51 protein-coding genes (2 of these 51 cut by a window edge) are annotated in these 55053 nt (G+C 69.2%); 21 read left to right on the forward strand and 30 right to left on the reverse strand.

All coding sequences use genetic code 11. From position 1 onward, the window contains the following. Positions 1-143 carry the 3' end of a 3-hydroxyacyl-CoA dehydrogenase NAD-binding domain-containing protein gene (locus AB4Y68_RS06285; protein ID WP_441454650.1) on the forward strand. 2029 nt of this gene lie to the left of the window's left edge, so only the last 143 of its 2172 coding nucleotides appear in the window; its start codon lies beyond the left edge, outside the window; its stop codon occupies positions 141-143. A 219-nt stretch (positions 144-362) separates the two neighbouring features. On the opposite strand, the gene AB4Y68_RS06290 is transcribed toward AB4Y68_RS06285, so the two are convergent. The 3 genes from AB4Y68_RS06290 to AB4Y68_RS06300 form a co-directional block, all read right to left on the reverse strand. Then, on the reverse strand, positions 363-1178 hold the full coding sequence (locus tag AB4Y68_RS06290; protein WP_441454651.1) for a TIGR02186 family protein: 816 nt from the start codon (positions 1176-1178) through the stop codon (positions 363-365). Next, positions 1178-2101 (reverse strand): sulfite exporter TauE/SafE family protein, encoded by a 924-nt coding sequence (locus AB4Y68_RS06295; RefSeq protein ID WP_441454652.1) that lies wholly within the window; start codon positions 2099-2101, stop codon positions 1178-1180. The genes AB4Y68_RS06290 and AB4Y68_RS06295 overlap by 1 nt, the downstream gene beginning before the upstream one ends. A 131-nt stretch (positions 2102-2232) precedes the next feature. Beyond that, complete coding sequence (locus AB4Y68_RS06300; protein ID WP_441454653.1) at positions 2233-5001, reverse strand: SEL1-like repeat protein; 2769 nt, start codon at positions 4999-5001, stop codon at positions 2233-2235. A gap of 220 nt (positions 5002-5221) precedes the next feature. On the opposite strand from AB4Y68_RS06300, the gene AB4Y68_RS06305 reads away from it, so the two are divergent. After that, entirely contained in the window at positions 5222-5434 is a 213-nt protein-coding gene (locus tag AB4Y68_RS06305; RefSeq protein ID WP_441454654.1) for a hypothetical protein, read from the forward strand. A gap of 169 nt (positions 5435-5603) precedes the next feature. Here the strand turns inward: AB4Y68_RS06305 and argF are convergent, their stop codons facing one another. The 4 genes from argF to AB4Y68_RS06325 form a co-directional block, all read right to left on the reverse strand. Continuing rightward, positions 5604-6521 carry an ornithine carbamoyltransferase gene (gene argF, locus AB4Y68_RS06310; protein WP_441454655.1) on the reverse strand — a complete coding sequence of 306 codons (918 nt, stop codon included), beginning with the start codon at positions 6519-6521 and terminating at the stop codon, positions 5604-5606. Between the two features lie 47 nt (positions 6522-6568). Continuing rightward, positions 6569-7744: an aspartate aminotransferase family protein gene (locus AB4Y68_RS06315; protein WP_441454758.1), complete on the reverse strand. Its 1176-nt coding sequence runs from the start codon at positions 7742-7744 to the stop codon at positions 6569-6571. Positions 7745-7891: 147 nt separating this feature from the next. Then, positions 7892-8803, reverse strand: a complete 912-nt coding sequence (locus AB4Y68_RS06320; RefSeq protein ID WP_441454656.1) for a M28 family metallopeptidase — start codon at positions 8801-8803, stop codon at positions 7892-7894. A 51-nt stretch (positions 8804-8854) separates the two neighbouring features. Further along, positions 8855-9679: an ABC transporter permease gene (locus tag AB4Y68_RS06325; RefSeq protein WP_441454657.1), complete on the reverse strand. Its 825-nt coding sequence runs from the start codon at positions 9677-9679 to the stop codon at positions 8855-8857. 233 nt (positions 9680-9912) lie between these two features. Between AB4Y68_RS06325 and gcrA the strand changes: the two genes are divergently transcribed. Beyond that, the gene (gcrA, locus tag AB4Y68_RS06330; RefSeq protein WP_441454658.1) at positions 9913-10449 is read left to right on the forward strand and encodes a cell cycle sigma 70 cofactor GcrA; all 537 of its coding nucleotides are present in this window, start codon (positions 9913-9915) and stop codon (positions 10447-10449) included. A gap of 173 nt (positions 10450-10622) precedes the next feature. On the opposite strand, the gene apaG is transcribed toward gcrA, so the two are convergent. Further along, on the reverse strand, positions 10623-11030 hold the full coding sequence (gene apaG / locus AB4Y68_RS06335; protein ID WP_441454659.1) for a Co2+/Mg2+ efflux protein ApaG: 408 nt from the start codon (positions 11028-11030) through the stop codon (positions 10623-10625). A 104-nt stretch (positions 11031-11134) separates the two neighbouring features. Here apaG and AB4Y68_RS06340 point away from each other — a divergent pair, with 104 nt between their 5' ends. Then, the gene (locus tag AB4Y68_RS06340; RefSeq protein WP_441454660.1) at positions 11135-12169 is read left to right on the forward strand and encodes a 2'-deoxycytidine 5'-triphosphate deaminase; all 1035 of its coding nucleotides are present in this window, start codon (positions 11135-11137) and stop codon (positions 12167-12169) included. A 28-nt stretch (positions 12170-12197) separates the two neighbouring features. On the opposite strand, the gene AB4Y68_RS06345 is transcribed toward AB4Y68_RS06340, so the two are convergent. Beyond that, on the reverse strand, positions 12198-12803 hold the full coding sequence (locus AB4Y68_RS06345; protein ID WP_441454661.1) for a TlpA family protein disulfide reductase: 606 nt from the start codon (positions 12801-12803) through the stop codon (positions 12198-12200). On the opposite strand from AB4Y68_RS06345, the gene argH reads away from it, so the two are divergent. Genes argH through lysA form a run of 3 tightly spaced genes read left to right on the forward strand, consistent with a single transcriptional unit; the run spans position 12802 to position 15749 of the window. Further along, positions 12802-14205: an argininosuccinate lyase gene (gene argH, locus AB4Y68_RS06350; RefSeq protein WP_441454662.1), complete on the forward strand. Its 1404-nt coding sequence runs from the start codon at positions 12802-12804 to the stop codon at positions 14203-14205. The two genes, AB4Y68_RS06345 and argH, sit on opposite strands and share 2 nt — an antisense overlap. Further along, positions 14202-14435: a hypothetical protein gene (locus tag AB4Y68_RS06355; protein WP_441454663.1), complete on the forward strand. Its 234-nt coding sequence runs from the start codon at positions 14202-14204 to the stop codon at positions 14433-14435. Before argH ends, AB4Y68_RS06355 begins: the two co-directional genes overlap by 4 nt. Positions 14436-14468: 33 nt before the next feature. Continuing rightward, the gene (lysA, locus tag AB4Y68_RS06360; protein ID WP_441454664.1) at positions 14469-15749 is read left to right on the forward strand and encodes a diaminopimelate decarboxylase; all 1281 of its coding nucleotides are present in this window, start codon (positions 14469-14471) and stop codon (positions 15747-15749) included. Positions 15750-16111: 362 nt separating this feature from the next. On the opposite strand, the gene AB4Y68_RS06365 is transcribed toward lysA, so the two are convergent. Together AB4Y68_RS06365 and AB4Y68_RS06370 are read right to left on the reverse strand one after the other, a co-directional pair. Continuing rightward, positions 16112-16651 (reverse strand): phosphoribosyltransferase, encoded by a 540-nt coding sequence (locus tag AB4Y68_RS06365; protein ID WP_441454665.1) that lies wholly within the window; start codon positions 16649-16651, stop codon positions 16112-16114. Beyond that, positions 16644-17555 carry a DUF3426 domain-containing protein gene (locus tag AB4Y68_RS06370; protein ID WP_441454666.1) on the reverse strand — a complete coding sequence of 304 codons (912 nt, stop codon included), beginning with the start codon at positions 17553-17555 and terminating at the stop codon, positions 16644-16646. Before AB4Y68_RS06370 ends, AB4Y68_RS06365 begins: the two co-directional genes overlap by 8 nt. A gap of 75 nt (positions 17556-17630) precedes the next feature. Here AB4Y68_RS06370 and AB4Y68_RS06375 point away from each other — a divergent pair, with 75 nt between their 5' ends. Genes AB4Y68_RS06375 through AB4Y68_RS06390 form a run of 4 tightly spaced genes read left to right on the forward strand, consistent with a single transcriptional unit; the run spans position 17631 to position 20575 of the window. Then, positions 17631-18356, forward strand: a complete 726-nt coding sequence (locus AB4Y68_RS06375) for a cell division ATP-binding protein FtsE (RefSeq protein WP_441454667.1) — start codon at positions 17631-17633, stop codon at positions 18354-18356. Further along, positions 18353-19234: a cell division protein FtsX gene (locus AB4Y68_RS06380; protein WP_441454668.1), complete on the forward strand. Its 882-nt coding sequence runs from the start codon at positions 18353-18355 to the stop codon at positions 19232-19234. Before AB4Y68_RS06375 ends, AB4Y68_RS06380 begins: the two co-directional genes overlap by 4 nt. A gap of 9 nt (positions 19235-19243) precedes the next feature. Beyond that, entirely contained in the window at positions 19244-19873 is a 630-nt protein-coding gene (locus AB4Y68_RS06385) for a YdcF family protein (RefSeq protein ID WP_441454669.1), read from the forward strand. Next, positions 19874-20575, forward strand: coding sequence for a lysophospholipid acyltransferase family protein (locus AB4Y68_RS06390; RefSeq protein ID WP_441454670.1), 702 nt, complete (start codon positions 19874-19876; stop codon positions 20573-20575). It begins immediately after the preceding gene. 6 nt (positions 20576-20581) lie between these two features. Here AB4Y68_RS06390 and hisC read toward each other — a convergent pair whose 3' ends face one another. The 5 genes from hisC to AB4Y68_RS06415 all read right to left on the reverse strand — a co-directional run bounded on the left by hisC (position 20582) and on the right by AB4Y68_RS06415 (position 27307). Then, positions 20582-21685, reverse strand: coding sequence for a histidinol-phosphate transaminase (hisC, locus tag AB4Y68_RS06395; RefSeq protein WP_441454671.1), 1104 nt, complete (start codon positions 21683-21685; stop codon positions 20582-20584). A gap of 22 nt (positions 21686-21707) precedes the next feature. Then, complete coding sequence (locus AB4Y68_RS06400; RefSeq protein WP_441454672.1) at positions 21708-22388, reverse strand: hypothetical protein; 681 nt, start codon at positions 22386-22388, stop codon at positions 21708-21710. Beyond that, a complete protein-coding gene (locus tag AB4Y68_RS06405; RefSeq protein ID WP_441454673.1) occupies positions 22388-23452 on the reverse strand; it encodes a DUF2125 domain-containing protein in 1065 nt (354 codons plus the stop codon). The genes AB4Y68_RS06400 and AB4Y68_RS06405 overlap by 1 nt, the downstream gene beginning before the upstream one ends. Before the next feature lie 472 nt (positions 23453-23924). Next, the gene (gene ybaK, locus AB4Y68_RS06410; RefSeq protein ID WP_441454674.1) at positions 23925-24398 is read right to left on the reverse strand and encodes a Cys-tRNA(Pro) deacylase; all 474 of its coding nucleotides are present in this window, start codon (positions 24396-24398) and stop codon (positions 23925-23927) included. A gap of 233 nt (positions 24399-24631) precedes the next feature. Beyond that, on the reverse strand, positions 24632-27307 hold the full coding sequence (locus AB4Y68_RS06415) for an ATP-dependent DNA helicase (protein ID WP_441454759.1): 2676 nt from the start codon (positions 27305-27307) through the stop codon (positions 24632-24634). A gap of 273 nt (positions 27308-27580) precedes the next feature. Between AB4Y68_RS06415 and AB4Y68_RS06420 the strand changes: the two genes are divergently transcribed. Then, entirely contained in the window at positions 27581-28540 is a 960-nt protein-coding gene (locus AB4Y68_RS06420; RefSeq protein WP_441454675.1) for an alpha/beta fold hydrolase, read from the forward strand. A gap of 66 nt (positions 28541-28606) precedes the next feature. Here AB4Y68_RS06420 and AB4Y68_RS06425 read toward each other — a convergent pair whose 3' ends face one another. The 4 genes from AB4Y68_RS06425 to AB4Y68_RS06440 form a co-directional block, all read right to left on the reverse strand. After that, positions 28607-29038, reverse strand: a complete 432-nt coding sequence (locus AB4Y68_RS06425) for an SH3 domain-containing protein (RefSeq protein ID WP_441454676.1) — start codon at positions 29036-29038, stop codon at positions 28607-28609. A 132-nt stretch (positions 29039-29170) separates the two neighbouring features. Beyond that, the gene (locus AB4Y68_RS06430) at positions 29171-29599 is read right to left on the reverse strand and encodes a hypothetical protein (RefSeq protein WP_441454677.1); all 429 of its coding nucleotides are present in this window, start codon (positions 29597-29599) and stop codon (positions 29171-29173) included. A 111-nt stretch (positions 29600-29710) separates the two neighbouring features. Continuing rightward, positions 29711-30649, reverse strand: a complete 939-nt coding sequence (locus AB4Y68_RS06435) for a pirin family protein (RefSeq protein ID WP_441454678.1) — start codon at positions 30647-30649, stop codon at positions 29711-29713. Between the two features lie 195 nt (positions 30650-30844). Then, complete coding sequence (locus AB4Y68_RS06440) at positions 30845-31333, reverse strand: Lrp/AsnC family transcriptional regulator (RefSeq protein ID WP_441454679.1); 489 nt, start codon at positions 31331-31333, stop codon at positions 30845-30847. A 148-nt stretch (positions 31334-31481) separates the two neighbouring features. Between AB4Y68_RS06440 and AB4Y68_RS06445 the strand changes: the two genes are divergently transcribed. The 4 genes from AB4Y68_RS06445 (at position 31482) to lpdA (ending at position 37089) form a co-directional block, all read left to right on the forward strand. Next, a complete protein-coding gene (locus AB4Y68_RS06445; protein ID WP_441454680.1) occupies positions 31482-32711 on the forward strand; it encodes a 3-methyl-2-oxobutanoate dehydrogenase (2-methylpropanoyl-transferring) subunit alpha in 1230 nt (409 codons plus the stop codon). A gap of 2 nt (positions 32712-32713) precedes the next feature. Next, positions 32714-33835 carry an alpha-ketoacid dehydrogenase subunit beta gene (locus tag AB4Y68_RS06450; RefSeq protein ID WP_441454681.1) on the forward strand — a complete coding sequence of 374 codons (1122 nt, stop codon included), beginning with the start codon at positions 32714-32716 and terminating at the stop codon, positions 33833-33835. A 1-nt stretch (position 33836) separates the two neighbouring features. After that, positions 33837-35519, forward strand: coding sequence for a 2-oxo acid dehydrogenase subunit E2 (locus AB4Y68_RS06455; RefSeq protein ID WP_441454682.1), 1683 nt, complete (start codon positions 33837-33839; stop codon positions 35517-35519). A gap of 142 nt (positions 35520-35661) precedes the next feature. After that, positions 35662-37089: a dihydrolipoyl dehydrogenase gene (gene lpdA, locus AB4Y68_RS06460; protein WP_441454683.1), complete on the forward strand. Its 1428-nt coding sequence runs from the start codon at positions 35662-35664 to the stop codon at positions 37087-37089. 198 nt (positions 37090-37287) lie between these two features. On the opposite strand, the gene AB4Y68_RS06465 is transcribed toward lpdA, so the two are convergent. Further along, positions 37288-37665: a DUF1801 domain-containing protein gene (locus AB4Y68_RS06465; protein ID WP_441454684.1), complete on the reverse strand. Its 378-nt coding sequence runs from the start codon at positions 37663-37665 to the stop codon at positions 37288-37290. A 121-nt stretch (positions 37666-37786) separates the two neighbouring features. On the opposite strand from AB4Y68_RS06465, the gene AB4Y68_RS06470 reads away from it, so the two are divergent. Continuing rightward, positions 37787-38143 (forward strand): hypothetical protein, encoded by a 357-nt coding sequence (locus AB4Y68_RS06470; RefSeq protein WP_441454685.1) that lies wholly within the window; start codon positions 37787-37789, stop codon positions 38141-38143. Positions 38144-38149: 6 nt separating this feature from the next. Here the strand turns inward: AB4Y68_RS06470 and AB4Y68_RS06475 are convergent, their stop codons facing one another. Then, on the reverse strand, positions 38150-38482 hold the full coding sequence (locus AB4Y68_RS06475) for a GIY-YIG nuclease family protein (RefSeq protein WP_441454686.1): 333 nt from the start codon (positions 38480-38482) through the stop codon (positions 38150-38152). A gap of 1365 nt (positions 38483-39847) precedes the next feature. Then, positions 39848-42445, reverse strand: a complete 2598-nt coding sequence (clpB, locus tag AB4Y68_RS06480; protein WP_441454760.1) for an ATP-dependent chaperone ClpB — start codon at positions 42443-42445, stop codon at positions 39848-39850. A 211-nt stretch (positions 42446-42656) separates the two neighbouring features. Between clpB and AB4Y68_RS06485 the strand changes: the two genes are divergently transcribed. Then, positions 42657-43103, forward strand: coding sequence for a BA14K family protein (locus AB4Y68_RS06485; RefSeq protein WP_441454687.1), 447 nt, complete (start codon positions 42657-42659; stop codon positions 43101-43103). A gap of 118 nt (positions 43104-43221) precedes the next feature. Continuing rightward, complete coding sequence (locus tag AB4Y68_RS06490) at positions 43222-43866, forward strand: LysE family translocator (RefSeq protein ID WP_441454688.1); 645 nt, start codon at positions 43222-43224, stop codon at positions 43864-43866. Positions 43867-43887: 21 nt separating this feature from the next. Here AB4Y68_RS06490 and AB4Y68_RS06495 read toward each other — a convergent pair whose 3' ends face one another. Then, complete coding sequence (locus tag AB4Y68_RS06495) at positions 43888-46134, reverse strand: TonB-dependent receptor domain-containing protein (protein ID WP_441454689.1); 2247 nt, start codon at positions 46132-46134, stop codon at positions 43888-43890. A gap of 186 nt (positions 46135-46320) precedes the next feature. On the opposite strand from AB4Y68_RS06495, the gene AB4Y68_RS06500 reads away from it, so the two are divergent. Then, positions 46321-47973 carry a serine hydrolase gene (locus tag AB4Y68_RS06500; RefSeq protein ID WP_441454690.1) on the forward strand — a complete coding sequence of 551 codons (1653 nt, stop codon included), beginning with the start codon at positions 46321-46323 and terminating at the stop codon, positions 47971-47973. Positions 47974-48137: 164 nt separating this feature from the next. Here AB4Y68_RS06500 and AB4Y68_RS06505 read toward each other — a convergent pair whose 3' ends face one another. The 4 genes from AB4Y68_RS06505 to prmC all read right to left on the reverse strand — a co-directional run bounded on the left by AB4Y68_RS06505 (position 48138) and on the right by prmC (position 51671). Further along, positions 48138-48542, reverse strand: a complete 405-nt coding sequence (locus AB4Y68_RS06505; RefSeq protein WP_441454691.1) for a hypothetical protein — start codon at positions 48540-48542, stop codon at positions 48138-48140. 79 nt (positions 48543-48621) lie between these two features. Beyond that, complete coding sequence (locus AB4Y68_RS06510) at positions 48622-49344, reverse strand: DUF4893 domain-containing protein (protein WP_441454692.1); 723 nt, start codon at positions 49342-49344, stop codon at positions 48622-48624. 147 nt (positions 49345-49491) lie between these two features. After that, positions 49492-50490 (reverse strand): DUF4167 domain-containing protein, encoded by a 999-nt coding sequence (locus AB4Y68_RS06515; protein ID WP_441454693.1) that lies wholly within the window; start codon positions 50488-50490, stop codon positions 49492-49494. A gap of 284 nt (positions 50491-50774) precedes the next feature. After that, positions 50775-51671, reverse strand: a complete 897-nt coding sequence (prmC, locus tag AB4Y68_RS06520) for a peptide chain release factor N(5)-glutamine methyltransferase (protein ID WP_441454694.1) — start codon at positions 51669-51671, stop codon at positions 50775-50777. Positions 51672-51749: 78 nt separating this feature from the next. On the opposite strand from prmC, the gene AB4Y68_RS06525 reads away from it, so the two are divergent. Next, entirely contained in the window at positions 51750-52976 is a 1227-nt protein-coding gene (locus tag AB4Y68_RS06525; protein ID WP_441454695.1) for a YihY/virulence factor BrkB family protein, read from the forward strand. A gap of 31 nt (positions 52977-53007) precedes the next feature. Here AB4Y68_RS06525 and prfA read toward each other — a convergent pair whose 3' ends face one another. Continuing rightward, positions 53008-54075, reverse strand: a complete 1068-nt coding sequence (gene prfA / locus AB4Y68_RS06530) for a peptide chain release factor 1 (protein ID WP_441454696.1) — start codon at positions 54073-54075, stop codon at positions 53008-53010. 68 nt (positions 54076-54143) lie between these two features. Beyond that, positions 54144-55053, reverse strand: partial view of an alpha/beta hydrolase family protein gene (locus AB4Y68_RS06535; protein WP_441454697.1) — the 3' portion only. It continues 443 nt past the right edge of the window; the window shows 910 of its 1353 coding nt (coding positions 444-1353); its start codon lies beyond the right edge, outside the window — the gene reads right to left on this strand; its stop codon occupies positions 54144-54146.

A 55053-nucleotide genomic window follows, 5' to 3' on the forward strand; every position in this document is an offset into this window, starting at 1 on the left:
GACTCAAGACCTTCGTCGACACCGCCGACCGTCTGGCCGCGACCTACGGCGACCGCTTCAAGGTCCCCGAACTGCTGCGCGCAATGGCCGCCAAGGGCGAGACCTTCTACGGCCGCTTCGCGCCGGAGAAGAAGGCGGCCTGATCTTCACATCAGGCTGAAAATGGAAAGGGCGGCTCGCAGGAGCCGCCCTTTCTTCTTTGAGGCGCCCCCTTCCCCTCCCGCTCATCCCGGCGGACGCCGGGATCCAGTCCTTTGGACGACGGGCCTGTGCGGTCGAAGGAGCGAGAAGCTCCACTGCGCGGGCTCGGCTCCTACTGGATCCCGGCGTCCGCCGGGATGAGCGGAGGTTGAGGGTCAGCCCTACCTGCTTCTGAACACCCGCGACGCGGCATAACCCGTCAGCGCCGCCAGGATCACGCACAGCACGCCGTAGGACCACGGCCGCCGGTGGGCGAACTCATAGATGTCGCGCTCCAGTCCGACCTTCTCGACCGTCAGGGTCAGGTTGGACACCGACACCGGCGCCCCGTCCTGAAACAGCCAGACCTCGGCGTAGTATGTGCCGGTCGGCGCTACGGTCGGCAGTTTCACCTCGGCGCGGAACAGGCCCCTGTCGACGAACTGGACCCCGTTCGGATCCGTGTCGTAGAGGGCCGCCGCCTCCTTCAGCCGGATCACGGCGCGGCGCCAGTCCAGGTAGTTTTCGCCCAGACGGCTGACCACCACGTCGCGCACGCCGTAGCGGGTGACGGTGCGGCTTTCCTGCGGCGCATCGATGCGCAGGTGGTCGACGCCGACGCCAAGACGGCGCAGTTGGCCGAAGTCCGCCACGTCCGACAGGGGCCGGGTCGAGGCTGTCATGTAGAAACCGGGCGCGCCCTCGAACAGGACCGGCCGGCTGTTCAGCCAGACGCCCATGTTGCGGGTCTTCTTGACCAGACGCACCGGCGCGTCCGGCCCGCGCACCACCACCACCACGTCGGCGGGGACGTCAGTCGGATTGAACACCGCGCCGTAGAGGACGATGGAGGCGCCGCGGAAGCTGGAATCGACCTGGACCTGGGCGTCGGTCAGGGCGGCGGCGACGCGCACCTCGCCCTCGGTGGCGACCGAACGCTCGACCGTACCGACTTCGGCGGGAACGACGACGGGCGCGGGCGGCAGGGCCTGGAACATCAATCCCCCACCCCCGGCGCCAGTAGGAAGAGATCGGTCGGCCGCACGAACAGCTCCAGCCCCATCTGGATGCCGACCAGCAGGACGATCAGCCCCAGGGCCGCGCGCATCTCTTCGGCGCGGAACCGGCCCGACAGCTTGGCGCCGAACTGGGCGCCGACCACGCCGCCCAGCAGCAGGATGGTCGACAGGACGATGTCCACCGTCTGGTTGCGCCCGGCCTGCAGGACGGTGGTGATGGCGGTCGTGATGATGATCTGGAACAGGCTGGTGCCGACCACGACGCTGGCCCGCATCCGCAGCACATAGAGCATGGCCGGGACCAGGATGAAGCCGCCGCCCACCCCCATGATGGCCGACAGGATGCCGGCGAAGACGCCCAGGCCGAAGGGCGGAATGGCGCTGATGTAGAGACCCGAGCGGGGGAAGCGCATGCGGAACGGCAGACCGTACAGCCACATGGGGCGACGGCGTTCCTTGCGCGGCGGGGTCTCGCGGCGCACCCGGTGCAGGATCTGCGTCAGGCTTTCGTACAGCATCATGCCGCCGATGGAGCCGAGGAAGATCAGATAGGACAGGGCCACGACCAGGTCGGCCTGGCCCAGCAGGCGCAGGTAGCGGAACAGTTCAACCCCGGCCAAGGCGCCCAGGGCGCCGCCGCCGGCCATGATGCCGCCGATGCGATAATCGACCGCCTTCATCCCCGAGTAGCGGATCACGCCGGATGTGGAGGAGGCGACGACGTGGCTGGCCTGGCTGGCGACCGCCACGGTCGGAGGGATGCCCATGAAGACGAGGACCGGCGCCATCAGGAAGCCGCCGCCGATGCCGAACAGACCCGAGACAAAGCCGACCAGCGCGCCCAGCAGAACCAGGAACGGCCAGTTCACCGAAACCTCGGCGATCGGCAGGTAAATATCCACGGCACGCGCCTTCGGCTGGAAGGGAACGCAGAACAGCGCCGGCAAGGCGACTAGGCTCCGGTCTTAGCGGCGGCGGCCGCGAACCGCCACCCCCGCCCTGCCTTTCACCTCGGCCCGTTACGCCAAGGCTGTCAGGCGACCGGCTCGACGGTGAAGGCGTCGGCGGCTTCGCGCGCGACGCGGCGCGTCTCGGCCGAGGTCGCGGGCGTCAGCCGCTGCACCGCCGCCAGCGCCTGCTGGTCGCCGCGCCGGGCCGCGATCATGTACCACTTGAAGGCTTCGGTCGCGTTCGCGGCCACGCCCTCGTCGCCCTTCTCGTAGAGACGGGCGACATTGTACTGGCTGTCGACGCGACCGGCCTCGGCGGCCTTCTTGAGCCAGGTCAGGGCCTCGACGCGGTTCCGCGCGCCGCCCTCGCCGTCGTACAACTGCATGGCGTAATAGTGCATGGCCCGGACCTCGCCGCCCTCGGCCGCGCGCCGCGCCCAGGTCCGCGCCTCGGCCGGATCGGGCGCAAGGCCGGCGCCGCCTTCCTGATAGAGGCCGGCCAGACGCAGCTGCGCCCCCGCATGACCCAGGTCGGCCGCGCGCTTCAGCGTCTCCAGCCCGCTGTCGTCGCCGTTGTCGAGCAGTTGCACCGCCCGGGCGAACAGGGCCGCGCCCTCGGTCGCGGCCAGGTCGGGCGACGGCACGGCGTCGGTCGGCGCGGCGTCCAAGGCCACGGCCGCCAGAGGCGCCGCGCTCGGCGTCGCGTCGATGGGCGTCCGGCCCGTCCCGGGCAGGGTCAAGGCCAGACCATTGTCCTCGGCCACCTGAACGAAGGCGTAGCCGCCGCCGACCAGCATCACCGCCACGGCCGAGGCGCCCAGCGCCTTGCGGATGGTCGAGCCTTCGCGCGACGCCTGCTTGTCCAGACGCTCTTGCAGCTTGGACTTGCCGCCGCGCTTCAGCTTCAGGCCGAACGCCTGACGCGGCTCGTCGGCGGCCGGCGCCAGGGCGGCGCGGGCGGCGTCCAGCGTGTCGCGGGTCGAGGCCGCGCGCCCCGCCGCCGCCCCGGCCTGCAGGGCAGCGGGGTCGATGAAGTCGTTTTCGGCGGAGAAGCCGTCGTCGGCGGCCGGCCCGTCGACCAGCGGCGGCAAGCCGCCGACCGGCGTCTCGTCCAGAACGTCGCTGACGTCGGCGCCGCCGAAATCGTCGAAGCCCGCTTCAAGCATGAGATCGGTCGAGATCGAGCCGAAGCGCGCCCGTTCCGGGGCGGAGCCGAACGGCGCGGGCGCGACGGGCTCCACCTCGAGGGGGTCGATGAAGGCCGGCTCCGGGTCGGGGATCGCCGGCGCGGGGAAGGGCGCGGCGTCCAGCGCGCCGCCCAGAGCATCATCGGACCAGTCGTCCACCGGATCGGCGAAGGCGGCGGCGCGCCAGTCGCCGCTCGGGCTCTCGGCCGGGCTCCACGGCGTCGGCTCGGGACTTTCCAGCGGGGTCTCGCGCCGGACGGCGCGCGTCCCGCGCTGCTCCATGCTGTCGCGGGCCTCGGCCAGAAGGCGGGCGGTGCGCTCCTCGCTCTGACGCATCCGTTCGGCCAGATCGCCCGAAGCGCGGTCGTAGCGCTGCTCGATCTTGTCGGTGTTCTCGGCCAGGCGACGGCCGATATCGTCCAGCGCCTGAGCCGACCGACGCTCGGACTGGGCGATGCGTTCGCTGAGGCGGTCCGAAATGCGGGTGATCTCGCCGCCCAGCCGCTCCAGCGCCAGGGCATGCTGGTCGTCGGACCGGGTGATGCGCTGGTCCATCGCCTGGACGTAGCGGCCCATGTCGCGGTCCAGCTTTTCGTTCAGGGCCTTGCCGAGAGCGTCGACCTGTTCGGCGGCGGGACCGCCGGCCTCGACCTTTTCGACCCGGGCGTTCAGGTTTTGAGCGATGCGCAGCACCTCGCGGCCCATGGCCTCGACCGCGTCGGCCGAGCGCTGCTCGGCGGCGCGGGTCTGGTCGCCGACCGCGGCCAGGGCGCGCTCGATGCGCTCCACCCGCCCCTCGGTCTCGGCCACGTCGAGGCGGCGCATCATCTCGCTGCGGCTGCCCTCGACCTGACGGGTCAGGGTCTCGGCCAGCTTCTCGAAGCGGGCGGCCTCGCGGGCGTGCTCGGGCTCGACCCGGCTCTCGGCGTCGCGCAGACGCAGGTCCAGCGCGGCGAAGGAACGCTCCAGCCCCTTCAGGGCCTCGGAGGTGCGGACCTGGGCCTCGTCCAGACGCGCGCCGACCTGGGCCAGGACCTCCGTGCCGACGCCGGGGCCGGCGGCCTTCTCGACCGCCTCCATGCGTTCGCGCAGGTCGCCGATCGTGGTGCGCTGGCGCTCGTCCAGATCGAACAGACGGCTGGAGACGGCGCCGAGCGCGGCGTCCAGCTTGGCGAAGCCTTCCTCGGTCTTAGGGCCGGTTTCCTGCTCGAAGCGGCGCAGGCGCTTATGGCCCTCGCGCAGTTCCTCGGCGATGTCGTCGATGCGGCGGGCGTAGCTCGCGCCGACGTCGTCCTGTCCGTCCAGACGGCGGACCAGACCGGCCACGGCCTGATCAATGCCCTGGATGGCGACGGTCGAGCGGCGCTCGGCGGCTTCCAGCCTACCGGCGATGACTTCGATGGAGGCCCCGACCCGGCTCGGCCCCTCGTCCTCGAGGCCATAGACGTCGTCGAGGCGCCGCGAGCGGCTGCGGCGGTCATAGGGATCGGGAATGGGCGTGCGGCGCGGCAGGGGCGTGACGCTCTCGTCCTCGTCCGGCTCGTCCATGATCATGGAGTTCAGCCATTCGCCCAGGGTCATGCCCGAACGGCGCGCGAGGTCCTTGGCGATCTCGCGAGCCTTGGGGTCGATCCCCTTCACGCTCCACGGCGCTGCTGCGCTCACTGATTCGCCTCCCGACCCATAGGGTGACGCTACCGCTCCAGATCAAGCGTGTAAACGTGTCGTTAACCGCTACATCTGGCGCCCGGCGACGGAACCGCCCGTTGCGCTTGCTCGCGGTCCGCCGCTTTTCACGCCGACATGGTTAACGTCGCGTTTAGATTCATCTTCTCGCAAGAATTCAGCTTGCGAAGCGGCGCCTTAGACGCCACCTGCCCTCGCCATGAGCCCTTCGCTGACCCTCATCCTGCTGGCCGCCTCGAGCGCCGTCGCCGTCTTTTCCGGCTGGCGCGGCGCCCGGCCGCCGGACCTGGCGAAGGGGCCGCGCATGGCGCCGTGGCGTTTCATCATGCTGGCTGCGGCCGCGCTGGCGGTGCTGCTGCTGATCCACCTGGCCTCGGTGCTGGGGGGTCGGACCTTCCCCACCGCCTACTGACGCACAGCTAACGGCGCGACGCCCCTCCACCGCTGCGCGGTCCCTCCTCCCCACAAAGCGGGGAGGAAAGGCGACGGCCCTCAAGCAGCGCGAAGCGCGTTAGGGCCCAAAGGGGCGACGGCCCTCAAGCAGCGCGAAGCGTTAGGGCCGAAAGAATGAGCAGGCGCCGTCAGGCGCCTGCGAAACACCAGGCCAGGACCGCCTTCTGGGCATGGATGCGGTTCTCGGCCTCGTCCCAGATCAGCGACTGCGGCCCGTCGATGACGGCGTCCGTCACCTCTTCGCCGCGGTGCGCCGGCAGGCAGTGGAGGAAGACGGCGTCGGCCGCCGCCAGACCCATCAGGGCCTCATCGACCGTATAGGGTTCGAAGGCCGCCAGACGCGCCTCATAGTCCTGATCGCCCATCGACACCCAGGTGTCGGTGACGACCACGTCGGCGCCGGCCACCGCCTCGCGCGGGTCGCTGGTCAGGAAGACGTGGTCGCCGCCTTTCTCCAGATCGCGCAGATCGGGGTGATATTCCGCCGGGCAGGCGACGTTGAGCTGGAAGCCGAACTTGGGCGCCGCGTGCATGAAGCTGTGGCAGACGTTGTTGCCGTCGCCGACCCAGGCGATGGTCTTGCCCGCGACCGGCCCCATATGCTCCTCGATCGTCAGCAGGTCGGCCAGGATCTGGCACGGGTGGCTGCGGTCGGTCAGGCCGTTGACCACCGGAACCGTCGAGACGCGGGCGAAGCGTTCGACATCCTCATGATTGTTGGCGCGGATCATCACGGCGTCGACCATGCGCGACAGGACCTTGGCCGTATCCTCGACCGGCTCGCCGCGCCCCAGTTGCATGTCGGCGGCGGTGGCGATGATGGCCGAGCCGCCCAACTGACGGATGGCCGCGTCGAAGCTGAAGCGGGTGCGCGTCGAGTTCTTCTCGAAGATCATGGCCAGGACGCGGTCCTTGCCCGGCGCATCGGCGTCGGGACGCCCCTGGGGCCAGCCCTTGCGCGCCTGTTTGCGGGCATGGGCGTCGTCCAGAATGGCGCGCAGATCAGCGGCTTCAAGCCGGTGAATATCGAGGAAGTGACGGACCATCTCAGGTCTCCGTAATCAGAACGTCAGTCGGGCCTCGGCCGAAGGAATCAGACCGACAGCTGGGCGCGAGCGAACTCGCAGGCCGTTTCGAACTTCTCGACAGCCTCGCGGGCCTCTTCGAGGGTGATGTTCAACGGCGGCAGGATGCGGACCAGGTTGTCGCCGCCGCCGGCGACCAGCAACTTTGCCTCGTCGCGGGCCCAGCCCATGAAGTCGCGGTTGTTGGGGACCAGCTTGACGCCCAGCAGCAGACCCTTGCCGCGCACCTCGACGATCACGTCGGGGAAGCGTTCCTTGAGGCCGTGAAGCTGCTGCTTCAGATAGCCGGCGACCTCGTTGACGTTGGCGATGACGGCGTCCGACGACACCTCGGCGAAGGCGGCCTGGCCGACGGCCATGGCCAGGGGGTTGCCGCCGAAGGTCGAGCCGTGCGCGCCGACCGTCATCCCCTTGGCCGCTTCGGCCGTGGCCAGGCAGGCGCCGATGGGGAAGCCGCCGCCGAGCGCCTTGGCGATGGCCATGATGTCGGGCGTCATGCCGGCCCATTCGTGGGCCCACAGCTTGCCGGTCCGGCTCATGCCGCACTGGACCTCGTCGAAGATGATCAGGACGCCGTACTGGTCGGCCATGTCGCGCATCCAGCGCAATTCTTCTTCCGGCGTGGCGCGGCAACCGCCCTCGCCTTGCACCGGCTCCAGGATGATGGCCGCCGTGGTCGGGTTCTCGAAGGCGGCCGTCAGGGCTTCCTTGTCGCCCCAGGTCAGCTGGTAGAAGCCTTCCATCTTGGGCCCGAAGCCCTCGGTGTAGCTGGGGTTGGCGGCGGCGTTGATCGCGCCATAGGTGCGGCCGTGGAACGAGCCGTCAAAGCCGTAGATGTCGATCCGTTCCGGCTGGCCGTTGGCCGAGTGGAATTTACGCGCCGTCTTCAGCGCGCACTCGACGGCCTCGGTGCCGGAGTTGGTGAAGAAGACCACGTCGGCGAAGGACTTCTGGCACAGGGCGTCAGCCAGCGCGTCCTGACCCGGAATCTTGAAGATATTGGAGACGTGCCACAGCTTCTCGGCCTGATCCTTGACCGCCTGCACCAGCTTGGGGTTGGCGTGGCCGAGCGCGTTGGTCGAAATGCCCGAGACGCAGTCCAGATACTCGGTGCCGTCAGTCGCCCACAGTCGGACGCCCAGGCCGCGCTCCACTTCCAGCGGCGCGCGATTGTAGACACCCATCAGATGACCGGACACTGGGCAGACTCCATAAAGCGAGACGGTCCCGACGCCCAAATCTGGAGAGACAAGGGCGACGGGACCGCTTCAAAAAGGGTGATCGACTTGTCGGGCGCTATTCCCGCTTAGTCAACACCGCGCCGACCGCCGTCAGCGCAGTTGCGCGTCCAGCTTCTGGATCAGAGCGGCATAGGTCGCGCCGGCCGTGGCGATGGTCGCGCCCTCGACGGCCTCGACGGCGTCGTCCTTGGAGTGGATCAGGCGGAAGACCTGGGGCGTGAAGCCCTCGGCCAGACCGTTCGCCTTGCCGCCATTGAAGGCCAGCCACATCTGGTGGGCGCCGACCTGATCCTGGAAGCCTAGCGACACCACCGGCGCGCCCGCCGCCGAGAAGGCGCGGTCGTCGGACGGCGGATACTCGGGGAAACCGACGCATTGAAGGGCGCGTTCGGCGCACAGTTCCTGCACCGCGCGGGTGACGAAGGCCGACTGCGCCCCGTTGTTCTGGCCGTACATCATGGTGTCGCCATAGGCGGCCACGTCGGAGTTCACCACGGCCGCGACGTTGGCGATGCCGTGCGCCTCGATCCATTTGCGCGCGCCGATCAGGCCCAGTTCTTCCTGATCGAAGAAGATGACGCGGACGCGGTGGGCCAGCGGCCCATCTGCCTGAATTTTGCTCTTGAGGATCCTGGCCGCCTCGATCACGGAGACCACGGACCCGGCGTTGTCGATCACGCCCTGCGACATGGTCCCGTCGCGCAGCTTCACCGCGTCATAGTGGGCGGTCAGCAGGATTTCTTTCGGACCATCGCCAATCGTGACGACGACGTTGGAGCCCTGCATCGGCGCGCCGCGACCGCCGCCCGCGAAGGTCTCGACCGTCGGGCTGAACCCGGCGGCGCGCAGCTGGCCCAGCAGGACGGTCATCCGCTCGGCGTTGGACGGTTGGACGTAGGCGCCGACCTGCGTCTTCAGCGCTGCCGCGTCCTGAGCGGCGGCGGGCGTGGACAGAAGCGCGGCGGCGGCGACGGCGGACGCGAGAATGGATCGAAACAGCATGAAGAACCTCCCATCCCCCTCCCCAGGGGGCGTTTGGTCCTGCCTAACGGCTCAGCTCTTCAGACGCCAGCCCGAGCGGAACACCAGCCAGCAGGCCGCGCCCATCAGGACGGTCAGCACGCCGCTCATGACGATCCCGATCATCAAATTCCCCTCGGCGTGGCCGATGAAGCCCGACCGGAAGCCGTCGATCAGGTAGAAGAAGGGATTAAAGCGGCTGATGCTGGCGAAGGGCTCCGGCAGGCTGTCGATCAGGTAGAAGGTGCCCGACAGGAAGGTCATCGGCATGACCACGAAGTTCTGCACCGCCGACAGGTGGTCGAACTTCTCGGACCACAGACCCGCCAGCACGCCCATCATCCCCATCAGCAGGGACGCGATCAGGCCGAACCAGACGATCAGGAACAGGTTGGCCACGCCCAGCTTGGCGAAGGGCAGGACGCACAGGGCCGTCACCAGTCCGACCGCCACCCCGCGTGTCGCCGCCCCCAGGGTGAAGCCGATGGTCAGTTCCAGCGGGCTGAGCGGCGGGGTCAGGAAGTCGGTCGCCGTGCCCATGATCTTAGCCTGGATCAGGCTGGACGAGGCGTTGGCGAAGGCGTTCTGCAGGATGGCCATCATGATCAGGCCGGGAGCCACGAACTCGGCGAAAGGCGTTCCGTGCAGCGGCGGCCGCGCGCCCTTCAGCGCCACCACGAAGACCAGCATGTAGAGCAGGGTCGTCACCACCGGGGCCGCCACCGTCTGCGCGCCCACCTTCCAGAAGCGGCGCACCTCGCGCAGGTAGAGGGTGCGCAGACCCACCCAGTTGATCCCGTCGTAACGACGCGGCTGGGGCAGGCCGGAAGGGCGTGTGGAGGCGAGATCGGTCTTCATAGGCGCCCAGATGCGCCCGCGAAGCTGGTTTCGCAAGGCGCCCGACGTTCGTCGAGCGAACTCAAAACTGAGTCAAAACGGGACATTAACCACACTACATGTGGTTTCTGTGGACAGCTGAATTGCCACATCTTGCGTGTTTTAAGGGCTGCTTTACGATTAGTAGCAGGTCGAGGCAGGGAAACCCGCCGGCGACCCAAGATATTGAATCCGACTTCCCCGGGAGGGTGGCCATGACCGCAGGCTGGACTGAAGACCGCGTCGGCGCGCTGAAGAAGCTCTGGCTGGAAGGCCAATCGGCCAGCCAGATCGCCAAGACCCTGGGCGGCGGCGTGACCCGCAACGCCGTGATCGGCAAGGTGCACCGCCTGGGCCTGTCGGGCCGGGCCGCGCCCTCGCAACCGGCGCGCACCACGTTCCGCGCCGCCCGTCCGCGCCCCGCCGCGCCGGCCGCGCCGGTTCAGGCCCCGTCGGCCCCGCGCCGCATCGAGGCCGCCGCGCCCCGTCCGGTCATGGCGGTCCAGCCTTCGGCCCCCGCGCCCATGCCCGAACTGCCGGGCACGGCCACGGTGATGACCCTCGGCGCCCACATGTGCAAATGGCCGATCGGCGACCCGTCGTCGCGCGAGTTCAGCTTCTGCGGCCGTCGCGCCACGGAAAACGTCTATTGCGGCGAACACGCCCGCGTCGCCTACCAGCCGCAAGTCCGTCGCGGCGCGACCAAGGACGGCGCCACCGAACTGGCGCGTTCGCTTCGCCGTTACATCTAGGGGCGCTATCGCTCGCGACGCGGTCGCTCGCTGCTTGAGCGCCCGCATCTAGCTTCTCCCGTCCGGTTCGCTGGACGGGAACAAGGCTGGGGCTGCGGTTCATCCGGGTTGACGCAGCCCTATCGCCCTCGCCGCCTGGCGGGGGTTTTTCTTTGGGTGGAAGGTCGCCGCCCCTAGTTCAGCACCCGCCGCGCATCCGGCACGTCCAGGCTGAAGGCCGGGATGGCCGCCTCGAACATCCGGCCTTCGACGTCGGTCATGTAATAGGCCCCGACCATCGAGCCGGACGCCGTGCCCAACGGACAGCCGGAGGCGTAGGAATAGCTGTCGCCAGCCTCGATCACCGGTTGTTCGCCGACCACCCCCGAACCACGCACCTCCTCGACCCGACCGAAGGCATCGGTGATGGTCCAGCGCCGCGCCACCAGTTGCACCGATGCGCCGGTCAGGTTGACGATCTCGATCTGATAGGCCCAGACCCAGCGCCCGCCCTCGGGGTCCGACTGGCCCGCCAGATAGGAGGGGCGGACGCGGACGACGACGCCTTCGGTCTCGGCGGTATAGGCAGGAGCGGCGTGCATAGGCTATATGCAGCCCGCCGACCTCGGGGTTCAACCCGTCTGTCGCGTCGGATGTCGCATTCCGAAGCGAGACAGGCGGAAAAATCCGTGTGAGACAGGACGGCATGAGCATCTTCGAGATTCCCTCCCAGCCCGGCATTCTGCCCTTTCAGAGCATCGAGACCCTGATCGCGACCGGCGCGATCCGGTCCGACACCCCCTTCGATCACGATCAGGTGCAACCGGCGAGCCTGGATCTGCGGCTGTCGAACCAGGCCTGGCGGGTGCGCGCCTCCTTCCTGCCCGGCCAGCGCAAGGTCGAGGACCGCATCGCCGACGTGGCCATGCACGCGGTCGACCTGTCGGGCGGCGTGGTGCTGGAAAAGGGCTGCGTCTATATCGCCCGGCTGCAGGAGCGGCTCAGCCTGCCGCGCGGCCTGAACGCCCGCGCCAACCCCAAGAGCTCCACCGGCCGTGTGGACGTCTTCGTCCGTCTGCTGACCGATCAGGGCGGCAGCTTCGACGACGTGGACGAAGGCTATGACGGCCCCCTCTATCTGGAAATCGCGCCCCAGACCTTCTCCATCCTGGTCCAGCCGGGCACCCGGCTGAACCAGCTGCGCCTCAAGGCCGGCGACCCGCCCAAGCTGGAGACCCGCAGCGTCGGCGTCGATCTGGAAGCGGGCGAAAGCGGCATCGTCGGCTTCCGCGGCCGTCGCCACGCCGGGGTCGTCGACATGGACCATATCGACGGCCACGACCCGCGCGACTTCTGGGAGCCGCTGATCCTGCGCCGCGACGAACTGCTCCTGGATCCGGGCGAGTTCTACATCCTGGCCTCGCGCGAAGCCGTCGAGATCCCGGTCGACCAGGCCGCCGAAATGACCCCGATCGACCCCTCGGTCGGCGAATTCCGCGTCCACTACGCCGGCTTTTTCGACCCGGGCTTCGGCACGGACGAGGCCCACGGCGCCGGCTCCAAGGGCGTGCTGGAGGTTCGCACCCACGACACCCCCTTCCTGCTGGAACACGGTCAGATCGTCGCCCGCCTGGTCTATGAGCCGCTGACGGAACGCCCGTCGCGCCTCTACGGCGAAGGCGGCAGCCACTACCAGAGCCAGGGGCTCAAGCTGTCGAAACACTTCCGCCCCTGGGGCTGATTTCCTTCTCCCCTTGAGGGAGAAGGATCTACTTCTCGGCCAGCAGGGCGTCGACCAGAGCCGTCGCCTCCTTGCTGGCCCAGTCGGCCTCGCCGGTCAGAACCGCGCGGACATGGCCCCGGCGGTCCAGCAGGATCGTCTGGGGCATGGCCCCCTTGCCGGGAAACTCGAACGGCAGCTGGAATTTTGGATCGGCGTAATAGGTCAGCGGCGGGTGCTCGGCGATGAAGGCGCGGGCCTCGGGCACGGCCTTGTCCACGTCCATGCTGACGGTCACGACCGCGAAGTCGTCGCGCCCTTCATAGTGCTTGGCCAGCGCCGCCAGGGTCGGCATCTCGATCTTGCAGGGCGCGCACCAGGTGGCCCACAGGTTGACCACCGCCACCCTGCCCTTGAAGTCGGCAAAGCGAACATCGCGGCCCTCGGCGTCCTTGAAGACATAGTCGGGCGCAGGTTCAGGCGCCGGCGTCACCAGCTTGGACAGCGAACCCTGGGCGTAAACGGCCAGAGCGGATGACGCGGACTCTTTGCCCCCGCCGTGCCGATTGGCGTATAGCAGCGCCGCGCCGCCGATCACCCCGATCAGCAGCAACGCCGTCGCCACGCCCGCCAAAGTCCGTTTAGAGCCGCTCATGTCCGACACGCCTTCCAACACCCCGCAAGGTCAGTCTCTATGGGGCGGGCGCTTCAGCGCCAAGCCCGCAGACATCATGCAGGCCATCAACGTCTCCATCGGCGTCGACAAACGCCTGTGGGCGCAGGACCTGGCGGGCTCGCGGGCGCATTGCCGCATGTTGGCCAAGCAAGGCATCATCGCCCAGGCCGACGCCGAGGCCATCCTGGGCGGGCTGGACGTCATCGAGGGCGAGATCACGGGCGGGACCTTCCCCTTCCGCGACGCCTATGAAGACATCCACATGAACGTCGAGGCCCGCCTGTCGGAGCTGATCGGCGAGCCGTCGGGACGTCTGCATACGGCGCGCAGCCGCAACGATCAGGTGGCGACGGACTTCCGCCTCTGGGTCCGCGACGCCTGCGACCGCACCGTCGAACAGCTGAAGGCCCTGCAAGCGGCCCTGCTGGACCGGGCGGAACAGCACGCCGGCGACCTGATGCCGGGCTTCACCCACCTGCAGACGGCCCAGCCGGTGACCTTCGGCCACCACCTGATGGCCTATGTCGAGATGTTCGGCCGCGACGCGAGCCGCTTCAATGACGCCCGCACCCGCATGAACGAGAACCCGCTGGGCGCCGCCGCCCTGGCCGGGTCGCCCTTCCCCATCGACCGCCACATGACGGCGCAGGCCCTGGGCTTCGACCGGCCGATGGCCAACTCGCTGGACGCCGTGTCGGACCGCGACTTCGCCCTGGAAAGCCTGGCCGCCGCCTCGATCGCGGCGGGCCACCTGTCGCGTCTGGCCGAGGAGATCGTGGTCTGGATGACGCCGATGTTCGGCTTCGCCTCCCTGCCCGACGACCTGACCACCGGCTCGTCCATCATGCCGCAGAAGCGCAACCCCGACGCCGCCGAACTGGTGCGGGCCAAGACGGGCCGGATCATGGGCTCGCTGGTCGCCTTGTCGACGGTGATGAAGGGCCTGCCGCTGGCCTATTCCAAGGACATGCAGGAGGACAAGCCGCCGGTGTTCGAGGCCTTCGACGCCCTCGATCTGGCGCTGACCGCCATGACGGCCATGGTTTCCGCCATCATCCCCAACACGCCGCGCATGGCCGCCGCCGCCGGCGCCGGCTTCTCGACCGCCACCGACCTGGCCGACTGGCTGGTGCGCGAACTGAACCTGCCCTTCCGCAAGGCGCACCACGTCACCGGCGCCGCGGTGAAGCGGGCCGAGGCCCTGGGCGTCGGTCTGGGCGATCTGCCGCTGGAAGAATTGCAGGCCCTGGACGCGGGCATCACCAAAGAGGTGTACAAGGTTCTGACGCCCGAAGCCTCCTGCGCCAGCCGCCAGAGCTTCGGCGGCACCGCGCCGGAACAGGTCCGCGCGCGCATCGCCGATTGGAGAAACCGCCTGTGAAAAAGACCCTGATCCTCGCGGGCGCCGCCGCCCTGATGCTGTCGGGCTGCGGGCGCATGGCCGACCTGGAAGCCCCGGGCGCGACCCCGCGCCAGACCGAGCGCGCCCCGCGTGACGCGGACGCGCCCGAAATGCCCGACCCGGCGACGCTCAACCGCCCGCCCAGCGAGGTGCCGATCGACAACGGCTCGCCGACTCCCTTCAGCAAGCCGCCCACCCCGCGCGCCTGACCCTGCCTCTCTAGCCCCAGGACTCCTCGCCCGGTGCACTATTTCGACCTGAAGGACGGCGTGCTCCACGCCGAGGGCGTCTCGCTGGAGACACTGGCGGCGGAGGTCGGTACCCCGACCTATGTCTATTCCTCGGCCACGCTGCGCCGTCACTACGGCCTGCTGCGCGACGCCTGCGCCGCGCATCGGGACGCCTTGGGCGACGCCCTGATCGCCTTCGCGGTCAAGGCCAACTCCAACCTGTCGGTGCTGGCGACGCTGGCGAAGCTGGGCTGCGGCGCCGACACCGTGTCCGAGGGCGAGATCCGTCGGGCGCTCAAGGCCGGCGTTCCCGGCGAACGCATCATCTTCTCCGGCGTGGGCAAGAGCGACGCCGAACTGGCCTTCGCCATCGAGGTCGGCGTGCGCCAGATCAACGTCGAATCCTCGGCCGAACTGGACCGGCTGATCGCCGTGGCGGCGGCCAAGTCCGCGTCTCCGGCCATCGCCATCCGGGTCAATCCCAAGATCGGCGCCGGCGGCCACGCCAAGATCACCACCGGCGGCGCGGGCGACAAGTTCGGCGTGCCGGTCGAGGAGGCGCTCGACCTCTACGCCCGCGCATCACGCTCGCCCCACGTCACCCCCGTCGGCCTGGCCTGCCATATCGGCAGCCAGATCACCGATCTGACGCCGCTGGAGAACGCCTTCCGCGTGCTGCGGGAAATGACCGAGACCCTGCGCGCCGACGGCTACAGCGTCACCCGCCTCGACCTCGGCGGCGGTCTGGGCGTGCCCTACTACGGCGACGCGGAGACCGCCTCGCCCGCCGACTATGTCGCCATGGCGGCGCGGGTGCTGGACGGCCTGGGCGTCGAGGCGGCGTTCGAGCCGGGCCGGCTGATGGCCGCCAATGCGGGCGTGCTGCTGAGCCGGGTCATCCAGGTCAACGAACGGACCGATGGGCGGCGCTTCCTGGTGCTGGACGCGGCGATGAACGACCTGATGCGCCCCGCCCTCTATGACGCCTTCCACGACCTGAAGGCCGTGGCGCCGCGCGACGGCGAGATGGTCCCCTATGACGTGGTCGGCCCCGTCTGCGAGACCGGCGACACCTTCGCGCGCGACCGCGACCTGCCGCCGTTCGCAGCGGGCGATCTGGTCGTCTTCATGAGCGCGGGGGCTTACGGCGCGGTGATGAGCGGCGAATACAACACCCGTCCGCTGGCGGCCGAGGTTCTGGTCGATGGCGAGCTCCACGCGGTCATCCGCCCCCGCCCGACCTATGAGCAGATGTTCGCGCGCGAACCCCTGGCGGAGTGGCTGCGAGACTAGGGTTTCCGCTCACATCGACCCCCGCCAATCCCAATGAACCAAAGGGATTGAACGGTTCTGAAGCCGATATTCCAGCCTGGGTCACGGAGCGCGCCACACTACGCGCGGTCTTTGACATCACCGCCCGCCGCCGCCCGTTTCAGGACTTCGGCTCGCTCCGTCCCTTCTCCCGATGGGAGAAGGTGGCCCGCAGGGCCGGATGAGGGTTGTCGGCATCCTTCGGCGAAGCCGCCGCGCGTCGGCTCACGCCGACTGACCACCCTCACCCTTTTGCCTCAGCGAATCGCCTTCGCCTCGGGCGCTCCCGCATTGCACGAATTGCACTGTTTTTTTCATTCCACAGTGCAACTGGGGTTCGCGCCCTAATCCAGCGCGCAGATATCCGGCAGGCCGCGCAGGCCGCCGCGATGGTCCAGGCCGTACCCGACGAGGAAGCGGTTGGGGGCCTCCCAGCCGACGAAGTCCGGCTCGGGCGCGCGCGCCTCGGGCCAGGGCTTGCGGGCGAAGACGCAGGTCAGGACTTCCGACGCGCCCGCTTCCTTGGTGATCCGCACCGCCTCGGCCAGCGACAGGCCGGTGTCGAACACGTCGTCGAGGATCAGCACCCGCTTGCCCGCGATGGGGCGCTGGAAGGGGGCATAGACGTCGATCTTGCCGCGGCTGGTCGTCTCGTCGCCGTAGGAGGCCAGCCACAGGGCGTCGAAGCGGACATGGCGGCCTTGGCGCGACAGGGCGCGGGTCAGGTCGGCGGCGAACCACAGCCCGCCGGTCAGCAGGACGGCGGCCACCGTCTCGTCGTCGATGACGGGAGCGATACGCCGCGCGAGATCGGCGACGATCGCCTCGATCTCGGATTGCGGCAAGAGAACCGTGGGGGCGGGCGCCGGGTCTTGATCAGCCATTCACGGCGGATAGCCCCTGGGCGGGGCCGCTGTCGAGGGGGGTCGCGTCGCGCGGCGTCAGATCAAAGGCCGTGGCGCGACGCAGGCCTTCGCCCTGCGCGGGCGGAGCACGGCGGGCGGGAGGGCGGGTCGAGCGCGCGTCGGCCTGTTCGATGGGGGGCCCGGGCGGCGGGGCGGCGGCCTTCGCCGTGCGCCGGGGTTCCATCACGAAATCAACGCCGACGCCGGACGCCTTGCGCTCGGGGTCGGGGATGACGACGGCGAAGCCCAGCACCTTGCCCGGTAGGACGGGGGCCGCCTCCAGCCGGACGATGCGATGGCCTATCTCGGCGCCGCCGGCGTCCAGAAGGGCGACGCGCACCGGCGGGGCCACGACTTCATTGTCGCGAATATTGCGCAGGGCGCCCGAAACCATGACCTTGCCGGGATCATTGGCGGCGGTGCGGGCGCCGACGGCCTCGAACTCCAGTCCGGCCAGATTCACCGGCGCGCCGACGACCTTGTAGACGGCGGCGGCCTGCGGCCAGGCCTGGACGATCTGCAGCCGGAAGACGAAGGCGACGCCGATCAGCGCCAGCAGGATCACGGCCAGCGCGGCCCAGGCGGCGCCCTGCGCAGCGGCGCGGCGCATCCGGCGCTTTTGCTCGGCCTTGGCGCGGAAGGCGCGCGGAAGTTCGGGGGCGGGGGTCTCGGCCAGACTGTCGGGGGTTTCATCGTGCTTGCCGAAACCGGCCGCCTCGACGACAGGCTCCTCCGTGGCGGCGGACAGCTCCAGAGGCTCGTCCTCCAGGCTCACGCGCCAGTCGTGGCCGCAGGATTTGCAGCGCACACGACGGCCGTTCGGACCGATCGCTTCATCGGGAACGAAATAGCTGGTGGCGCAGGCGGGGCAGGTCAGTATCATGTCGGCTGACTGCGAGGCTCGACGCCCCCTCCTGTCGAGGCGCCCGCAACGCCCCCGGTCCAATACGAAAAACTGATGCCACACTCGACCCGACGCGCCGCCGACCCCGATTCCGCGCCCGACACCGTCCGCCTGCGGGGCGTGGGTTTCGGCTATGCGGACAGGCCCGGCGTCCTGCGCGACATTAACCTTAGTCTGACGCAGGGCTCTTTCCACTTCCTTACCGGACCGTCGGGGGCGGGCAAGTCTTCGCTTTTGCGGCTGCTGACCCTGGCCGAACGGCCCCAGGCGGGACGAATCAGTCTGTTCGGACGCAACGTCACCGACCTGCCGCGCGGCGGCGTGCCTGCGTTCCGGCGGCGGATGGGGGTGGTGTTTCAGGATTTCCGCCTGCTGGACCATCTGTCGGCCTTCGACAACGCCGCCCTGCCGCTGATGCTGGCGGGAGGCCGGCCCGCCGACTTCGCCGCCGACGTCGAGGAGATGCTGCGCTGGGTCGGCCTGGGCGAGCGGATGCACGCCCTGCCCCCGGCCCTGTCCGGCGGCGAGAAGCAGAGGCTGGCCATCGCCCGCGCCGTCATCACCCGCCCCCACCTGATTCTGGCCGACGAACCGACCGGCAGCGTCGACCGCGCCATGGGCGAGAAGCTGATGCGGCTGTTCCAGTCGCTGAACAAGCTGGGCGCCACCGTCCTGATCGCCAGCCATGACGAGGCCCTGGCCGAGCGCGTCGGCGCAGCCGTGATGCGGCTGGAGGGCGGACGCCTGACCCAGATGGAACCGACGGGAGAAGCCGCGTGATCCGCGCCCTGTTCACCCGCGGCCCGGGTCTGCTGTCGCGCGAGGCGGGCGGCGAGCGCTGGCTGATCGTGGTCGTGGCCGTGCTGTGCTTCCTCGCCTCGATCACCGCCGTCGGGGCCCTCGCCGCCGACCGCGCCGCCCACGGCTGGGCGCGGCAGTTGCGGGCCGAGGCCACGGTTCAGGTCCGCCCCCGCGTCGATGAGACCGGCCCCACCGCCGCCGCCCGCGCCGCCGAGGTCCTGGCCGGGATCAAGGGCGTGGCCGAGGCCGAGGCCATGGACCGCAAGGCCGCCGAGGCCCTGCTGCGCCCCTGGGTCGGCGAGGCGGCCCTGCCCGACCTGCCCCTGCCCTATCTGGTCACGGTGCGGCTGGACCCGAAGTCACCCGCCAGCGCCCCAACACTCAGCCGCGCCCTGGCCGAGGCGGGACTGGACGCCAGCGTCGACGACCACAGCCTTTGGCGCGGCGAGGTCGAGCGGGCGGCTGGCGTCATCACGGCGCTGGCGGGGGCGGCCTTCCTGATGATCGCCACGGCGACGGCGGCGGCCATCGCCTACGCCACCCGCGCGGGGCTCGCGGCGCAGCGGTCGGTGATCGAGACCCTGAGCCTGAACGGCGCCTCGGACGGCTATGTCGCCGGTCTGTTCCAGCGCCGCTTCGGCGGGCTGGCGGCGGCGGCGGGGGCCATGGGCGCGGGCGTCGCCGCCCTGCTGCTGGCCCTGCTGCGGCTGATCGGCGGCGAGGGCGGGCTGACCCCGGCGCTTCCCCTGGCCTTTTCCGACCTGCTGATCCTGATCGCCTGTCCTGTGCTGGCCTTCGGCGTCGCCCTGCTCGCCGCCCGCTTCACGGCGCTGGCGAAGCTGGGCGGTCGTGGCTAGTTAGGCATCATGAAGTTCCTGACGCTGATCGCCGTGGTGGCGCTGATGTGGCTGGTGGGGTTGTTCGCCTTCGCCGAGCGCGTGCGCAGCCTGACGCCCGCGCCCGAGCCCGTGCGCGCCGACGCCATCGTCGCCCTGACCGGCCCCTCGGCCGAGCGCGTCAACGCCGCCATCCGCCTGCTGGAGCAGGACAAGGGCCGCCGGGTGCTGATCTCGGGCGTCAACCGCGACGTGCGTCGTCAGGAACTGCGCGCCCTGACCCCCGGCTCGACCAGACTGTTCAACTGCTGTGTCGATCTGGGCTTCGAAGCCGAGAACACGGTCGGCAACGCCCAGGAGATCGCCGCCTGGGCCCGATCCAAGGGCTATCACAGCCTGATCGTCGTCACCTCCGACTACCATATGCCGCGCAGCCTGCTGGAAATCCGCGGCGCCGCGCCCGGGGTCAAGCTGACGCCCTACGCCGTCTCGACCCCGTCGCTGGACAATTCGCGCTGGTGGCGGGCCGCCGTGACGGCGCGACGGATGACGCTCGAATATATGAAATACCTGGCCGTGTTGGGCCGCGAGGGGATGCACCGGCTGACCGGCGAGCACCCGGAACGATCAGCGCCGCCCTCCCAGCCCGAGGCCGCCTGAATGACCACCATCCGCTCCCTGATCTTTGTCGTCTGGCTCTATCTGTCGATGGTGATCTTCGCCGTCGGCCTGTCGCCGGCCCTGCTGATGCCGCACGGCGCCGCCGTCTGGGTCATCAAGTCCTGGTCGAAATTCGTCCTGTTCGGCCTGCGCTGGATCGCCGGGATCAAGGTCGAGGTGCGCGGCCTGGAGCATCGCCCGACCGGCGCCGCCCTCTTGGCCTGCAAGCACCAGGGGATGCTGGACGTCATCGCCCCCTTCTCCTTCCTCGACGACACCTGCTTCATCATGAAGAAGGAGCTGATGGCCCTGCCCTTCTTCGGCTGGTTCGCCTGGAAGACCAAGATGATCGCCGTGGACCGTTCGGCCCATTCCAAGGCGCTGAAGGACATGGTGCGTCAGGCCCGCGCCCGTCACGCCGAGGGGCGCCAGATCCTGATCTTCCCCGAGGGCACGCGCGGCGAGATCGGCGCCGCCCCCGACTACAAGCCCGGCATCGCCGCCCTGTATCGCGACCTGAACAGCCCCTGCTGGCCCATCGCCACCAATTCGGGCGTGTACTGGCCCGCCCACGGCTTCCGCCGCTATCCCGGCACCATCGTCTTCGAATTCCTGCCGCCCATCCCGGCGGGTCTGAAGCGGGCCGACTTCATGGCCGAGCTGGAACACCGCATCGAAACGGCGTCCACAGCCCTGCTCTGATCCGGATCAGGTGGCGGCGAACTCGCTGAGGGCGTCGATCACGGCGCGGTTCTGGTCTTCGGTGCCGATGGTGATGCGCAGGCAGTCGGGCAGGCCGTAGCCGCCGACGGGGCGCACGATGATGCCCTTGGAGTTCAGGTAGTCGCTGGCGGCGGCGGCGTTGCGCTTCTCGTCCGCGAAGCGGATCAGGACGAAATTGCCCGCCGAGGGGAAGACCTCGAAGCCGAAGCCGCGGATGGCCTGGGTCAGGCGCGGGCGCCAGTCCAGCACCAGGTCGCGCGAGGCCTTCTGGTGCGCCTCGTCGCCAAGAGCGGCCGTCGCCGCGTCCAGGCCCGGGACCGAGACGTTGAACGGCAGGCGGATGCGGTCCACTGCCTGCTCGACCGCCAACGGGGCGTAGCCGAAGCCGATGCGCAGGCCGCCCAGGCCGTGGATCTTGGAGAAGGTGCGGGTGACGACGATGTTGGACGCGTCGCGGGCCAGACCAAAGCTCGATTCCCAGTCCGGCTCGACCACGAACTCGGCATAAGCCTCGTCCACCACCAGAAGGATGTGCGACGGCAGGGCGGCGTGCAGGCGGCGAATCTCCTCGCCCGAGTTCCAGCTGCCGGTCGGGTTCGACGGGTTGGAGACGTAGACGATGCGGGTCCGCTCATCGACCTGTTCGAGGAGGGCCTCGACCTCGGTCTTCATGTTCGGCTCGGGCGCCAGCTTGACCTCGGCGCTGCAGGCCTTGGCCGAGATGCGGTAGGCGAGGAAGCCGTACTGGCCGGCGACGATGTTATCCCCCGGCTGCAGATAGGTCTGGTTCAGCAGGGCGAAGACCTCGTCCGAGCCATTGCCGAAGATCAGGCGCTCGGGCTCCAGACCGTGGTGGGCGGCCACGGCCTCGCGCAGCTTGCCGGCGCGGCCGTCGGGATAGACGTGGATGTTCTTCAGCGCGGCGGCGTAGGCCTCGCGCGCCTTCTCGCCGGCGCCCAGGGCGTTCTCGTTCGACGACAGCTTCATCGGCTCGGCGAAGCCGGCGATGGAGCCCTTGCCGCCGACATAGGGGGCGATGTCGAGGATGCCGGGCTTGGGGGCGGGCGCGGTGTTGGTCGCGTCGGTCATGGGCGTCATCCTCGGAAGAAGGTTAGTAAACGGGGGCGGCGCCGATGACGCCGCTCATCTGGCCGGGAGCGTCGATCAACCGCCCGTCCTCGGCCTGCACATAGCCTGTCAGAACGAACAGCTTCAAGCCGCCGCCCGCCGCCAGGGGGCCGGCGATCAGACCCGCCTCGCCAAGCGCGGCGACGATGCGGGCGTCGGACGCGGCGCTGTCGGTGACCCAGAAGGTGCGGTCGTCGCCGGTCGGGCCGGGGGCCTCGGTCGAGACCAGCAGGGCGCGCGGCGCCCCCGCCGCATCGTCCGGCAGGGCGGCGATCACCTTGAGCATGGGCAGGGCCAGCAGCCGTCCCCACCAGGGCCGGGCGCCGAGGTCGATCAGGGCGCGTCCGCCTTGCCGCGCGGTCGCCAGCGCCTGATCCGGCTCGGCGACCGGACGGCCGATCAGGCCCCAGCGGTCGGCGGCCAGCGCCTGCGACAGCGGCCCACAGACAGCCAGGGCCGGACCCGTCGCGGCCTCGATACGGCCGAGGACGGCGCGCAGGGCCGGGCGTTCCGTCGCCGGAATGTCGCGCAGCAGCTCGCGCAGGGCGATGGCGTCGGCGTCGGTCGAGGCGCGCGCCCCGGCCCTGATGCGGGCGCGGGTCGCCGCGATCAGGGCGCGGTCCAGGGCCAGACGCTCCGCGTCCTCGGGCGGTTCGACCAGCATCAGAACAACTGCGGCGCAGGGGCCAGGGCGAAGGGCCCCAGATAGGTGCGGCCGTTCTTGAAATTCAGCACCAGATCGACGGCCTGGCCCTCGGTCCCCGTCCCGCCTTGCGGCGTAGCGGCGGCAGCCCGGGCGGCGGCGGCGCGGTCCATCGCCCCGCCCTGCTGGGCCCCGGCCAGACCGACGATGGCGGCCAAGGGCTTCTCGGCACGCAGGAAGACCTCGCCTTCCAGACGGCCCTTGTCGTCCGCCGACAGGGCAGGGCTGGACAGGAAGGTCTTGCTCTCGCCTGCGCCCAGTTGGCCCTTCACCTCGACGAAGCGGCCCCCGGCGGCGGTCCAGGCGGACAGCAGGCCGGCGGCGTCCGCGCCCTTCAGCGCGCTGGCCTTTTCGATCACGGCCTCGACCTGGGCGTCCAGCTTGCCCGACTGGGTCAGGCCCTCGACCGGACCATGGGGGCGGCCCTCGCCGTCCACCAGACGGAACAGCACGTCCACGTCGTCGGTCGGCGTGTTCGAGCCTGCGAGGTGGGGGCGCATGTAGAACTGGATCAGGCCCGCCTTGGCCAGGGGGAAGGGTTCGGCGTCCGGCAGGGCCGTGAAGACAGGCTTGACCAGTTCGACCACGACATTGGGCCAGCGCTGGGTCAGGCCGTGCAGGCTCATGCGGATGGTCTCGGCGCGGATCGCCACCTTGCCCTTGGCGCCGCGCGTCAGGACCAGGCCCTCGGGGGCGGCGATGACCCACTTGGCCGGGTTGTAGGCGTTGGCCTCGGCGACGATCTCGGGCGCGGCGACGGCGTGGCCCGAGGGAGCGACGACATCGACGTGCTTCATGGCCACCCGCGCCCGCAGCGGCCAGCCCGTGGTGGTGACGCCCGCGTGTTTTACGGTCCAGCCCGACTGCTCCAGCCGGGCGATGCGGCCCTCCAGCTTCGTCTCGATCTGCTGCGTCAGAAAGAACCACCAGCCGGTCCAGAGCGCCAGGCCGACGAAAGCGATGGCGAAGGGGATGATCAGTCCCTTGCGGCTGTGATGCACGGGGGCGGCGTGGGCGTCGGTCATGGAGTCTCCGGTGTCGACGCCTCACATAGACCAAGGACCGAGGCGGGACCAAGGATCAAGGCGTGGAGGCCGCCGGGGGGATGGCGCTTGTACGGCGCCAGAAAAAAACAGTGCAATTCGTGCAATGGCGGAGGGGGCGTATCCGCGTCCTTCTCCCGTTGGGAGAAGGTGGCCCGAAGGGCCGGATGAGGGTCGTCGGCGTCGGTCGGCGTAAGCCGTGGCGCGGCGGCTTACGCCGACGGATAGGTGAGCCCCTCACCCTTTCGCCTGGCGGATCGCCTTCGGCTCTCCGAGGCTCAAGCCCTCTCCCGCCGGGAGAGGGATGGGGGAGCGGTGATGTCAAAGACCGGACGCTCAATCTTGCACGGGGCGTGAGGCGGGCTGGAACTCTCGCTCCGGGATCGGCCAATCCTGATGTTTCATGGGGATTGGCGCGGGTCGATAGGCGCAACGTCCGCAAGGGAGGCGCGGATCAGGCCGTCAGATCGGCCATCTTCGCCCCCGCCGCCCGCGCCGCGTCCTCGGGCGCGAGGCCCAGCAGCAGGCCGCGCTGGCCGCCGTTGATCAGGATGCGGTCGAACAGGATGGCCGTCTCGTCCATCACGGTCGGCACGGCCTTCCTCTGACCGAAGGGGCTGACGCCGCCGACCTTGTAGCCGGTCAGGCGTTCGGCGTCGGCGGGCTTCATCATCTGGGCCGACTTAGCCCCGATGGCCGCCGCCAGCTTCTTCATGCTGACCTCGCAGTCGGACGGGACGATGACGCAGGCGGGCTTGGCGTCCACGAGGGTCATCAGGGTCTTGAACACCTGCTCCGGCGCCCAGCCCAGAGCCTCGGCCGCCTGCAACCCCACGCGCGGCGCGTCGGGGTCGTAGGCGTAGGGGAACAGTTCAAAGGCGACGCCGGCCTGGGTCAGGGCGAGGGTGGCGGGGGTGGTTTTGGACATGGGCTTCAGTCAGCTTGAGGCGTGACGCTCTAGATAGACGATGACGCGACAGGGTGCAGCGCTCATCTCTTTCGTCATCCTCCGGCAAGCCGCGCAGCGGCGCCGACCGGGGGACCCAGCGGCGCCCTTAGGCGAAAGATGCGGGCGCCGCGCTTGCAGTGAAGGTCGCCTTCGGCGCCGCTGGGTCCCCCGGTCTCGCTCCGCTCGCCGGAGGATGACGAAAGAAAGAGGCTTCAGCTTGCCTCGAGATTCAAGAAGCTTTTGGTCAGCTCCACCGCCTCGGCCAGACCCATGCGCTGGACCTCGGCGCCGGGGGGCAGGCCGGCGAACAAGCGGGTCGGACAGGCGGCGTCCAGCATCAGGAAGACCCCCTTGTCGTCGGCGCGACGGATCAGACGGCCAAACGCTTGCGCGATGCGGCCGCGCGCCAGGGCGTCGTCATAGCCCTTGCCGCCGAAGCGTTCGCGCCGCGCCTTGTGCAGCAGGTCGGGACGCGGCCAGGGCACGCGGTCGAAGGCGAGGACGCGCAGGGACCGACCGGGCACGTCCACCCCGTCGCGCACGGCGTCGGTGCCGAGCAGGCAGCTATCCTGTTCGGCGCGGAAGACGTCGACCAGAGCCCCGACCTCCAGCGGATCGACGTGCTGGGCGTAGAGGGGGACGCCGGCCTTGGCCAGGTCCGGTCCCAGTCGCTCATAGACGGTCTTCAGCCGGCGGATGGCGGTGAACAGGCCCAGGCCGCCGCCGCCCGCCGCCAGGAACAGCTCGCGCATGGCCGCCGCGATCTGGCGCGGGTCGTCCTTCATCAGGTCGTTAACGACGATGATGCGGCTGTTGGCGGCGTAGTCGAAGGGGCTGTCCACCTTCAGCGTCCGCGCCGGTTCGATCAGGCGGGCCGCGCCGGTGCGCATCCGGGCCAGCGAGAACGGGTCGTCGGCCGCTGGGTCCGACAGGGTGGCCGAGGTGATCAGCACCCCGTGGGCGGGCATGATGACGGCGGCTTCCAGCGGCACGGTCGGGTCGATCCAGTGACGGCGCAGGGCGACGTCGTGGATGCGGCCGAAGGCGGCCTCGGCGCTCAGCCAGTCGACGAAATCGGGATCGGGTTCGTCGCCGCCCTCTTCCAGCGCCGCCAGCATGGAGCGCCAACCCGGCAGGGTCATGCGCGCGCGCCGGTCCATGCCGCGCAAGGCGCCTTCGATGCGGGCGCGGGCGGCGCCGTCCAGCTCGGCGGCCTCCTCGTCGAGGATGTCCTCGAGGTGGCGCGACAGGGCCAGCAGGGGCGCCTCGACGGCGGCGATGGCGCGGGCGGCGGCGCGGGCGGCCTCCAGCACCGGCTCGGTGGCGGGGCGCAGGGCGCACTCCAGCCCGAACTCGGTCCCGCCGGTCTCCTGACTGCGGGCGCGCAGCTGTTCCAGCGCGGCGACGAGGAAGGCCTCGATCGGGCCGATGGGGTTGATCTCGCCGGACGCCGGGGCGATGCGGCCCGAGACGCCCTCGCCCGGCAGGGCGGCGGCGGCGCGCATGGCGTCCTTCAGGGCCTGGGCGGCGGCCTCGTTGTCGGCGCACAGGTCGCCCAGACGCTGCTCCAGCCCGCGCCCGCGACGGCCGCGCCCCTCGGGGCCGCGGATCCAGCGGCGCAGCTCAGCGGCTTCCTGACCCGACAGGCAGGCGGAAAAGGCGCTGTCGGCGGCGTCGAACAGGTGGTGGCCCTCGTCGAAGACGATGCGTTTCAGCGCCGCCGTCTCGCCGTCCTGCTTCTGACCGCGCGCCGAGCGGGCGCCGTCGAAGGCGGCCTGGGTCATGACCAGGGCGTGGTTGGCCACGACCAAGTCGGCCCGGCGGCTGGCGCGGATGGTCTTCTCGACGAAGCAGAGGCGGTAATGCGGACAGGCGGCGTGGACGCATTCGCCGCGCCGGTCGACCAGATTGGCCGGGCTGGCCTGATGGCTGGGGGCGGCGGCGTAGAGGCCGGGCAGCCAGCCGGGATAGTCGCCGCCGGTCATGTCGCCGTCGCGGCTGTGCGCGGCCCAGCGGCTGGCCAGACCCATGCCGATCAAGTCGCCGTTGCCCAGTTGCGCCGCCTGCATCATGTCCTGAAGGTTCAACAGGCAGAGGTAGTTTTCGCGGCCTTTTCGCACCACCGTCTTCTTGCGGCGCTCGGCCTCGTCGGGCCACAGGGCGCGGCTTTCGCGGTCGATCTGGCGTTGCAGGGCGCGGGTGTAGGTCGAGACCCAGGCCGCCCCCGAATTGCGCTCGGCCCACAGGCTGGCGGGGGCCAGATAGCCCAGGGTCTTGCCGGTGCCGGTCCCCGCCTCGGCCAGCAGGACGCGCGGACGACCCTCTTCGTTTCGGGGCGAAAAGGCGTAGGCGGCCTCGGCGGCGTAGTCGGACTGGGCCGGGCGCGTCTCGTCCAGACCCGAGGCCTGCAGCAGCTTGTCCAGACGGATGCGGGCGCTCTCACTGTCGACGGGGGCCGAGCCGGCCTCGCCGCGCGGGGCCTCGTCCTCCCACTCCTGAAGGCGAGACCAGACGTCCAGACCCGTGCCGCGCTCGCGCCGGTCGCGCAGGGGTCCGGCCTGCAGCGCCGCCAGCACGCGCGAACCCCAGGACCAGCCCGCCCGGTCCAGCGTCCCGGCCAGGGTGTAGGCGTCCTCGCGTCCCGGATAGGCGGGGTCGGTCAGTTCGTTGAGCAGGTCGGCGGCGGCGTCGCGCAAAGCCTGGGCTTGCGCCTCGGCCCCCTTGGGCTCCGAACGGCCCAGGGCCAAGGCCAGTCCCGACGGCGAGGGCGCGCAGAATTTGGCGGGCCGCACGAAGGCATAGAGTTCCAGCACGTCCAGCATGTCGGTCGAGCGCGGCGGCGGGCTGAGGCCCAGACGGCGCGCGGTCAGGCTGGCGTGGGCGACCATGACGGCGCCGCCGGTGAAGACGCCTTCAGCCGCCCCGCGCCCGATCTTCTTCGCGCCAGAGGCGTCGCAGATCGCCCCCGCGCCCGGCGGGGTGGCCAGGGCGGGCGGCAGCTCGGCCCAGACCTTTGTCGCGGGCTGGACGGTGGAAGGGGCGGAGACGTCGGTCACGCCCGATCCATAGCGCCCCGCGCGGCGAAACGGAACGGGAACGTTCGTCCCTCTCGCCAGAGGCCGAAAAGCGGGCCAGGCTGCGGCTGACAGGGAGGACCGCCCATGCAGACCCGCCGCATCGCCACCGACGGCCTGACGCAACAGGTGATCGAAGCGGGAGAAGGCCCGCTGGTCCTGCTGCTCCACGGATTTCCGGAGCTTGCGATCAGCTGGCGGGCGCAGGTTCAGGCCCTGGCCGAGGCCGGCCTCCACGCCGTCGCCCCCGACATGCGCGGCTATGGCGGGACCGACAAACCGGCCGATGTGGAGGATCACACCATCCTGCATCTCGTCGGCGACATGGTCGATCTGGTCCGGGCGCCGGGTGAGGAGCAGGCCGTCGTCGTCGGCCACGACTGGGGCGCGGCGGTGGCCTGGCACTGCGCCCTGATGCGGCCGGACGTGTTCCGCGCGGTGGTCGGCCTGTCGGTGCCGTTCCAGCCGCGCCGGCCCAAGGGACCGCCGACCGCGGCGATGGCGGCGATCACGAAACGCGCCGGTCTCGGCGACCTCTACATCAACCGCTTCCAGTCGCCGGAAGCCCATGTCGCGCTGGACGCCGATCCGGCGACGGCGTTGCGCAAGATGTTCTGGGCCTATGACGGCGCCACCGCCGACGCGGACCAGTCGACCGGCTTCATACCGGAGGGCGTATCCCTGCTCGACAGCATCTCCGACCAGGCGACCCTGCCGCCGTGGATGAGCGCGGCGCATTTCGCCGAATACGTCGCCGCTTTCACAGCGTCAGGCTTCAGAGGGCCGCTGGACTGGTATCGCTGCCTGGACCGCAACTGGGCCCTGACCGGCTTCCTGCAAGGCCAGAAGATCGCCCAGCCCGCCCTCTTCCTCGTCGGCGAACGCGACCCCGTCCGCCACTACGCCGGCCCGCACGAGGCAGCGCAGAAGGACTGGCTGACCGACCTGCGCGGCCAGGTCGTCCTGCCCGGCGCGGGCCACTGGCTGCAGCAGGAGCGGGCGGAGGCGGTGAACGCGGCGCTGATCGGGTTCCTGCGCGGGCTTTAGGTCCCGGAAACGACAGAGGCCCGCCCCGGCGAACCGGAGCGGGCCTCGATCAATCAGCCCGGCCGATCAGGCGCGGCGGGCGTACTGGGCGCTGACCCAGCCCTGATTGCGGATGTGCAGCCAGTTGCCGCGAACCTGATCGACCTGAACGACGCGCCCGGCGCGGACCTGGCCGGCGCGACGGAAGTGGGCGCCGGGGCCGCTGCGCAGGTTCACCGTCGAGGTGATGCGATAGCGACCGGCGCGGTTGGCCTGATGCTGACCCTGATCAGGGCGGTGCTGGGCGTTGTGGGACGGAGCCGGGGCCGAGGGGCGCTGCTGGACGTGGCCCGGGCCCTGGTTCGGCCGCTGCTGCATATAGGGCTGCGGCGTCGACTGATGCTGGGCCTGCGGACGGTTCTGCGCTTGCGGCTGAGCCGAGGCCGCCAGCGGCGCCGAGACGGCGAAGACGCCGACCAGGGCGACGGACAGGATGGCGCGGGTGGATTTGATCGTCATGGGAGAGCCTCCGGTACATATGTACGGACCCTCAATGCGCCGCTGGGACTGAACGGCCCCAAACTTTGCAGTTATGTGCCGTTCATGGGCGCTGACGGCGGCCCCTGGGGCCGCCGTCGCTGGAAACCGTCGTCAGGGCTGGCTTGCCCCCGGCTGCATCGGAGGCGCCAATTCCGTGCGGCTCGCATAGGCGCCCGTTGACGGCGGCTGGTTCATGCATTGCTTCTGCACCGCCGCCGACTGCAGGGCGTCGTACTCGCCCTTCAGGCGCCCAAGCTCTTCCTTCTTGTCGTTGCCGCCCGCGAGGAAAAACAGGGCCGGCCAGAACAGGACCAGACCGACGCCCATGGCCCAGGCGTCGTTGGAGGCCTGGCGGCGCTGATGGCCCGTGACCTCGTCGACGCGCTGGCCGATGCGCATCAGTTCCAGGCGGATCTGGTTGCAATCATAGCCTTGGTACTGCAGCGGCGAGACATAGGCCGCCGATATCTTGTCCGGCGCCGTGGCGCAGGCCGTCATGGAGAGCGCCATCAAGGGCGCTGCGATCGTCTTCAGTCTCATAGGATCCCCCAAGGATTGAACGCTCAGCCCCTCGCCGAACGACAGAACTCTGGTATCCCAAATGAAACTAACGCCGCGTGAAGGCCCGCGCGTTCCGCAACAACCTCGCCCCTAGACCGGGTCGGTCGGCTTGGGTTCGACGGGCTCCGGCGAGCGGGTGGCCAGGGCGGGTTCGTCCGGCAGAGGGATGAACTCCAGCGCGTCCTCGGCGGGCAGGCTCATGCGGCCAGCCTTCCAGTCGGCCTTGGCCTGATCCAGACGGTCCTGGGTCGAGGCGACGAAATTCCACCAGATCAGCCGCTCGCCCACCGGCTCGCCGCCCAGGACCATGACGCTGGAGGGTTGAAGCGCCGTAATGGTCGGCTCGGCCTGGGCCGACAGGACGACCATCTGACCCGCGTGGAAGGTGCGGCCGTCGACCTCGATCAGCCCCTTGGCCACGAACAGCGCGCGTTCGCTGTAACCGCCTTTCGCCCGCGGCGGCGGCGGCGCGGCGCGGACGCCCTGGGCCATTTCCCAGTGGACGTAGAAGAGCGGCGACTGAACCGGGGTGCCCGCCTTGGCGCCGAAGGCCTCGCCCGCCACCAGGCGCGCGAACAGGCCGTTGTTCTCATAGGTCGGCTGGGCGTCCTCGCCGAGGTGGGTGAAGGAGGGGGCGATCTCTTCCTTGTCGAGCGGCAGGGCGACCCAGGCCTGCATGCCGTGCATCCGCCCGCCTTGCGCCTTCTTCAGCGGATCGGTGCGTTCGGAATGGACGATGCCCGACCCGGCGGTCATCCAGTTCACCTCGCCGGGACGGATGGCCTGGGTGTAGCCCAGATTGTCCCGGTGCATGATCTCGCCCTCGAACAGATAGGTCAGGGTCGACAGGCCGATGTGCGGATGCGGCCGCACATTGATGGCGTCGGCGCCGGGCGCGAACTCGGCCGGGCCCATCTGGTCCAGGAAGATGAAGGGGCCGACCATCCGGTGCGAATGGAAGGGCAGGACCCGCCCGACCTCGAACCCGCCGAGGTCTTTCCTGCGCGCGTCGATCACCAGTTCGATCATGTCGGCTTCCCTGCACTACCTGAAGGCAAGATAGGGTCTGGTCGATGAGGCGGCAAACTTTCCTCCCCATTCCATGGGAGGTGGCGCGGACGCGCTGGCGTCCGTGACGGAGGGGCGACTCGACGGCTGGCGTTTACGCCGCCCCTCCACCACTTCGCGGTCCCCCTCCCCACTGCGCGGGGAGGAAAGCAGGTCTTAGCTGACGTGGGGGGTGATGATGCCCAGCGGCAGGGTGGTGACGTTCTTCACGCCGCGCGTGACGATATGGCTGGCGCAGTCGGAGACGATGCCCAGCGTCAGCAGCTTGTCGCGCAGGAACTGGTCGAAGGCGTGCATGTCCGAGGTGATAATGCGCAGGACGTAATCCTCGCGGCCGGTGATGGTGGCGCACTGCACCACTTCCGGCCAGTTGGCGACGGCGGCTTCGAAGATGTCGAGGTTCTCGCGCGAGGGCAGGCTCAGCTTGACGATGGCGTAGACTTCGAAGTCCAGGCCCAGCAGGGCCGCGTCCAGCAGCGTGACCCGCTTGCGTATCAGGCCGCTATCCTCCAGTCTCTTGATCCGACGCCAGCACGGCGAGGCCGACAGGCCGACGCGATCGGCGACCTCGGCGACAGACAGGCCGGCGTCCTGCTGCAGGATGTCGAGGATGCGGGCGTCGATTGGATCAAGTTCGTCGGCCAAATGCGTTTCTCCAAAAGGGGATTTTACGCAATAAAATACCTCAAATCAGCGTTTGGCAAGGGTATTTTTAGGAAGGCCAACAGAGACGCGCCATGCTATGCCCTCTTCATAGAGGAAACGCGGACGGATCAACCGGACGGGATGCATGATGAAGAATACACCCACCCTGTCGCTGCGCGTGCCGGAGCCCTCGGGCCGGCCGGGCGATGCGCCTGATTTCAGCCACTTGCAGTTCGATCCCGCCGGCGCCGTGAGCCGGCCCGAGGTGTCGACCGCCCCTTATGAGATGCGCGACCACGCCTTCCGTCTGGTGCGGGTGCTGGACGACGAGGGCCGGGCCGTCGGCCCGTGGGATCCAAAACTGGATCCCGAGATCCTGCGTCGCGGCCTCAAGGCCATGATCCTGACGCGCGCCTTCGACGAGCGGATGCACCGCGCCCACCGTCAGGGCAAGACCAGCTTCTATATGAAGTGCACCGGCGAAGAGGCCATCGCGGTCGCCCAGGGCATGATCCTGAGCCGCGAGGACATGGGCTTCCCCACCTATCGCCAGCAGGGCCTTCTGATCGCGCGCGGCTATCCGCTGGCGAGCATGATGAACCAGATCTATTCCAACGCCGAAGACCCGATCAAAGGCCGCCAGCTGCCGATCATGTATTCGGCCAAGGACTACGGCTTCTTCACGATCAGCGGCAACCTGGGCACGCAGGTGCCGCAGGCCGTCGGCTGGGCCATGGCCAGCGCCTACAAGGGCGACGACAAGATCGCCATCAGCTGGATCGGCGACGGCGCCACGGCGGAAGGCGACTTCCACAACGCCCTGACCTTCGCCGCCGTCTATCGCGCCCCGGTCATCCTGAACGTCGTCAACAACCAGTGGGCCATCTCGTCCTTCATGGGCATCGCCGGCGGGCTTGAGACCACCTTCGCCGCCAAGGCCATCGGCTACGGCCTGCCTGCGCTGCGTGTCGACGGCAACGACTTCCTGGCCGTCTGGGCCGCGACCCAGTGGGCCGAGGAGCGCGCGCGCACCAACCAGGGCGCGACGGTGATCGAGCTGTTCACCTATCGCGGCGCCCCGCACTCGACCTCGGACGACCCCAGCCGCTATCGCCCCGGCGACGAGGCCGAGAAGTGGCCTCTGGGCGACCCGATCGCCCGCCTGAAACAGCACCTGATCGCGATCGGCGAATGGTCGGACGAACAGCAGGAAGCCGCCGAGAAGGACGCCGTCGACCAGGTCCGCGCCGCCGGCAAGGAATCCGAGGCCATCGGCACGCTCGGCCAGTCGCGTCCCAGCGTGAAGACCATGTTCGAGGAAGTCTTCGCCACCGAAGACTGGCGCCTGGTCGAACAGCGCCGCGAGGTCGGAGTCTGACCATGACCCAGCAAACCTTCACCGACGCCGACCGCAACGACGGCATCGAGCCCGACATGGTCGATCAGAACCACGCGCCGAAGTCGGAGGCCCCGGCCAACGGCGTCGTGCCGATGAACATGATCCAGGCCCTGAACTCGGCCATCGACGTCAAGATGAGCGAGGACCCCAACGTCCTGTCGTTCGGCGAGGACACGGGCTATTTCGGCGGCGTCTTCCGCGTCACCGACCAGCTGCAGCAGAAGCACGGCCTGACCCGCAGCTTCGACGCTCCGATCAGCGAATGCGGCATCGTCGCCGCCGCCATCGGCATGGGCGCCTATGGCCTGCGCCCGGTCGTCGAGATCCAGTTCGCCGACTATATCTATCCGGCCTACGACCAGATCGTCTCGGAAGCGGCCAAGATGCGCTACCGCTCGGGCGGTCAGTTCACCTCGCCGATCACGATCCGCAGCCCCTACGGCGGCGGCATCTTCGGCGGCCAGACGCACAGCCAGTCGCCGGAAGCCCTGTTCACCCACATCGCCGGGCTGAAGGTCGTCATTCCGAGCAACCCCTATGACGCCAAGGGCCTGCTGACCGCCGCCATCGAGGACGACGATCCGGTCATCTTCTTCGAGCCCAAGCGCCTCTACAACGGCCCCTTCGACGGCTGGCACGAGAAGCCCGTCTCGCCGTGGAAGACCCAGGCGCTGGCCCAGGTCCCGACCGAGAAATACGCCCTGCCCCTCGGCAAGGCGCGCGTCATGCGCGAGGGTAACGACGTCACCATCCTGGCCTATGGCACCATGGTCTGGGTGGCCCTGGCCGGCGCCGAGCACGCCGGCGTGGACGCCGAGGTCATCGATCTGCGCACCCTGGTGCCGCTGGACATCGAGACCATCGAAGCCAGCGTCAAGAAGACCGGCCGCTGCGTCATCGTGCATGAGGCGCCCAAGACTTCGGGCTTCGGCGGCGAGCTGAGCGCGCTCGTTCAGGAGCGCTGCTTCTATCATCTGGAAGCCCCCATCGCGCGCGTGACCGGCTGGGACACCCCCTACCCGCACGCCTTCGAGTGGGAATACTTCCCCGGCCCGCAGCGCGTGGCCGACGCCCTGAAAGCCGTCATGTCGGGAGGCCGTTAAGATGGGTCGTTTCGTCTTCAAGCTGCCCGACGTGGGCGAAGGCACCGCCGAGGCCGAACTGGTCGCCTGGCACGTCGCGGTCGGCGACATGGTCGAGGAAGACCAGATCGTCGCCGACATCATGACCGACAAGGCCACGGTGGAGATCACCGCCCCGGTCAGCGGCAAGGTTCTGGTCATCCACGGCGAGCCGGGCCAGATGGTCCCGGTGCGCGGCCCCCTGGTCGAGTTCGAGGTCGAGGGCGCGGGCAATGCCGATTCTGCCCCCCTCTCCCTCGAGGGGAGAGGGGCCGGGGGTGAGGGTGAACTCGCCGCCATGGCCGACAAGGCGCCGGTGGCGCCGCCCGCGCCCACCACGAACCCGCCTGCATCCACCCCCACCCAACCCTCCCCCCTCGAGGGGGAGGGCTCGGCTAATTATGTGTTCAAGCTGCCGGACGTGGGCGAAGGCACGGCCGAGGCCGAGTTGGTCGGCTGGCACGTCAAGGTCGGCGACGCGGTCGAGGAAGACCAGATCGTCGCCGAGATCATGACCGACAAGGCCACCGTCGAACTGACCTCGCCTGTCACCGGCACGGTCATGGCCCTGCATGGCGAGGCTGGACAACAACTGCCCGTCGGCGGGCCTCTGGTCAGCTTCAAGGTCGAGGGCAAGGGGAATGTCGCCGCTGCTCCGGCTGCCGCCGCGCCCGTCGCCACGGCCGAGAAGGCCGCGCCTGCTCCGATGGCCAAGGCTGCTGCACCTGCGCCCAAGGCCGAGGCCAAGCCCGTCCCCGCCATGACCGGCCGCCAGCCGGGCGAGCGCGCCCTGGCCTCGCCCGCCGTGCGCAACCGCGCCCGCGACCTGGGCATCGACCTGGCCTTCGTGCCGGGCTCGGGTCCCGCCGGCCGCATCCAGCATGAAGATCTGGACGCCTTCGTCGCGCGCGGGGGCTCCCTGCCCGCCGCCACCGTTGGAGCGGCCTCCTCGACCTACGCCCGCGCCGAGGGCGCCACTGAGGTCAAGATCATCGGCCTGCGCCGCAAGATCGCGGAGAAGATGGCCGAGAGCGTGCGTCGCATCCCGCACATCACCTATGTCGAGGAAATCGACATGACGGCGGTGGAGGAGCTGCGGGCCCACCTGAACGCGACCAAGGCCAAGGACCAGCCCAAGCTGAACGTCCTGCCCTTCATCGCCCGCGCCATCGTCGTGGCCCTGCGCGACCAGCCCAGCATCAACGCGACGTACGACGACGAGGCCGGCGTCCTGACCCAGCACGCCCCGGTCCACCTGGGCATCGCCGCCCAGACGCCGAACGGCCTGATGGTGCCGGTCGTCCGCCACGCCGAGGCGCTGGACCCCTACGCCACCGCCCTGGAAATCGCCCGCGTCTCGGGCGCGGCCAAGGACGGCAGCGCCAAGCGCGAGGAACTGTCCGGCTCGACCATCACCATCACCTCGCTGGGAACGCTGGGCGGCGTGGTCCACACGCCCATCATCAACCACCCCGAGGTCGCCATCGTCGGGCCGAACAAGATCGCCGAACGCGTGGTGGTCAAGGACGGCCAGATGGTCGTGCGCAAGATGATGAACCTCAGTTCCAGCTTCGATCACCGTATCGTCGACGGGCATGATGCTGCGGTCTTCGTGCAGCGGATCAAGGGCCTGCTGGAGCACCCGGCGACCTTGTGGATGAACTAGGGGGAAGCAGCCCTTCCCTTCCGCTCCCCCCGGCGGACGCCGGGGCCCAGTTCTTGAACCGGGCAAGCGGCCCATCAATCGGCCCGCGCTTTTGGGCCAAAGCACTGGATCCCGGCGTCCGCCGGGATGAGCGGATCGTGTGATGCAGACCCTCAAGACCAAAGTCCTGATCATCGGCGCCGGCACCGGCGGCTATGTCGCGGGCATCCGTTGCGGCCAACTCGGCCTGGACACCGTGCTGGTGGACGGCGGCGACGGCCATGGTGGGGGAGGATTGGGAGGCACCTGCCTGAACGTCGGCTGCATTCCGTCCAAGGCCATCATCCACGCGGCGGGCAAGTATGAGACGGTGCTGAAAGCCGCCGGCGACGGCACGCTGGGCATTACCGCATCAAGCCCGGCCATCGACCTGTCCAAGACGGTCGAATGGAAGGACGGCATCGTCAAGAAGCTGAACGCCGGCGTCGGCGCCCTGCTGAAGAAGGCCAGGGTCAAGGTCATCAAGGGCTGGGCCGAGTTCTCGGACGCCAAGACCTGCCGCGTCGAGACCGCTGACGGCCCCATCCTCATCACCGCCGAACACGTCATCCTGGCCACGGGGTCGGAGCCGGTCGAGCTGCCCTTCCTGCCGTTCGGCGGCGACGTCATCTCCTCGACCGAGGCCCTGAGCCTGCCCGAGGTGCCGAAGAAGCTGGTCGTCGTCGGCGGCGGCTATATCGGCCTGGAGCTGGGCATCGCCTTCCGCAAGCTGGGCGCCGAGGTGGCCATCGTCGAGATGGCCGACCGCCTGCTGCCGCTCTACGACAAGGCCCTGACCGACCCGGTGCAGAAGTGGCTTGAGAAGCACGGCGTCGAGCTGTTCCTGGGCGCCCGCGCCGGGGGCTTTGGAGACGGCAAGCTGAACGTCACCGACCGCGACGGCAATCCGATGCAGCTGGACGCCGACAAGGTGCTGGTCACCGTCGGCCGTCGGCCGCGCACTAAGGGCTGGGGTCTGGAGACCATGGGCGTGGCCATGGACGGCGCCTTCGTCAAGATCGACAAGCGCTGCGCCACCAGCATGCGGAACGTCTGGGCCGTCGGCGACCTGACCGGCGAACCCATGCTGGCGCACAAGGGCTCGGCCCAGGGCGAGGTCGTGGCGGAAATCATCGCCCATCTTTCTGGGAAGGGAGGGCATGACCGCGTGTTCGACCCCGTCACCATCGCCGCCGTCTGCTTCACCGAGCCGGAGATCGTCTCGGCGGGCCTGGGTCCGCAGGACGTCGAGGGCCGCGATGACGTGATCCAGTCCGTCTTCCCCTTCGCCGCCATCGGCCGCGCCCTGGCCATCGAGGCCGGCGAGGACGGCGGCTTCGTCCGCGTCCTCGCCTCGAAGTCGGACCACCGCATCCTGGGCATCCAGGCCGTCGGCCAGCACGTCTCGGAGATGTCCAACAGCTTCGCCCAGATGCTGGAAATGGGCGCGGTGCTGGAAGACGTCGCGGGCGTGATCCACGTCCACCCGACCCTGGGCGAGGCCTTCCACGAGGCGTCCTTGCGGGCGCTTGGGCACGCCATACACATTTAAGGGCGCTATCGCTCGCGACGCCGTCGCTCGCTGCTTGAGCGCCGCGTCTTCCTTCTCCCCTTGCGGGAGAAGGTGGCCCGTCAGGGCCGGATGAGGGGTCTCGCCACGCTGATAAGGGGCGACGAGTGAAACGTCGCGCAACCCCTCATCCGTCAGCCTTCGGCTGCCACCTTCTCCCGCAAGGGGAGAAGGACAGAGTCAGCGCGCCTTCTTCGCCGCGTTCGCCCCCGCCGCCGCGCGGATCAGCGCCTTGAAGGCCGCTTCGTTGATGGCCTCGCCTTCGTGCAGGTCGATGGCGCGGCGCGTGTTGCCCTCCAGACTGGCGTTGAACAGGCCCGCCGGATCGTCCAGCGACGCGCCCTTGGCGAAGGTCAGCTTGACGGCGGTCTTGTAGGTCTCGCCGGTGCACAGGATGCCGCCGCGCTCCCAGACCGGCACGCCGCGCCATTTCCAGGTCTCGACCACGTCCGGCAAGGCTTGATGGATCAGGGCGCGGACGCGGGCCAGGGTCTCGCCGCGCCAGTCAGCCAGCGAAGCGATGCGGGCGTCGATCAGGGCGGAGGGGTTCTCGGTCATGGCGGGAGTTTGCACCAAGAGCCGCTAAGAAGGAAAGCCAGTCGATCGTCGCGTCCGGCCGTATCGCGCATCTTGCCCGAGGCGGACAAAGGGGCGAGGCTTCCGAAAACGGGAGGCTTCAATGAGCGTCGAGACCCATTACCTGGCCGTCTTCACCAGCGACAAGACCGGCCCGCGCTGGCGGGCCTGGTATGCGATGACGGAGGCCGAGCAGGCCGAGACGGCCCGCGTCGGCGTGGCCGCCGTCGCCGCCTGGGAAGAGGCGCACCGCGACTCCATCGTCTGGCAGGGCGGCCCGCTGGGCCCGACCAAGCGCATCAGCGACGACGGCGAAGTGACGGACATGGTCAACCTGCTGACCGTCTTCATGGTGGTGCGCGCCGACAGCCACGAGGCGGCGGCCCGCCTGTTCGAGGGCCACCCGCATATGTCCATCTTCGTCTGCGACGGGGTTGAGGTGATGCCGGTGTTGGGGTGAGGACGCTCAGTCCGCGTCTGGCGGCGGCGTCCAGTTGGGAGGGAACCAGTCGGCCGCGAGGTCGCGCCAGTCCGGGTTGACCCGTTCGATCAGGGCCAGCTTCCAGTCGCGCAGCCACTTCTTGATCCGCCGCTCGCGCCGGATCGCCTCGGTCATCAGGACGTACGACTCGAACCAGACCAGACGGGTGCAGTCGTTCTCGTCGGTGAAGCCGGGAAAAGCCCGCGTCCGGTGCTTCCACACGCGGCTTTCGAGGTTGGCGGTCGAGCCGGTGTAGAGCGTCCCGTTCCGCCCGCTCGCCATGATGTAGGTCGCGATGAAGGTGCGATGGGTCCCCATACAGCGACGCTAACCCGCTCCCCCTCTTTCGTCATCCTCCGGCGAAGCGAAGCGGAGACCGGGGGACCCAGCGGCGCCGAAGGCGAAACCGCTCAACCCGCGAGCCCTCGACAGGGTGGCTGCTACGCGCCGACCTTCGGTTCGCGCTCCCGCGCGCCGCTGGGTCCCCCGGTCTGCGCCGCCGATGCGGCTTGCCGGAGGATGACGAAAGGGGAGCAGCAGCTGCGACGCCCGGCTTTGGCAATGAAACACCTCAGGACAGAAATTCGCCTGAGCGATGAATCGTGCCCCTTTCGTTCTTTTTGACTCCCAATTTGGCGCAAACTGACCAAACATGATGTGTGTCGATCATATCGCAAACACCAGATGTGGACGGACACGCCACATATTGTGGATAAGCGGCTGTCACTCCTAGACGCGAGTGCCAACCAATAAATACGGTTAACACGTCGCAATAGGCGACGATTCTCGATGGAGGACTTCGACCCAGATATTTGGAAAACTGCCTCTCAGCGCAGCCAGCGGTAGGCGTCTGCGAGAGAGAGCGGAGAGGAACACGGGGAACGTAGTTCTCAGGCCAAGTACCCGGAGCCCCTCTCCATCGCGCCTCAGAGACGCTGATCGAATCAGTGCGCGAGCCGTGCTTAGCACGCAAGCCCGCTTATCCACAGCGTCGTCCACGAACCTGTGAATCCATGTGATTCAAGGAGAAAACGATGACCACTCACAAGCCCGGATCAAGCTCAGGCCGCAACGGCGGCATCTTCCAGGAAATCGGCCCGCGTGGCGGAGCCCGGCCCAACTTCACGACGGTGCCAGACAATCATCGGCTACCGCCGACGACTACGCCGGGATCGACTTGGAAGCCGACCCACCGAACCCCAGACAGCAACCGCTGACTGGAGCTCGTGATGGCGACCTTCCCTCAGGGCCCGACTTTTCCGGAACGCCCCTTGCCAACGGCATGGCCTTCTTATCCGCAACGACCGCAACGGCCGATCTCACCTGATCGCCCGACGCGCCCGCAGAGGCCGGGCGGGCGGTGACTAACGGCGGGCGGTCCAGGGCGACCGCCCGCCCCTCTCAACAACTGCGGCTGAGCCGCTTGGAGAAAGCCATGCGTTACTACGTTAACCAGAACGCCCAACCAAATGGGGATCACGAGGTACACACGTACACCTGTACGCATGGGCCAGCGGAGCATAATCGCACCTACCTAGGTGAATACACTTCCTGCGTCCCAGCGGTACGGCAAGCCAAAACCTATTGGAAGTCTAACGGTTGCTACTACTGCAGCAACGCCTGCCACACATCCTAATAGGAAATGCTCCGGAAGGCCGCGAACGACGTTCGCGGCCTAATCCGCTAATGCACCCGCGCCTTCCCGATCTCCAGCCCGTCCGCGCCCGCTGACACGGCCACGACCGACCCGTCCTCGATCTCGCCAGCGAGGAGTTTCTTGGCCATGGGGTCGACCAGGGTCTTCTGGATGACGCGCTTCAGGGGACGGGCGCCGTAGACGGGGTCGTAGCCCTTGTCGGCGAGCCAGTTGAGGGCGCTGTCGTCGAGGGCGAGCGTCAGGCGGCGGTCGGCCATCAGCTTCTCCAGACGGGCCAGCTGGATGCGGACGATGCCGCCCATCTGTTCGCGGCCGAGGCGGTGGAACAGGATGATCTCGTCGATGCGGTTCAGGAACTCGGGCCGGAAGTGGGCGCGGACCTGTTCCATGACCAGGGGACGGACGGCCTCGACATCCTCGCCCTCGGGCTGGTCGGCCAGATACTGGCTGCCCAGGTTGGAGGTCATGATGATCAGGGTGTTCTTGAAGTCGATGGTGCGGCCCTGACCATCGGTCAGGCGACCGTCGTCCAGCACCTGAAGCAGGACGTTGAAGACGTCGGGGTGGGCCTTTTCGACCTCGTCGAACAGGATGACCTGATAGGGGCGACGACGCACGGCCTCGGTCAGGGCGCCGCCCTCGTCATAGCCGACATAGCCGGGAGGGGCGCCGATCAAGCGGCTGACGCTGTGCTTCTCCATGTATTCGGACATGTCGATGCGGGTGATGGCGTTGTCGTCGTCGAACAGATAGCCGGCGAGCGCCTTGGTCAGCTCGGTCTTGCCCACGCCCGTCGGGCCGAGGAAAAGGAAGCTGCCCAGCGGCTTGTTGGGGTCGTTGAGCCCGGCGCGGGCGCGGCGCACGGCGTCGGACACGGCTTCCAGCGCCTCGTCCTGACCGACGACGCGGCGGCCCAGTTCGTCCTCCATCTTGAGCAGCTTCTCGCGCTCGCCTTCCAGCATCTTGTCGACGGGGACGCCGGTCCAGCGGCTGACGACGGCGGCGATCTGCTCGGCGTCGACGACCTCGGGCGTCAGGGGGCCTTCATTTTTGCTTTCTTGGCCTGGTTTCTCGGCGGCCTCGGCCAGCTGGCGTTCCAGTTGCGGGATCTGGCCGTAGGCGATCTCTGAGGCGCGGCCGAGGTCGCCGGCGCGCTGGGCGGCGGCCAGTTCGGCGCGCAGGCGGTCCAGGGTCTCGCGCAGTTGCGCCCCCTGCCCGACCTTGTCCTTCTCCGACTTCCAGCGGGCGGTCATGTCGTCCGACTGGCCTTCGAGGTCGATGATCTCGTCCTCGATCTTCTCCAGACGCTGCTGCGAGGCGCTGTCGCTTTCCTTCTTCAGGGCCTCGCGCTCGATCTTCAGCTGGACCAGACGGCGGTCGATTTCGTCCAGCGCCTCGGGCTTGGAATCCACGGCCATGCGGACGCGCGACGCGGCCTCGTCGATCAGGTCGATGGCCTTGTCGGGCAGGAAGCGGTCGGTGATGTAGCGGTTCGACAGGGTGGCGGCGGCGACGATGGCGCTGTCGCTGATCCGCACCCCGTGGTGGACCTCATACTTCTCCTTGAGGCCGCGCAGGATCGACACCGTGTCCTCGACGGTGGGTTCGGCGACGAAGACCGGCTGGAAGCGACGGGCCAGGGCCGCGTCCTTCTCGACGTGCTTGCGGTATTCATCCAGCGTGGTGGCGCCGACGCAGTGCAATTCGCCGCGCGCCAGGGCGGGCTTCAAGAGGTTGGAAGCGTCCATGGCCCCGTCGCCCTTGCCGGCGCCGACCAGGGTATGCATCTCGTCGATGAACAGGACGATGCCGCCCTCGGCCGCAGCCACCTCGTTCAGCACGGCCTTCAGCCGCTCCTCGAACTCGCCGCGGTATTTGGCCCCCGCGATCAGGCTGCCCATGTCGAGCGACAGGACCTTCTTGTCCTTCAGGCTTTCCGGCACGTCGCCGTTGACGATCCTCAACGCGAGTCCTTCGACGATGGCGGTCTTGCCGACGCCGGGTTCGCCGATCAGGACGGGGTTGTTCTTGGTGCGGCGGGCCAGGACCTGGATGGTGCGGCGGATTTCCTCGTCGCGGCCGATGACCGGGTCGACCTTGCCGTCGCGCGCAGCCTCGGTCAGGTCGCGGGCGTAGCGTTTCAGGGCGTCGTAGCTGTCCTCGGCGCCGGCGCTGTCGGCGGTCTTGCCCTTGCGCATCTCGGCGACGGCTTCATCCAGCTTCTTGGGCGTGACGCCGGCGGACTTCAGCGCCTCGGCGGCGGCCCCGCCCTCCTTGGCGATGGCGGCCAGCAGGCGCTCGGTCGTGACGAAGGCGTCGCCGCCCTTTTTCGAGGCCTCCTCGGCGGCGCTGAAGACGCGCGCCGTGTCGCCGTCCAGATAGAGCTGGCCCGAGCCGCCCTCGACCTGGGGCCGCTTCTTCAACAGGCCCTCGGTCACCAGTTCGACGGCGGACGGATCGCCGCCCGCCTGGTCGATCAGCTTGCGGGCCAGACCATCGCGCTCCTCCAGCAGCACCTTCAGCAGGTGCTCGGGCGCGAACTGCTGGTGCCGCCGGGCGAGCGCCAGCGACTGGGCGGATTGGACGGCCTGTTTGGCGCGGTCGGAATAGAGGTCGAGATTCATCGTGTGCAGTCCCCTCGGAAGGCGGAAATACATCAACGCGCCCTTCTGCGAAGCGGCGCCTTGAGTTGTGTCAAACGAGGTGGGTGTGGCGGATCAGCCACGCAAGGCCGCGCCCGCCTCGGGCGGGACGGCCGCGCGAATATTTTGGGGGAGGGTCGATCCATCCTCGCCCCAGTCCGTTGCCGTGACCGGGGCACAATGGAGAACTGACATGAGAAGTGTTTTCGCCGCCGCCGCCGGACTGCTGATCATCGTGGCGGCGCCCTCGCTGGCGCAGCAGCCTCCGCCGCGCCCCGCCCCGGCCCCGGCCCCTGGCCACGCCATGCAGCCCGGCCAGACCATGACGCCGCAACAGCGCCCGGCGCCGGCGCCTTCGACCGCCCGCCCCCAGGCCATGCCCGGCCATATGGAGACAGGTCCGCGCCCCTATCAGGCGGAACCCGGCGGCATGCGCGGCGGCATGCACGGCGGCGAGATGAATTACGGCCGTTGGGAAAGCAGCTGGGGTCACCGTCCGCCCCCCCCGCCCGCGCATTTCACCCGTCATGACGACTGGTATCGCCACGTCCGCGCCTGCCAGCATCGTTACAAATCCTACAATCCGCGCACGGACATGTTCATGCCCCGTCACGGCCATAGGGCGCGCTGCACGCTCTAGCGCGTCTCTTTCCGTTTCCCCGAACGCCCGCCGCGATACAGCGGCGGGCGCGTGTGCAAGCACGCCGAGATTGAAGCGGGCGGCCTCCCGGGCCTAAGGCTGTCAGCGGGAGGCGAACATGGGGTTTCTGACAAACGGGCCGGTCGATCCGACCGTCGTCCTGCCGTTTCTGGCCGCCGTGGCGCTGATGGAGCTGACGCCGGGGCCGAACATGGGCTGGCTGGCGATCCTCTCTCTGTCGCAGGGACGGACGGCGGGATTGACGGCCGTGGCGGGGATCACACTCGGCCTGACGCTGTGGATGACCGCTGCCGCCTTCGGTCTGACCGAGGTAGTGCTGCTGTGGCCAGGGCTCTATCAGGCGATCCGCTGGGCGGGGGTAGGCTTTCTGCTGTGGCTGGCCTGGGACGCCTGGCGCAGCACCGGGGACGGCGCCGCCGCGATGCCGGCCGGGACGCGGCGACGCGCCCTGTTCCAGCGCGGGCTGATCGCCAATCTGCTGAACCCCAAGGCGGCCCTGCTCTACATCGTCCTGCTGCCGGGTTTCATCCGACCCGAGCACGGCTCCACCCTGGTTCAGGCGCTGACGCTGGGGACGTTGCATGTCCTGGTCAGCATCGCCGTCCACTCGACCATCGTCCTCACGGCAGCGCGCGCCGGAGGCGCCCTACTGACGCGCGCCCAAGGACCAACCCTGCGCGCCGCCATGGCCCTGGGGCTGGTCGCCATCGCCGCCTGGACGGCCTGGGAGACGCGGACCTGAGGCGTGCGCTCGCGCCCGCCGTCAGCCCCCGGTCTGCGGAGCCGAGAAATCGAAGCTCGGGTCCTGGGGACGCTGCCGCCTGCCGAAGGTCCAGGTCAGGCCGATCAGCCCGGTGCGGCCGCCCATCCAGCGCTCGGTCCGGTCGCGGAACTCCGGCGTGTCCAGCGTGACCACGTCGCGGAAGTTGTCGAAGACATCGCGCACGGTGGCCTGCAGCGACAGGCTCTCGGTCAGCTTGCGGCGATAGCCCAGGTTGACCAGGGTGGTCGAATCCCGCGTGCCCTGGGCCAGAAGCTGCTCGCCGGTCCAGACGGTCGACACCTGGATGAAGTCGGCGCTGGTCGGCTGCCAGTTCAGGCTCAGACGGCCGCTGGCCACGTCGCTTGACCGGTTGGTTCCGCCCGGAATGTTCGAGGCGTCGATCTCCTGGCGGAACAGGTTGACGCTGGCGTTGTAGCGCAGGGTCGGATGCAGCCGCCCGTTGGCGACCAGCTCCAGCCCCAGATCGGTGCGGGCGCCCAGGTTCTCGGGCCGGGTCAGCAGGACGCCGCCGCCCAGATCGGTCGTCACCGGGGTGAAGGCCCTGGAGGTGTCCCGATAATAGAGGGTGGCCTGATAGAAGGTCTGCTGGACCCGACGCTGCCACATCAGCTCGAAGCTGTCCGTCTCCTGCTGCTTCAGGTCCGGGTTGCCCGAACTGTAATTGAGCGGGTCCTGATAGGTCAGGAAGGGATTCAACTCCGAGGGACGCGGCCGTTGCACCCGCCGGCCATAGCTGGCGCGCACCGACTGGCCGTCGGACAGGGCGTAGGAGACGTGCATCGTCGGATAGGCGTTGAAGTCGCTGGTCGAGCGCTTCATGCCCGAAGTCGTCTGATCCAGGTCCCGCTCCACCTGCTCCAGCCGTAGGCCGGCCTGGGCCGACAGCTTGGCCCCGAACGGACGCTCCCAGGTGGCGTAGAGGGCGTGGACCGCCTCGTCGACGTGGAAGTCGTTGGAAACCCGGGAATCCTGAACCAGCGTCGAGGGCGAGGGGCCACGGCGCACCCGGTTGTCGAGTTCCAGCGACACCAGCCGCAGGTCATAGCCGGCGCGCAGCTTTCCGCCGTCCGCCATCGGACGCGTATAGGCGCTGGTCAGGCCCAACTGGTCGACGTTGTTGATCAGCTCGACCGTCTCAAAGGCGGGCGGAAGGACCGGCGCGAGCGTCTCGGTGAAGGCGTCGTTGGCGAAGCCGGCCCGCACGCGGTCCAGGCGCAGCTCGTTCGACCATTCGTGGCCCTGATCGTTGAAGCGGCGCAGCACGCGGCCCGTCGCGCCGACGAACTCGCCGGAATAGCCGCCGCTGGTCCGGCGCCGCCAGGCCGAACTCAGGCCGCCGGACGGGGCGTCGGCCTCATAGAGGTTCAGCGCGTCGGTATCGACGTCGATGTCGGTGTAGCGCAGCTCGCCGGTCAACTGGGTCTTGGCGTCGACGCGGTATTCGGCGCCCAGACGCAGATAGGCGTGGTCGGCGGCCCCCTCGATGGCCTGGGTCTGGCGCGCCTCCAGGAAACGACGGGACGGGGCGTCCAAGCGCGCGCGAAGACGATCCACCGTCTGGTCGAAGGGATCATGGCGCAGGCCGGCGTCGGCGGTCAGGGTGAGACGGTCGCGCGTGCGGGCGAGGTTGACGCCCAGGCTGTAGCGCCCGCTGTCCCCGACATTGGCCTGGACCGAGCCGGTCGTGGTCGCGGTCGTGGTCGCGCCCGGCTGCGCCTGAACCGGCTTGGTGATCAGGTTGATCACCCCGCCCGAGCCTTCGGGGCTGTAGGCCGCCGATGGATTGGTCATGACCTCGATGCGGCTGTAAGCGGCCGCGGGCAGGCTCTGCACCGCCTGGGCGCGGCTTTCGCCCGACAGCAGGGCCGATGGGCGGCCGTCGACCAGGATGGTCACGCCCGGATCGCCGCGCAGGCTGACGTTGCCGTTGGGGTCGACATCTACCGACGGGACGTTGCGCAGGGCCTCGGCCAGGGTTCCCGTGGCCGCCTGCAGATCATTGGCCAGGCTGTAGCTGACGGCGTCGATCGAGGTGCGCACGGCGTTGGCGCGCGCCGTGACGACCACATCCCCGATCTTGGCGGTCTGGTCCTGTTCAGGCGCCGGGGCCGGGCGCTGATCCTGGCTGGCCGCCGGCGGGGCCGACGGCGGCGTCTGCGCCAGCGTGCTCGCCCCCGGCAGCGCCAGCACCGAGCCCATCAGCGGAACGAGTGTGGATTTCAGCATGGCCTGCCCTCCCCAAGCGGAGGGCCTCATCGCCTCCCGAGCGGGCCTGCGCCTAACAGTCCGTCGCGGCCGGCCACAGTTACATCTTCGTCATACGTCCGGAATTTACAGGGCGGCGCGCGCCGCCGCCTTGGCCCGGGAGGCGGGCGGCGCTAGCGTCGCCGTTCTGTTTTCCGGAGCGTGCCCATGTCCATCCGCCTGTCGCGCCGCGCGGCGCTGTTTTCGTCCGCCGTCGCCGCCTCGGGCGTCGCCCTGCCCACGACCGGCTGGGCCCAGACCAGTTCCGATACGCGCAGCGACGAGGAGATCGCCGCCGCCGCTGACGCCTGGGTGCAGCGCTGCATGGCGTCCTGGCCGGAGCAGCCCGCCGTCTCCCTGGCCCTGGTGCGCGACGGCAAGCCGGTGCTGACCAAGGGCTATGGCGTGCGCCGTCAGGGCAAGGCCGAGCCGGCGGACGAACACACCCTGTTCGCCATCGCCTCCAACTCCAAGAACGTCACCGCCGCCTGCCTGGCCATTCTGGTCGACGAGGGCAAGGTGAAGTGGGACGCGCCGATCAAGACCTATCTGCCGGGCTTCACCCTGTCCGACCCGGTGATCGGCGCGCGCATCACGGTCCGCGACACGCTGAGCCACCGCGCCGGCTTCGGCTTGGGCGCCGGGGACCTGCTGTTCTGGCCCAACAGCGACCGGACCCGCGCCGAGGTGCTGGCCCAGGCCGCCTTCGTGCCGATCGAGGACGGCTTCCGCGCCGACTACCACTACTGCAACCTGATGTTCGTGGTGGCCGGCGCCGTGATCGAAAAGGTCTCGGGCCTCGCCTGGGAAGACTTCGTCCAGACCCGCATCTTCGACCGCGTGGGCATGAGCGAGAGCGTGCCGCTGGCGCGTCTGGCCGACCCGAAGAAGTCCGCCCTGCCCCACGCCCGCGTCGGACCGCCCCTGCGCGGCAAGGGGCCGATGACCCAGATCGCCCACTCCATCGTCGAGGTGTGGAACTGGGATTCGGCGGCGGCGGCCGGCGGCATCTGCGCCAGCGCCACGGACTGGGCCAAATGGATCGCCGTGCGCCTGAACGACGGCAAGCTGACGGACGGCACGCGCCTCTATTCCGAGGCCGCGGCGCGCGAGATGTACAAGCCGAACATCATCGTCTCTTCCTCGGGCGGGCCGACGGCGGAATTGCCCAACCGGGCCGTGGCCTCGACCTACGCCATGGGGCTGCAGGTTCAGGACTATCGCGGCGAGCGGCTGATCACCCACGGCGGCGGCTCGCCGGGCGGCATCTCGGCCACGGTCCTCATCCCCGGCCGCAAGGCGGGGTTCAGCGTCTTCACCAACGCCGAGGAGAGCTTCCTGCTGCGCGCCCTGCGCTCGGGCCTGTCGGACATCGTCATGGGCAAGGTCGACGTCGACTGGATCGCCGATTCCAAGAAGCGCGAAGCCGAAGGGACCGAGAAGTCGCTGAAGGCCGCCGTCGCGATCGACGCCAAGCAGGCGGCGGGGGCTGCGCCCTCCATGCCGCTGGATGCCTATGCCGGCACCTGGCGCGATCCCTGGTACGGCGACATCGTCATCGAGCAGAAGACCGAAGGGCGCGGCCGCAACCGGAAGACCGGCCTGTGGCTGGCCTTCACCCACACCCCCGCGCTGAAGGGCTGGCTGGAGCCCTATGACGGCGAGACCTTCCGCACCCGCTTCCCCGACAAACGGGAAGAGGACGCCTTCGTCACCTTCAGCATCCTGACCGCCAAGCCTGCGACCGCCACGCTCAAGGGCGTCTCGCCCGACATCGACTTCTCCTACGACTATCAGGACCTGCGGCTGACGCGGGTCTGAAAGCTCGCTTAATTCCTTCTCCCCTTGTGGGAGAAGGTGGCTCGCGAAGCGAGACGGATGAGGGGTTTCTGGCAGCTTATCCAGCTCTCCTTCATCCTCACTCGCAAGACCCCTCATCCGGCCCTGACGGGCCACCTTCTCCCACAAGGGGAGAAGGGCTTGGATTAGCGCGCCGCCTGGCCCCGACCGGCTTCCAGGATCGGCATCCCGGCCTCGGTCGGCAGGTAGATGACCTGGCGGTCGCCCTTGCCGGCGGTTTCCTGCAGCATGTTGATATAGGACCAGCGCAGGTAGTTTTCGGGACCGCCCAGCGACTGGGCCATGATGCGGTTGGCCTCGTTGGTGCCCTTGGCGCGTTCGATCTCGGCCTGGGCGGTCAGCTTGGCGGAATCCAGCGCGGCCTGGGCCTCCAGCACGCGGATGCGGCGGTTCTGCACTGCTTCTTCGAAGGCCGCCTTGCCCGCCATCTGCTTGGAATAGACGTTGTAGGTCGGGAGGCCGACCAGGACGACGGCGATCAGAACGCCGATGGCGATGACCGAACTGATAGTGAAACCCACGCTGCGCATATGCGCCTCCCCTGAATGAACAGCCGTCAGGGTGGACGCCGCCCACGCCGCCGGTCAAGGGCACCCGGTCAAGCCTGGGTCAGCGCGAGGCCGGGACTAGTTCGATCAGGTCGAGGTTGGACTCGGTCGCCGGCCAGGGAACCGCCAGCCGCCAGCGACGCTCGCCGATCCGCTCGACCACGGCCACCATGTCGCGGTCGGAGCGCTGGCCATACGAGCGGGCAGCGGGTTCGGAGGCCAGCGACATCGAGCCGAGAAACACCATCTGGCGGTCGTTCTCGGGGAACAGCAGGCCGGCGGGCCGTTGCGATCCGGTCAGTTTGGAGAATTTCAGGCCCGCAGGCGTCTGTTCGATGCGGCAGGCGAACCAGCCGTAGACGACATAGCCGAGCCCGCCCTCGCCGCCCTGTGATCCCAGCTTGACGGTGCGGCAGCGATAGTTTCCTACCGGCGGCGTGACCGAGGAACGCGCCGCGCCGGGGTCGATCAGGTCGCCCAACGAAGCCAGGTCGCCCGATCCCGGTTGGCGCTTCGCCTGCTGCAGGGCCAGGGTCCAGGCGGCGTCGCGGCGCTGATAGCGATCACGGTCGACGGCGGTGATGACACGGCGCCAGTCGCTGAGCACCGCGCCGCCGGGCGCGCCGGCGACGGTCGAAGGCGGCGGAGGCGGAGGGGGCGGCGGCGTGGTCGCGCACGCCGTCAGCAGGGCGGTCGCCAACACGCTCAGAATGGGCGCGCTCGGAATCAGGATGCGGGAAGCCGCCGCCATAAAACGCGAATTGCAGGCCGACGAACGTGACATGGGCTTTCCCTCGCACAGGGTCGAAAAGCCCCCCTTGCTAGGAAGCCCTCCCGGCGCGCCGCGTCAACCCCGGGCGAAGACCGCCCCTTCCCCTGACGGGGTCAGGCGGCGCGCGCCGCAGGCGTCGCGCGTCGGCGAAGCCCCCGATCAACCTTCGTCGGCGGCGGGTTCCACCTTGCGACGCGGAGCGCGACGCTTGGGCGCGGGCGCCTCATCCGACGCCGCTTCGTCCGCCGACGGGGCGGACGGACGCGTCAGGAAGCCGGGCAGGCCCATGCCGTCGCTGACGTTGGCGTCGGCCTCGGCGGGCACGCTGCGCTCGGCGCGCGGACGGCGCGGCGCGCGGGCGGGACGAGCGTCGTGTTCTTCGGCCTCGACCGGCGCCGGGCTGGCGGCGGCGTCGTCCGAACCGGCTTCGGGAACATATTCAGCCTCGGCCAGGGCGCGGGCTTCGTCCTCGGGCGTGGCCTCGCCGGCCTCGAAGCGACGGTTGCGTTCCTCGCGGCGACGCTCCCAGCGCTCGCGGCGGGTTTCGCGACGGCCGCCCTCGCGGGTCTCGCCTTCAGCGCGCGGTTCGCGGTCGTCAGCGCGAGGCTCACGCGGTTCGCGCTCGGCGCGGGGTTCGCGCGGTTCCCGATCCCGGTCGCGGTTGTTGTCGCGATCCCGATTGTTGTCGCGGTTGTTGTAGTCGCGGTCGCGGTTCTGCTCGCGTTCGGCGCGCTCGGCCTGACGGCGGGCCTCATCGTCGATCTTCTGCTGTTCGGCCTGAGCGGCGGCGATGATGGCGGCGGCCTGAGCGCCCGACTCGTCCTCGAAGTCGATGTCGAAGCCCTGGCCGGCCAGTTCGCGCTGGGCGATCTCCGAAACCGGACGCTGCGGCTGCAGGGCGCGCAGGACGCGGAAATAGTGTTCGGCGTGCTGGGTGTAGTTCTCGGCCAGCACCCGGTCGCCGGCGGCCGAGGCGTCGCGCGCCAGCTGCATATAGCGCTCATAGACCGTCTGGGCGTTGCCGCGGACCTTGATGTTCTCAGGGCCCTGCGAATCCCACGACCGGTTCGGATTGGTGGCGTTGGCGTTGTTGCCGCCGCCGCTACCGGGCTTCCGGTTGCGTCCGCGCTGACGCTTCATGCCCTTGAAATCTCTCATCGGAGCTTACCGTGCTGGTGCGGGCCGCCGTCGGGTGAGGACGGGCAGGACCCAGTTCGTCGTTCCGTTCGGTCGGGGCCAATCCCCGTATCGATGTGCTCGGAAAACCGTTTGCCGCCCTGTGGTCCGCCAGACCAACTAGGCCCGACCGTCACTGGCCCCGACGCGCTTGAGCGAGCAAACCTGCCCGAAAAGGATGCGTATGAGTGGGAGACAAGAAACGACTTAGCGCGCGATGACGCGGTTTCCAAGGCTTTTGTTGCGCGGCTGCATCCGCCTTCCGGTCACGCTTCCGGGATGGGATCGACGCGCGGGTCCGGCCCGTTGGTGACGACACGGTCGCGGTCGCCCAGGTCCTTGACCACCTTGACCCCGGTGAAACCGGCCGCCTCGAACAGGGCCTTGACCTGCGCGCCCTGGTCCCAGCCGATCTCGACGGCGAAAACGCCTTCGGGGCGCAGGATGCGGGCGATCTCGGGGGCCAGGTCGCGATAGGGTTGCAGCCCGTCCGGGCCGCCGTCCAGCGCCAGATGCGGATCGTGCTCGCGCACCTCCGGGTCCAGACCGGCGATGTCCGCCGTCGGGATATAGGGCGGGTTGGACACCACCAGGTCGAAGCTGTCGTCGGCGAAGCCGGTCGCCCATTCAGTGCGGATGAAGGTGCAACGACCGTCCAGGTCCAGGTTTGCGGCGTTCTCGCGCGCCACGGCGATGGCCTCGGTCGAGATGTCGGCGCCCACGCCACGCGCGTTGGGACGCTCGACCAAAGTGGCCAGCAGGATGGCGCCCGAGCCGGTGCCCAGATCGATGAAGTCGAAGGCGCGCTGCGGGGCAAAGGCGCGGACGATGACGTCCAGCAGGGTCTCGGTGTCGGGGCGCGGGCTGAGCACGTCGGGCGTGACGTTCAGCATGATCTTCCAGAAGCCCTTCTTGCCCAGGATGCGAGACACGGGTTCGCGCTTCAGGCGGCGCTCGACCATGGCGTCCAGGGCCGCAGCCTTGTCGGCGTCGATGACTCGGTAGGGATCGGTCAGGATATCGACGCGGCCCGCGCCGGTCGCGGCCTCCAGCAGCAGGCGGGCGTCGATCGACGGGCTGTCGATGCCGGCGGCTTTCAGACGGGCTTGCGCGCCCTTCCAGGCGGTGAGCAGGGTCGGGGCGGCGGGGACGTTATCGGACATGACCGCTGATTGGCGCTTGCTGCGGGCGATTTCAAGACGGAACGCAGAGCGAGCGTGGCCGTTGAGGGACGGATGGGGATGCGGAACCTTCTGAAACCGGCGGGGCGGACGCCCGCCAAAGGCGGCGCCGTCTGGCGTTTTCTGGGCGCGGCGGCGGGCGGGCTGGCGGCCGGCGCCACGGCGGCGCATCTGCTCTACACTCAAGGGCACCGCTTCGGTCTCGAACTGCGCCCCAAGCGGCCCGAGCCCCTGCCGCCGCGCGAGCCGACGCCCGAAGACTATGACGCCAAGGAGCCTGGGCGCGGACGACTGGCCCAGCACCCGGCCCATATCCCGCGCAAGGGCTGGATCGACATCATCTGGCGCACGGGCATGGGCTATTTCGGCGACCGGGTCGGCTTCGTCGCCGGGGGCGTGACCTTCTTCATGCTGCTGGCCCTGTTCCCGACGCTGGCCGCCTTCGTCACCATTTATGGCCTGTTCGCCGATCCCGCCGACGCCTGGGGGCGCCTGAGCTTCCTCTATGCGGTGCTGCCGTCCAACGTGGCCCAGTTCCTCGGCGCCGAGATGTCGCGGCTGGCCGGCGATTCCACCGGCCAACTGACCTTCACCCTGGTCTGGACCCTGGCCCTGTCGCTGCTGGCGGCCAACGGCGGGGTGAAGACCCTCTTCTACGGCCTGAATCTCGCCTATCACGAGGTCGAGCGACGCAACATCATCACCTACAACCTGCTGTGCATGGGCTTCACCGTCACGGCGATGGCGGCGGTGCTGATCAGCGCGGCCCTGGTGGTGGGCGTCCCTGTCGTGCTGAAGCTGCTCGGCCTCGAGCAGGAATGGGCCCATCTGGCGCCGCTGCGCTGGCCGCTGCTGTTCCTGGGCTATGTCGGGGCGCTGGCGGTCATCTATCGCCACGGGCCGTGCCGGGCGCGGGCGCGCTGGCGCTGGCTGACGCCGGGCGCCCTGTTCGCGGCCAGCCTCAGTCTGCTGGTCTCCTTCCTGTTCAGCTGGTTCCTGAGCCATTTCGTCCGCACCGACTCCTATGGTCCGCTGGCGGCGGCCATGGGCTTCCTGCTGTGGACCTGGTTTTCAGTGCAGGTGATCCTGATGGGCGCGCGGCTGAACGCCGAGATCGAGCATCAGACGGCCATCGACACCACCATCGGCGCGCCCCGGCCGATCGGCGAGCGCGGCGCGGTGATGGCCGATTCCGTCGGGCCGCGCCGGGGCAATCCGGCGGCTCTGGCGTTTACGCTGAAATACGCCGAGGCGCTGGGGGACAAGGTGCTGAGACGGCGAAAATAGTATCCTTCTCCCCTTGAGGGAGAAGGGAAAATCAGCCGAACTCCGCTTCCAGGTCGGCCAGGCGGGCGGCCTGGTCCTCGGCGATCAGGGCGTTCAGCATGGGGTCGAGGTCGCCCTCGAGGATCTGCGGCAGGCTGTGCAGGGTCAGGCCGATGCGGTGGTCGGTCACGCGACCTTGCGGGAAGTTGTAGGTGCGGATGCGTTCGGACCGGTCGCCCGAGCCGACCTGCGACTTGCGCGCGTCCGAGCGGGCGTTGTCCTTCATCTGGCGCTGCATGTCGTAGAGGCGGACGCGCAGATTCTTCATCGCCTTGTCGCGGTTGACGTGCTGCGACTTCTCCGACGACGTCACCACGATGCCCGAGGGGAAGTGGGTGATGCGCACGGCCGAGTCGGTCTTGTTGACGTGCTGGCCGCCCGAACCGGAGGCGCGGAAGGTGTCGATGCGGATGTCCTTGTCCTGAATGTCGATCTCGACATCCTCGACCTCGGGCAGGACAGCGACGGTGGCGGCCGAGGTGTGGATACGGCCCTGCGTCTCGGTGGTCGGCACCCGCTGGACGCGGTGGACGCCCGACTCGAACTTCAGCCGACCAAAGACGCCCTCCCCGGTGACGGTGGCGATGATTTCCTTGTAGCCGCCGGCCTCGCCCTCGGTCGTGCTGTCGATCTCGACGCGCCAGCCGCGCGTGGAGGCGTAGCGCGAATACATGCGGAACAGGTCGCCGGCGAACAGGGCCGCCTCGTCCCCGCCCGTGCCGGCGCGGACTTCCAGCACGGCCGAGGCGTTCTCGTCGGCGTCGCGCGGGGCCAGCAGCAGGGCGACCTCGCGCTCCAGCTCGGGCAGGCGCGCGTTCAGGACGTCCAGTTCGTCGGCGACCATGGCGGCCATTTCGGGATCGGCGGCCATGGACTGCAGGTCCTCGACCTCGACGCGGGCGCGGGCCAGGGCCTGCACCGCGTCGGCCACCGGCTTCATCTCGGCGTGCTCCTTCGACAGGCGCACGATCTCGGCCCCGTCCGAAGCCGCGCCCATGCGCGCCTCCACCTGGTGGAAGCGGTCAAGTACCTGATCGAGCCGGGCCTGGGGCAGTCGCAAACGACAGTCTCCGAAGGAAGGTCGGCTTCTCTACGGCAGAGAGCCGACCCAAGTCCATCGTCGATCGCCTAGGGCGCGGCCCCGGGAAAGGCGACGACGGCGCGGCCGTAGCGCCCCTGGCCCAGCGGCCGGCCGAGCGCGAAATCCGACATCAGGGCGTAGTAGCCCTCGGTCTGCCGGGTCTCGGTGCGCGTGCCGTCCGCAGTCTGAATGAACTCGGCCATGCCGTGGTCGGTGTCGGGGAATTCGGCCAGGGTGATGGCCTCGCCCTCGGCCTGGAGCGTTGTCAAAAGGGCGCGCGTGGCCTCCGGCGGCGCGTCGCGGTCGGCCCCGGCGAGGACCCACAGGACCGGCACGTCGAGCGCGCGCAGCGGCGGCAGCGGGTCGTGGCGCCAGGTGGTGCCCTTGTCGCGCCGCGGCCCCATGAGCCTCAGCGCCGCTTCGGGGTATCGGGCCAGGTCGCCGGTGAACTCCCCCTTGGCGTGGGCGAACCAGGGCTCCTTGCGCCACTGGCGCTTGAGGTCGTTCAGCTCGGCGAAGCCCGAGCGGAAGCCCGAAGCGATCACCTCGCCCGCGGCATCGGCCAGCAGGCCCGCCTTGCGCTGGGCCTCGGCGTCGAAGCCGGCCTCGGCGACGTTCAGCACCGTCTGGGCGCGGTTTTCCTCCAGCGGGCTGACCGCCAGGCCATAGCCGACGATGATAAAGTCTACCGGTGCCTGGGCCGCGGCCAGGGGCGCGACCCAGCCGCCCTGGCTGATGCCGCGCAGGCCGACGCGCCCGGCCCGGTCGCCGGCCAGGCGGCGGGCCTCGCGCACGGCCGCGGCGGCGTCGGCGGCCAGCAGGGCGAAGTCCTGGGTGTAGGTCCCGGTCGACGCCCCCGTGCCGCGCTTGTCGTAGACGAACAGGCCGACACCCGAGGCCGGGTCCAGGTGCTGCATGGCGTTGAAGTCGAGCGCGCTGTAGTCGCCCGAGCCATGC

This window comes from Brevundimonas sp. 2YAF1 (genome assembly GCF_052114745.1).
GTDB lineage: Bacteria > Pseudomonadota > Alphaproteobacteria > Caulobacterales > Caulobacteraceae > Brevundimonas.

Excerpts from the sequence above, each read along its gene's own strand:
- clpB (WP_441454760.1), bottom strand. The coding sequence starts at position 42,445 with ATGAATCTCGACCTCTATTCCGACCGCGCCAAACAGGCCGTCCAATCC.
- AB4Y68_RS06425 (WP_441454676.1), bottom strand. The coding sequence starts at position 29,038 with ATGACGATCAAATCCACCCGCGCCATCCTGTCCGTCGCCCTGGTCGGC.
- AB4Y68_RS06490 (WP_441454688.1), top strand. The coding sequence starts at position 43,222 with ATGGGGTTTCTGACAAACGGGCCGGTCGATCCGACCGTCGTCCTGCCG.
- AB4Y68_RS06370 (WP_441454666.1), bottom strand. The coding sequence starts at position 17,555 with ATGATACTGACCTGCCCCGCCTGCGCCACCAGCTATTTCGTTCCCGAT.
- AB4Y68_RS06470 (WP_441454685.1), top strand. The coding sequence starts at position 37,787 with ATGAGCGTCGAGACCCATTACCTGGCCGTCTTCACCAGCGACAAGACC.
- AB4Y68_RS06400 (WP_441454672.1), bottom strand. The coding sequence starts at position 22,388 with ATGCTGGTCGAACCGCCCGAGGACGCGGAGCGTCTGGCCCTGGACCGC.
- AB4Y68_RS06290 (WP_441454651.1), bottom strand. The coding sequence starts at position 1,178 with ATGTTCCAGGCCCTGCCGCCCGCGCCCGTCGTCGTTCCCGCCGAAGTC.
- AB4Y68_RS06315 (WP_441454758.1), bottom strand. The coding sequence starts at position 7,744 with ATGGGTGTCTACAATCGCGCGCCGCTGGAAGTGGAGCGCGGCCTGGGC.
- ybaK (WP_441454674.1), bottom strand. The coding sequence starts at position 24,398 with ATGTCCAAAACCACCCCCGCCACCCTCGCCCTGACCCAGGCCGGCGTC.
- AB4Y68_RS06435 (WP_441454678.1), bottom strand. The coding sequence starts at position 30,649 with ATGATCGAACTGGTGATCGACGCGCGCAGGAAAGACCTCGGCGGGTTC.
- AB4Y68_RS06450 (WP_441454681.1), top strand. The coding sequence starts at position 32,714 with ATGACCCAGCAAACCTTCACCGACGCCGACCGCAACGACGGCATCGAG.
- AB4Y68_RS06525 (WP_441454695.1), top strand. The coding sequence starts at position 51,750 with ATGCGGAACCTTCTGAAACCGGCGGGGCGGACGCCCGCCAAAGGCGGC.
- AB4Y68_RS06510 (WP_441454692.1), bottom strand. The coding sequence starts at position 49,344 with ATGTCACGTTCGTCGGCCTGCAATTCGCGTTTTATGGCGGCGGCTTCC.
- AB4Y68_RS06475 (WP_441454686.1), bottom strand. The coding sequence starts at position 38,482 with ATGGGGACCCATCGCACCTTCATCGCGACCTACATCATGGCGAGCGGG.
- AB4Y68_RS06375 (WP_441454667.1), top strand. The coding sequence starts at position 17,631 with ATGCCACACTCGACCCGACGCGCCGCCGACCCCGATTCCGCGCCCGAC.
- AB4Y68_RS06430 (WP_441454677.1), bottom strand. The coding sequence starts at position 29,599 with ATGAGACTGAAGACGATCGCAGCGCCCTTGATGGCGCTCTCCATGACG.
- AB4Y68_RS06445 (WP_441454680.1), top strand. The coding sequence starts at position 31,482 with ATGAAGAATACACCCACCCTGTCGCTGCGCGTGCCGGAGCCCTCGGGC.
- AB4Y68_RS06485 (WP_441454687.1), top strand. The coding sequence starts at position 42,657 with ATGAGAAGTGTTTTCGCCGCCGCCGCCGGACTGCTGATCATCGTGGCG.
- AB4Y68_RS06320 (WP_441454656.1), bottom strand. The coding sequence starts at position 8,803 with ATGCTGTTTCGATCCATTCTCGCGTCCGCCGTCGCCGCCGCCGCGCTT.
- prmC (WP_441454694.1), bottom strand. The coding sequence starts at position 51,671 with ATGTCCGATAACGTCCCCGCCGCCCCGACCCTGCTCACCGCCTGGAAG.
- AB4Y68_RS06515 (WP_441454693.1), bottom strand. The coding sequence starts at position 50,490 with ATGAGAGATTTCAAGGGCATGAAGCGTCAGCGCGGACGCAACCGGAAG.
- AB4Y68_RS06390 (WP_441454670.1), top strand. The coding sequence starts at position 19,874 with ATGACCACCATCCGCTCCCTGATCTTTGTCGTCTGGCTCTATCTGTCG.
- AB4Y68_RS06385 (WP_441454669.1), top strand. The coding sequence starts at position 19,244 with ATGAAGTTCCTGACGCTGATCGCCGTGGTGGCGCTGATGTGGCTGGTG.
- AB4Y68_RS06455 (WP_441454682.1), top strand. The coding sequence starts at position 33,837 with ATGGGTCGTTTCGTCTTCAAGCTGCCCGACGTGGGCGAAGGCACCGCC.
- AB4Y68_RS06345 (WP_441454661.1), bottom strand. The coding sequence starts at position 12,803 with ATGAGCGGCTCTAAACGGACTTTGGCGGGCGTGGCGACGGCGTTGCTG.
- AB4Y68_RS06415 (WP_441454759.1), bottom strand. The coding sequence starts at position 27,307 with ATGGTCGCCCACGCCAGCCTGACCGCGCGCCGTCTGGGCCTCAGCCCG.
- AB4Y68_RS06305 (WP_441454654.1), top strand. The coding sequence starts at position 5,222 with ATGAGCCCTTCGCTGACCCTCATCCTGCTGGCCGCCTCGAGCGCCGTC.
- AB4Y68_RS06405 (WP_441454673.1), bottom strand. The coding sequence starts at position 23,452 with ATGACCGACGCCCACGCCGCCCCCGTGCATCACAGCCGCAAGGGACTG.
- lpdA (WP_441454683.1), top strand. The coding sequence starts at position 35,662 with ATGCAGACCCTCAAGACCAAAGTCCTGATCATCGGCGCCGGCACCGGC.
- AB4Y68_RS06365 (WP_441454665.1), bottom strand. The coding sequence starts at position 16,651 with ATGGCTGATCAAGACCCGGCGCCCGCCCCCACGGTTCTCTTGCCGCAA.
- AB4Y68_RS06465 (WP_441454684.1), bottom strand. The coding sequence starts at position 37,665 with ATGACCGAGAACCCCTCCGCCCTGATCGACGCCCGCATCGCTTCGCTG.
- AB4Y68_RS06340 (WP_441454660.1), top strand. The coding sequence starts at position 11,135 with ATGAGCATCTTCGAGATTCCCTCCCAGCCCGGCATTCTGCCCTTTCAG.
- AB4Y68_RS06325 (WP_441454657.1), bottom strand. The coding sequence starts at position 9,679 with ATGAAGACCGATCTCGCCTCCACACGCCCTTCCGGCCTGCCCCAGCCG.
- AB4Y68_RS06420 (WP_441454675.1), top strand. The coding sequence starts at position 27,581 with ATGCAGACCCGCCGCATCGCCACCGACGGCCTGACGCAACAGGTGATC.
- AB4Y68_RS06495 (WP_441454689.1), bottom strand. The coding sequence starts at position 46,134 with ATGCTGAAATCCACACTCGTTCCGCTGATGGGCTCGGTGCTGGCGCTG.
- hisC (WP_441454671.1), bottom strand. The coding sequence starts at position 21,685 with ATGACCGACGCGACCAACACCGCGCCCGCCCCCAAGCCCGGCATCCTC.
- AB4Y68_RS06500 (WP_441454690.1), top strand. The coding sequence starts at position 46,321 with ATGTCCATCCGCCTGTCGCGCCGCGCGGCGCTGTTTTCGTCCGCCGTC.
- argF (WP_441454655.1), bottom strand. The coding sequence starts at position 6,521 with ATGGTCCGTCACTTCCTCGATATTCACCGGCTTGAAGCCGCTGATCTG.
- AB4Y68_RS06505 (WP_441454691.1), bottom strand. The coding sequence starts at position 48,542 with ATGCGCAGCGTGGGTTTCACTATCAGTTCGGTCATCGCCATCGGCGTT.
- argH (WP_441454662.1), top strand. The coding sequence starts at position 12,802 with ATGTCCGACACGCCTTCCAACACCCCGCAAGGTCAGTCTCTATGGGGC.
- apaG (WP_441454659.1), bottom strand. The coding sequence starts at position 11,030 with ATGCACGCCGCTCCTGCCTATACCGCCGAGACCGAAGGCGTCGTCGTC.
- gcrA (WP_441454658.1), top strand. The coding sequence starts at position 9,913 with ATGACCGCAGGCTGGACTGAAGACCGCGTCGGCGCGCTGAAGAAGCTC.